The organism is Streptomyces sp. NPDC032721 (assembly GCF_055579625.1).
The window spans coordinates 20,410-78,080 of sequence record NZ_JBVIMX010000023.1 but is presented as its reverse complement, the minus strand read 5'-3'; the positions used below and the strand labels follow the sequence as shown (position 1 = coordinate 78,080).

The 57,671-nt window shown below is 71.2% G+C and carries 49 protein-coding genes and 2 pseudogenes (1 of these 51 running past the window's edge); 16 read left to right on the top strand and 35 right to left on the bottom strand.

Going from position 1 to position 57,671, the window contains the following annotated elements:
- The 8 genes from ACZ5PB_RS36055 to ACZ5PB_RS36020 form a co-directional block, all read right to left on the bottom strand.
- Positions 1-171, bottom strand: the start of a protein-coding gene (locus ACZ5PB_RS36055; protein WP_468697157.1) for an ABC transporter permease. 822 nt of this gene lie to the left of the window's left edge; only the first 171 of its 993 coding nucleotides appear in the window; it begins with the start codon at positions 169-171; the stop codon falls past the left edge of the window.
- Between the two features lie 46 nt (positions 172-217).
- Positions 218-1,990: an ABC transporter substrate-binding protein gene (locus ACZ5PB_RS36050; protein ID WP_468697156.1), complete on the bottom strand. Its 1,773-nt coding sequence runs from the start codon at positions 1,988-1,990 to the stop codon at positions 218-220.
- Positions 1,991-2,038: 48 nt separating this feature from the next.
- Entirely contained in the window at positions 2,039-2,995 is a 957-nt protein-coding gene (locus ACZ5PB_RS36045; protein ID WP_468697154.1) for an ABC transporter permease, read from the bottom strand.
- 419 nt (positions 2,996-3,414) lie between these two features.
- Positions 3,415-4,503 carry a S1 family peptidase gene (locus ACZ5PB_RS36040; RefSeq protein WP_468697152.1) on the bottom strand — a complete coding sequence of 363 codons (1,089 nt, stop codon included), beginning with the start codon at positions 4,501-4,503 and terminating at the stop codon, positions 3,415-3,417.
- A 234-nt stretch (positions 4,504-4,737) separates the two neighbouring features.
- Positions 4,738-5,685 (bottom strand): slipin family protein, encoded by a 948-nt coding sequence (locus ACZ5PB_RS36035; protein WP_468697239.1) that lies wholly within the window; start codon positions 5,683-5,685, stop codon positions 4,738-4,740.
- 176 nt (positions 5,686-5,861) lie between these two features.
- Entirely contained in the window at positions 5,862-6,773 is a 912-nt protein-coding gene (locus ACZ5PB_RS36030) for a S1 family peptidase (RefSeq protein WP_468697150.1), read from the bottom strand.
- 262 nt (positions 6,774-7,035) lie between these two features.
- Positions 7,036-7,845, bottom strand: coding sequence for a DUF1684 domain-containing protein (locus ACZ5PB_RS36025; RefSeq protein ID WP_468697149.1), 810 nt, complete (start codon positions 7,843-7,845; stop codon positions 7,036-7,038).
- A 55-nt stretch (positions 7,846-7,900) separates the two neighbouring features.
- The gene (locus ACZ5PB_RS36020; protein WP_468697147.1) at positions 7,901-9,208 is read right to left on the bottom strand and encodes a DUF5685 family protein; all 1,308 of its coding nucleotides are present in this window, start codon (positions 9,206-9,208) and stop codon (positions 7,901-7,903) included.
- Positions 9,209-9,498: 290 nt separating this feature from the next.
- Here ACZ5PB_RS36020 and ACZ5PB_RS36015 point away from each other — a divergent pair, with 290 nt between their 5' ends.
- Positions 9,499-9,939 carry a cell division protein SepF gene (locus ACZ5PB_RS36015; protein ID WP_468697144.1) on the top strand — a complete coding sequence of 147 codons (441 nt, stop codon included), beginning with the start codon at positions 9,499-9,501 and terminating at the stop codon, positions 9,937-9,939.
- Positions 9,940-9,994: 55 nt separating this feature from the next.
- On the opposite strand, the gene ACZ5PB_RS36010 is transcribed toward ACZ5PB_RS36015, so the two are convergent.
- Complete coding sequence (locus ACZ5PB_RS36010; protein ID WP_468697143.1) at positions 9,995-11,188, bottom strand: acyl-CoA dehydrogenase family protein; 1,194 nt, start codon at positions 11,186-11,188, stop codon at positions 9,995-9,997.
- Between the two features lie 106 nt (positions 11,189-11,294).
- Entirely contained in the window at positions 11,295-13,010 is a 1,716-nt protein-coding gene (locus tag ACZ5PB_RS36005; RefSeq protein WP_468697142.1) for an MFS transporter, read from the bottom strand.
- Positions 13,011-13,521: 511 nt separating this feature from the next.
- On the opposite strand from ACZ5PB_RS36005, the gene ACZ5PB_RS36000 reads away from it, so the two are divergent.
- Entirely contained in the window at positions 13,522-14,568 is a 1,047-nt protein-coding gene (locus ACZ5PB_RS36000; protein WP_468697140.1) for a phosphatase PAP2 family protein, read from the top strand.
- Positions 14,569-14,702: 134 nt separating this feature from the next.
- Here ACZ5PB_RS36000 and ACZ5PB_RS35995 read toward each other — a convergent pair whose 3' ends face one another.
- Positions 14,703-14,918: an I78 family peptidase inhibitor gene (locus tag ACZ5PB_RS35995; RefSeq protein WP_468697138.1), complete on the bottom strand. Its 216-nt coding sequence runs from the start codon at positions 14,916-14,918 to the stop codon at positions 14,703-14,705.
- Between the two features lie 386 nt (positions 14,919-15,304).
- Here ACZ5PB_RS35995 and ctaD point away from each other — a divergent pair.
- Positions 15,305-16,879: pseudogene (gene ctaD / locus ACZ5PB_RS35990) on the top strand (aa3-type cytochrome oxidase subunit I); the annotation flags it as partial.
- A 1-nt stretch (position 16,880) separates the two neighbouring features.
- Here ctaD and ACZ5PB_RS35985 read toward each other — a convergent pair.
- The 5 genes from ACZ5PB_RS35985 to ACZ5PB_RS35965 form a co-directional block, all read right to left on the bottom strand.
- Positions 16,881-17,939, bottom strand: a complete 1,059-nt coding sequence (locus ACZ5PB_RS35985; protein WP_468697136.1) for a helix-turn-helix transcriptional regulator — start codon at positions 17,937-17,939, stop codon at positions 16,881-16,883.
- A 60-nt stretch (positions 17,940-17,999) separates the two neighbouring features.
- On the bottom strand, positions 18,000-18,845 hold the full coding sequence (locus tag ACZ5PB_RS35980) for a transferase (protein WP_468697134.1): 846 nt from the start codon (positions 18,843-18,845) through the stop codon (positions 18,000-18,002).
- The gene (locus ACZ5PB_RS35975; protein WP_468697132.1) at positions 18,842-20,128 is read right to left on the bottom strand and encodes a glycosyltransferase family 4 protein; all 1,287 of its coding nucleotides are present in this window, start codon (positions 20,126-20,128) and stop codon (positions 18,842-18,844) included. The genes ACZ5PB_RS35980 and ACZ5PB_RS35975 overlap by 4 nt, the downstream gene beginning before the upstream one ends.
- Before the next feature lie 131 nt (positions 20,129-20,259).
- Positions 20,260-21,657, bottom strand: coding sequence for an ABC transporter substrate-binding protein (locus tag ACZ5PB_RS35970; protein WP_468697131.1), 1,398 nt, complete (start codon positions 21,655-21,657; stop codon positions 20,260-20,262).
- Entirely contained in the window at positions 21,635-22,243 is a 609-nt protein-coding gene (locus ACZ5PB_RS35965; RefSeq protein WP_468697130.1) for an MTB12 C-terminal domain-containing protein, read from the bottom strand. The genes ACZ5PB_RS35970 and ACZ5PB_RS35965 overlap by 23 nt, the downstream gene beginning before the upstream one ends.
- A gap of 81 nt (positions 22,244-22,324) precedes the next feature.
- On the opposite strand from ACZ5PB_RS35965, the gene ACZ5PB_RS35960 reads away from it, so the two are divergent.
- The 3 genes from ACZ5PB_RS35960 to ACZ5PB_RS35950 are packed head-to-tail and all read left to right on the top strand — an operon-like array spanning position 22,325 to position 26,230.
- A complete protein-coding gene (locus ACZ5PB_RS35960) occupies positions 22,325-22,732 on the top strand; it encodes a hypothetical protein (protein ID WP_468697128.1) in 408 nt (135 codons plus the stop codon).
- Positions 22,733-22,736: 4 nt separating this feature from the next.
- Positions 22,737-25,448: an ABC transporter permease subunit gene (locus ACZ5PB_RS35955; RefSeq protein WP_468697127.1), complete on the top strand. Its 2,712-nt coding sequence runs from the start codon at positions 22,737-22,739 to the stop codon at positions 25,446-25,448.
- Positions 25,445-26,230: an ATP-binding cassette domain-containing protein gene (locus tag ACZ5PB_RS35950; protein ID WP_468697126.1), complete on the top strand. Its 786-nt coding sequence runs from the start codon at positions 25,445-25,447 to the stop codon at positions 26,228-26,230. Before ACZ5PB_RS35955 ends, ACZ5PB_RS35950 begins: the two co-directional genes overlap by 4 nt.
- Positions 26,231-26,414: 184 nt before the next feature.
- Here ACZ5PB_RS35950 and ACZ5PB_RS35945 read toward each other — a convergent pair.
- Together ACZ5PB_RS35945 and ACZ5PB_RS35940 are read right to left on the bottom strand one after the other, a co-directional pair.
- Positions 26,415-26,678 (bottom strand): annotated as a pseudogene (locus tag ACZ5PB_RS35945) (transglycosylase family protein); the annotation flags it as partial.
- Positions 26,679-26,946: 268 nt separating this feature from the next.
- The gene (locus ACZ5PB_RS35940) at positions 26,947-27,603 is read right to left on the bottom strand and encodes a LysM peptidoglycan-binding domain-containing protein (protein ID WP_468697124.1); all 657 of its coding nucleotides are present in this window, start codon (positions 27,601-27,603) and stop codon (positions 26,947-26,949) included.
- A gap of 506 nt (positions 27,604-28,109) precedes the next feature.
- On the opposite strand from ACZ5PB_RS35940, the gene ACZ5PB_RS35935 reads away from it, so the two are divergent.
- Together ACZ5PB_RS35935 and ACZ5PB_RS35930 are read left to right on the top strand one after the other, a co-directional pair.
- Entirely contained in the window at positions 28,110-28,895 is a 786-nt protein-coding gene (locus ACZ5PB_RS35935) for a hypothetical protein (protein WP_468697122.1), read from the top strand.
- Positions 28,896-29,026: 131 nt separating this feature from the next.
- Positions 29,027-29,341: a hypothetical protein gene (locus ACZ5PB_RS35930; protein WP_468697120.1), complete on the top strand. Its 315-nt coding sequence runs from the start codon at positions 29,027-29,029 to the stop codon at positions 29,339-29,341.
- Positions 29,342-29,384: 43 nt separating this feature from the next.
- On the opposite strand, the gene der is transcribed toward ACZ5PB_RS35930, so the two are convergent.
- From der to ACZ5PB_RS35905, 5 genes are all read right to left on the bottom strand, one after another.
- Positions 29,385-30,875: a ribosome biogenesis GTPase Der gene (gene der, locus ACZ5PB_RS35925; protein WP_468697119.1), complete on the bottom strand. Its 1,491-nt coding sequence runs from the start codon at positions 30,873-30,875 to the stop codon at positions 29,385-29,387.
- Positions 30,876-30,958: 83 nt separating this feature from the next.
- Positions 30,959-31,621 carry a lysophospholipid acyltransferase family protein gene (locus ACZ5PB_RS35920; protein WP_468697117.1) on the bottom strand — a complete coding sequence of 221 codons (663 nt, stop codon included), beginning with the start codon at positions 31,619-31,621 and terminating at the stop codon, positions 30,959-30,961.
- On the bottom strand, positions 31,618-32,325 hold the full coding sequence (gene cmk, locus ACZ5PB_RS35915; RefSeq protein WP_468697115.1) for a (d)CMP kinase: 708 nt from the start codon (positions 32,323-32,325) through the stop codon (positions 31,618-31,620). The genes ACZ5PB_RS35920 and cmk overlap by 4 nt, the downstream gene beginning before the upstream one ends.
- A 191-nt stretch (positions 32,326-32,516) precedes the next feature.
- Entirely contained in the window at positions 32,517-33,602 is a 1,086-nt protein-coding gene (locus tag ACZ5PB_RS35910) for a prephenate dehydrogenase (protein WP_468697113.1), read from the bottom strand.
- 192 nt (positions 33,603-33,794) lie between these two features.
- The gene (locus ACZ5PB_RS35905) at positions 33,795-34,256 is read right to left on the bottom strand and encodes a YidB family protein (RefSeq protein WP_468697112.1); all 462 of its coding nucleotides are present in this window, start codon (positions 34,254-34,256) and stop codon (positions 33,795-33,797) included.
- 229 nt (positions 34,257-34,485) lie between these two features.
- Between ACZ5PB_RS35905 and ACZ5PB_RS35900 the strand changes: the two genes are divergently transcribed.
- The 7 genes from ACZ5PB_RS35900 (at position 34,486) to ACZ5PB_RS35870 (ending at position 40,539) form a co-directional block, all read left to right on the top strand.
- Positions 34,486-35,199 carry a hypothetical protein gene (locus ACZ5PB_RS35900; RefSeq protein ID WP_468697110.1) on the top strand — a complete coding sequence of 238 codons (714 nt, stop codon included), beginning with the start codon at positions 34,486-34,488 and terminating at the stop codon, positions 35,197-35,199.
- A gap of 79 nt (positions 35,200-35,278) precedes the next feature.
- Entirely contained in the window at positions 35,279-35,890 is a 612-nt protein-coding gene (locus ACZ5PB_RS35895; protein ID WP_468697109.1) for a DUF6529 family protein, read from the top strand.
- A 75-nt stretch (positions 35,891-35,965) separates the two neighbouring features.
- The gene (locus ACZ5PB_RS35890) at positions 35,966-36,424 is read left to right on the top strand and encodes a Rieske (2Fe-2S) protein (RefSeq protein WP_468697107.1); all 459 of its coding nucleotides are present in this window, start codon (positions 35,966-35,968) and stop codon (positions 36,422-36,424) included.
- Between the two features lie 17 nt (positions 36,425-36,441).
- A complete protein-coding gene (locus ACZ5PB_RS35885) occupies positions 36,442-37,185 on the top strand; it encodes a nucleotidyltransferase domain-containing protein (protein ID WP_468697106.1) in 744 nt (247 codons plus the stop codon).
- A 27-nt stretch (positions 37,186-37,212) separates the two neighbouring features.
- Positions 37,213-37,671 carry a hypothetical protein gene (locus ACZ5PB_RS35880; protein ID WP_468697104.1) on the top strand — a complete coding sequence of 153 codons (459 nt, stop codon included), beginning with the start codon at positions 37,213-37,215 and terminating at the stop codon, positions 37,669-37,671.
- 12 nt (positions 37,672-37,683) lie between these two features.
- A complete protein-coding gene (locus tag ACZ5PB_RS35875; RefSeq protein ID WP_468697102.1) occupies positions 37,684-39,867 on the top strand; it encodes a hypothetical protein in 2,184 nt (727 codons plus the stop codon).
- A gap of 429 nt (positions 39,868-40,296) precedes the next feature.
- Positions 40,297-40,539: a hypothetical protein gene (locus tag ACZ5PB_RS35870; protein WP_468697101.1), complete on the top strand. Its 243-nt coding sequence runs from the start codon at positions 40,297-40,299 to the stop codon at positions 40,537-40,539.
- A gap of 5 nt (positions 40,540-40,544) precedes the next feature.
- Here ACZ5PB_RS35870 and ACZ5PB_RS35865 read toward each other — a convergent pair whose 3' ends face one another.
- From ACZ5PB_RS35865 to ACZ5PB_RS35815, 11 genes are all read right to left on the bottom strand, one after another.
- Positions 40,545-41,561 carry an ADP-ribosylglycohydrolase family protein gene (locus ACZ5PB_RS35865; protein ID WP_468697099.1) on the bottom strand — a complete coding sequence of 339 codons (1,017 nt, stop codon included), beginning with the start codon at positions 41,559-41,561 and terminating at the stop codon, positions 40,545-40,547.
- The gene (locus ACZ5PB_RS35860) at positions 41,558-42,337 is read right to left on the bottom strand and encodes an NUDIX hydrolase (RefSeq protein WP_468697097.1); all 780 of its coding nucleotides are present in this window, start codon (positions 42,335-42,337) and stop codon (positions 41,558-41,560) included. The genes ACZ5PB_RS35865 and ACZ5PB_RS35860 overlap by 4 nt, the downstream gene beginning before the upstream one ends.
- Before the next feature lie 146 nt (positions 42,338-42,483).
- A complete protein-coding gene (locus ACZ5PB_RS35855; RefSeq protein ID WP_468697095.1) occupies positions 42,484-43,818 on the bottom strand; it encodes a pseudouridine synthase in 1,335 nt (444 codons plus the stop codon).
- Entirely contained in the window at positions 43,818-44,444 is a 627-nt protein-coding gene (gene scpB, locus ACZ5PB_RS35850; protein WP_468697094.1) for an SMC-Scp complex subunit ScpB, read from the bottom strand. The genes ACZ5PB_RS35855 and scpB overlap by 1 nt, the downstream gene beginning before the upstream one ends.
- Positions 44,441-45,451, bottom strand: a complete 1,011-nt coding sequence (locus tag ACZ5PB_RS35845) for a segregation and condensation protein A (protein WP_468697092.1) — start codon at positions 45,449-45,451, stop codon at positions 44,441-44,443. The genes scpB and ACZ5PB_RS35845 overlap by 4 nt, the downstream gene beginning before the upstream one ends.
- Positions 45,452-45,520: 69 nt before the next feature.
- Complete coding sequence (locus tag ACZ5PB_RS35840; RefSeq protein WP_468697090.1) at positions 45,521-46,129, bottom strand: hypothetical protein; 609 nt, start codon at positions 46,127-46,129, stop codon at positions 45,521-45,523.
- Positions 46,114-47,277, bottom strand: a complete 1,164-nt coding sequence (locus tag ACZ5PB_RS35835) for a ParA family protein (protein WP_468697088.1) — start codon at positions 47,275-47,277, stop codon at positions 46,114-46,116. The genes ACZ5PB_RS35840 and ACZ5PB_RS35835 overlap by 16 nt, the downstream gene beginning before the upstream one ends.
- Before the next feature lie 340 nt (positions 47,278-47,617).
- On the bottom strand, positions 47,618-48,733 hold the full coding sequence (gene ald, locus ACZ5PB_RS35830; protein WP_468697238.1) for an alanine dehydrogenase: 1,116 nt from the start codon (positions 48,731-48,733) through the stop codon (positions 47,618-47,620).
- 153 nt (positions 48,734-48,886) lie between these two features.
- Entirely contained in the window at positions 48,887-50,941 is a 2,055-nt protein-coding gene (locus ACZ5PB_RS35825; RefSeq protein WP_468697086.1) for a tetratricopeptide repeat protein, read from the bottom strand.
- A gap of 184 nt (positions 50,942-51,125) precedes the next feature.
- Positions 51,126-51,746, bottom strand: coding sequence for an NUDIX domain-containing protein (locus ACZ5PB_RS35820; RefSeq protein ID WP_468697237.1), 621 nt, complete (start codon positions 51,744-51,746; stop codon positions 51,126-51,128).
- 97 nt (positions 51,747-51,843) lie between these two features.
- A complete protein-coding gene (locus ACZ5PB_RS35815) occupies positions 51,844-53,511 on the bottom strand; it encodes a CTP synthase (protein ID WP_468697085.1) in 1,668 nt (555 codons plus the stop codon).
- 527 nt (positions 53,512-54,038) lie between these two features.
- Here ACZ5PB_RS35815 and ACZ5PB_RS35810 point away from each other — a divergent pair.
- Positions 54,039-55,841 carry a glycoside hydrolase family 15 protein gene (locus tag ACZ5PB_RS35810; RefSeq protein ID WP_468697084.1) on the top strand — a complete coding sequence of 601 codons (1,803 nt, stop codon included), beginning with the start codon at positions 54,039-54,041 and terminating at the stop codon, positions 55,839-55,841.
- Positions 55,842-55,884: 43 nt separating this feature from the next.
- Here ACZ5PB_RS35810 and ACZ5PB_RS35805 read toward each other — a convergent pair whose 3' ends face one another.
- Positions 55,885-57,537, bottom strand: a complete 1,653-nt coding sequence (locus tag ACZ5PB_RS35805; protein ID WP_468697083.1) for a flavin monoamine oxidase family protein — start codon at positions 57,535-57,537, stop codon at positions 55,885-55,887.
- Positions 57,538-57,671 lie beyond the last annotated feature (134 nt).

The following is a 57,671-nucleotide window of genomic DNA, read 5'->3' as shown; positions in this document are numbered from 1 at the left end:
GAGGCCCATCGAGATGCGGAGTTCGGCGACCTGGGCGCTGTCGCACTGCGGACCGCAGGCGGTGAGGGCGGGGTCGGAGGGGGCTGCGTGGAAGAGCCCGAAGGTGACGGCGGTGATCACGAGGAGCACCGCCGCCGCCTGGAGGGCACGCCGCAGGACGTAGCCGGTCATGGAGTCGTCTCTCCGGAGAGCTCGCGGATCACTTCTTCGGGGCAGTTCACTTCTTCAGGAACAGCCAGGCCGGGGAGACCGTGCCGTAGATGGGGTGGATGGCCGCGCCGCCGACGTCCTTGCCGTGCACCTGGGTGGTGGCGGAGTTGAGGAAGGGGACGACCGGGACGTCCTTCATGACCGTCTTCTCCAGGGCGACGAGCGCCTTGGTCTTCTCCTCGATGCCGGGGAGGGTGCGCACCCGGTCGATCTCCTTGTCGACTTCCGGGTTCTGGTAGCGGAGGGAGTTCTCCAGGGCGTCGAGCTTCCCGTGGTAGCTCTCGGGGAGGAGCGTGGAGAGGGTCGGCCAGTTCACGGACGTCGTCTGGAGCCACAGGTCGTACGGGGCCGGTCCGCGGAAGACCTGGTCGGTGAAGGCGGCGTCGCTCATCGGCTTGGTGACCAGCGTGATCCCGGCCTTGCCGAACGCCTCGACGAGCACCTGGGCGACGCGGTCACCCACCGGGCTCGTCTCGTAGGCGTACGTCAGCGTGGTGACCTTCGTCTTCGCCTTGGCGAGGTGCTCCTTGGCCTTGGCGATGTCGCCCTGCGGCGCGACCGGGTAGTGGTCGTACGTCTCCCAGCCCGCGACGGCGGGCGAGGAGAGGGTGGTGGCGATCTCGCCGAGCCGGGGGCCGCCCATCACCTGGCGGGCCTGTTCGCGGGGGAAGAGGTAGTGGATGGCCTTGCGGACCTCGGGGTCGGTGACCCGGCTGTTCTTGATGGCCAGCGACGCGGTGTAGGCGCCCCGGCGGCCCTCGACCAGGAGTTCCTTCTTCTTCGGGTCGCGGTCGATGGCGCTGAAGAGCTCGGGGGCGGTGCCGTCGCGGTCGGTGGAGGCGGTGCGTGCGCCGTCGCCGTTGCCGGAGAGGATCTCCTGGCCGGAGTTGACGGCCTTCTTGCCGAAGCCGAACTCGTAGCCGTCGACGTACTGGTGGCGGATCGGGTCGGTCTCCGGCTTCCAGTGCGGGTTGCGCTCCAGGGTCAGCGACTGGTTCTTCTTGTGTTCGGTGATCTTGTACGGGCCCGAGGCGAAGGGCTTGATGTCGTAGCCGGACCCGGTGTCCTTGTCGGGGCGGACCGGCGAGGACGAGGACTGGGTGGCCATGAAGGACACGTCGGCCTGTGGCTGCGGGAAGCGGAAGACGATCGTCTTGTCGTCCGGGGTCTCGATGGCCTTGAGGTCGCCGTCCTTGGGGCCGCCGTAGACCTTGCGGGCCTCGGTGAGGTTGGTGGTGCCGGTGAGCCAGGTGGGCCAGTAGGAGGGGCCCGCCTCGAAGCCGGGGGCGAAGGTGCGCTGGATGCCGTACTTCACGTGCTTCGAGGTGATCGGCTGCCCGTCCTCCCAGGCCACGCCGTCCTTCAGGGTGAAGGTCCAGGTCTTCCCGCCGTCGGAGGACTTCCCGAGGTCGGTGGCGAGGTCGCCGACCAGCTTGGGCTTGCCGTCGACCACCTGGTACTGGGTGAGCTGACGGCCCCAAAGGAGCGAGGTGTTGTACGTCTCGCCGCTGTAGATCTTCTGCGGGTCGAGGTGCGCGTAGTCGTTGACGTTGAGGACCTTGAGGGTGCCGCCCTTGCGGGCGCCTGGGACCTCGGGGGCGGGGCCCGCGCTCTCCTTCGCCGTACCGATGATGGCGGCGAGCTTGGACTCCTTCTTCGCGGCGCCGTCGCTCTTCGCCTGCTGACCGGCGCCCGCTCCGGCCGAGCAGGAGCAGAGCAGCAGGGCGGCGACGGTGGCGGCGACCGGGACGGCTGCGGTGCGGACGCTGATTCTGGGCATGACGAACTCCGGTACTGGACAAGGGGGTTGAACTTCGGAAGGAGGGGGTCAGCGGGCGGTGCGCGGGTCGAGTGCGTCCCGTACCGCGTCGCCGAAGAGGTTGAAGGCGAGGACGAACACGAGGATCGCCACGCCGGGGAAGACCATGTAGGTCGGGTCGTCGTAGAAGACCTCGGCGCCGCGCGAGATCATCCGGCCCCAGTCGGGGACGGGTTCGCTGATGCCGACGCCGAGGAAGGACAGGGCGGCTTCGGCGGTGACGACGGCGGGCAGGGCGAGGCTGACGTGCACCAGGACGGGGGCCCAGACGTTGGGCAGCAGCTCGCGGAGGACGAGGTGCCGACGGCTGACGCCCAGCGCCCGGGCCGCCTCGACGAACTCCCGCTCGCGCAGCGACTTCACGGTCGTACGGAGCACGAGGGCGAGCGGCACCCACCCGAACGCGGCGAACACCAGGATGAGCACCGTGAACTGCATCCACACGGGCTCGTTCTCGCCGGGGTCCACGAACCGGGTCTGGATCACCGGGCCGAGAGCCAGCAGCAGGAGCAGCGTCGGAAAGGCGAGGAGTACGTCGCACAGGAAGGTGAAGGCGCGGTCGGCGAGCCCGCCGAGGTAGCCGACGGTCACACCGAGGACGATGCCGAGTACGGCGATGACAAGGGTGGAGGCCCCCGCGACGAGGAGCGACGTGCGCATCCCGTACAGGAGTTGGGCGAGCACGTCCCGCCCGAGCCCCGGTTCGAGACCGAACCAGAACTCCCCGGAGATGCCCCCGTTGGGCAGCATCGGCAGGCCCTCGGCGCTGAGCAGACCGGGAGTGTTCTGGCCGTAGTGCTCGGTGGGGTTCTTGCCGTACCAGGCGGTGAGGAGCGGCGCGAAGACGGCGAGCAGCACACACGCGCCGACCACACCGAGGGCGACCATGCCGGTGCGGTCGCGCCGGAAGGCACGAACGGCGGTGGCGAGCGGGCCACGGGGCGGTGGCGTGCGTGCTTCGGGCATGGGTGCCGTACTCCTGAAGTGCGGTGAAGGGCCCGCGGGTCGGGGTCTCCGTCGCGGGTCGGCAGCCATCACAACAAGCGGATTCCCGCCCGGCAAATCGGAAATGGGCGAGGTGCGCGGATTGCGAAGGGAGTGTTGCGGGGGTGCTTCACCGGGCCACGGCCCCGCAATCTTCCTGACACCCTTTACGACACAAACACGGGCAACACCCCCTGCGAGACGGCAGGTCCCGCGAAACGGTGAGACCTCCACCACAAACCCAGCACCAATCAAGCCCCTCCGGCGATTGAGGAGCGGGGGTCCGGGGGCAGCGCCCCCGGCAGTAACCCCAGCCACCCACCCACCCACCCGCCCGCACAGCACTGAGCCCCGGCCCACCACTCGGTGGACCGGGGCTCATCGCTCAGCCGAGCGAAGGATCAGCCGATCTCCGTACCCGTAGCGGCCAGAGCGGCCGGCACCGGCTGGAAGAAGGTCTCCCCGCCCGAGGAGCAGTCCCCACTCCCGCCCGACGTCAGCCCCAACGCGGTGTCGCCCGCGAAGAGCGCGCCGCCGCTGTCGCCGGGCTCGGCGCAGACCGTGGTCTGGATGAGCCCGTTGACGACCTGGCCGTTGCCGTAGTTCACGGTGGCGTCGAGGCCGGTGACCTCACCGTCGTGGAGCTGGGTGGTGGAGCCGCTGCGCTGCACCTTCTGGCCGACGGTCGCCTCGCCCGCCTTGGTGATGGCCTGGGTGCTGCCGTTGTAGAGGTTCACCTCGCTGGGGTGCGGGGTGTCGCCCGAGTACTTCACCAGGCCGTAGTCGCTGCCCGGGAACTTGGAGTCGACGGTGGTGCCGATCTCCGAGCCGCCCTGCTTGTCGGACCAGCTCTTGATGTCCGCGGTGCAGTGGCCGGCCGTCAGGAAGTGCGGCTCGCCGCCCTTGGTGACGTTGAAGCCCAGCGAGCAGCGGGCGCTCGCGCCGTAGATGGCGTCACCGCCCGCGACGAGGGGCTTGAACTCCCCCTTCGACTGCTTGAGCTGGGCCTTGCCGCCCAGCGCATTGACCGTCTGGGTGAGCTTGGCGAGGGCCGCGCCCTTGACCGTGCGGTCGGCCGTCACGACGATCTTGTTGCTGACCGGGTCGGTCGCCCAGGAGGTGCCCGGGATGGAGGCCTTGCCCTTGAGCGTGGCGCGGGCGGACTTCAGCTCGGCCAGGGTGTGCTGGACGATTCTGGCCTGGCCGCCGGCCGCGCGGACGGTCTCGGCCGCCGCCTCGTCGGTGACGTTGACGACGAGGGACTTCGCCTTCGCGTCGAAGTACGAACCGGCCGCGTCGGCGCCGAGCTGCTTGGCCAGGGACGAGGCGAGCTGAGTGGCACCCGTCGCGGACAGCGTCTTCAGGGCGGGCGCGGGGTCGCCGCCTTCGCTGGCGTTAGCGGTCTGGAAGGTGATGCCCGTGGCGACCAGAGCGACGACTGCGGCTCCGGCTGCGGCCGCGCGGCGCTTGGGTATGCGGCGGTGCTTCACAAGTGACCTCCTGTGGGGGGTCCGGGCCCGGAAATGTGGGGGTGGGCCCGGGTGAGGCCCCACTATTCCCAGCCCAAGCAGGAGCACACAAGGTCGACTTCAGGACGCGCACACGACAACTACCGCACGCCCTCTTTCCCTTGACATGCCCACTTCGCCCCCACGTGATTGCACGAGCGAACACCCAAGGCGACAATCCCCCACCCCAAAGTAAGGTCTACGCCTGTCCGATACTCACCCTCCGCCCCCCTGCGGACGCGCTGCCGCCGCCTCCGTCGGCCCGGTCCGCTCCGGCAGGCCGGCGGTCGCCGCCTCGGCCGCTGCCGCCGGCGGCACCTCCTCCGGCGACGTCTCCGTGCCCGCCCCGGCCGCCCCCGCCGGAGCCGTCTGAGCCACCGGAGCCGCCTGAGCCACCGGGGTTGCCGGAGCAGCCCTCTCCAGGAACCTCAACAGCTCCACCGGGAACGGCAGCACCAGCGTCGAGTTCTTCTCCGCCGCCACCGCCACCACCGTCTGCAGCAGCCTCAGCTGGAGCGCCGCGGGCTGCTCCGACATCACTTCCGCCGCCTCGGCCAGCTTCTTGGACGCCTGGAGCTCCGCGTCCGCGTTGATGATCCGGGCCCGCCGCTCCCGGTCGGCCTCCGCCTGGCGGGCCATCGAGCGCTTCATCGTCTCGGGCAGGGAGACGTCCTTGATCTCGACCCGGTCGATCTGCACGCCCCACCCGACCGCCGGGCTGTCGATCATCAGCTCCAGCCCCTGGTTGAGCTGTTCGCGGTTGGACAGCAGGTCGTCGAGGTTGCTCTTGCCGATGATCGAGCGCAGCGACGTCTGTGCCATCTGCGAGACCGCGAACCGGTAGTCCTCCACCCGGACCAGGGCCTCCGCCGCGTCCACGACCTTGAAGTAGATGACGGCGTCGACCCGTACGGTCACGTTGTCCCGGGTGATCCCGTCCTGCGCCGGCACGGGCAGCGTCACGATCTGCATGTTCACCTTGGCGAGCCGGTCCACGAGCGGCAGCACCATCGTGAACCCCGGCCCCCGCACCGAGTCCCTGAGCCTTCCGAGCCGGAACACCACCCCCCGCTCGTACTGCTTGACCACCCTGGCCGCCGCCATCACGTACACGACGCCGGCACCGGCAACCGCCGCGCCCGCAGCCAACAACTCCTCGACCATCACGGCCCCCTGGAGTCCCAGAACTCCCACTACCTCCGGACATGTCCCAAGAAGAAGGTAACCCCGCGGGGTGACGGTCAACAGGCCCCCGTCCGGAGGAGTCCGGAAGGGGGCCTGCCCGCTGCTGGCCGCAGTGCTGGGGGCCGGGCACGTACCCGGCCCGGGAACGGACCGGATCAGTAGATGCTGACCCCGTACGCGCTCAACGCCTCGGTGACGGGCTGGAAGAAGGTCGTTCCGCCGGTCCGGCAGTTGCCGCTGCCGCCCGAGGTGAGACCGATGGCGCGGCTGCCGGAGTACAGCGGGCCGCCGCTGTCACCGGGCTCGGCGCACACATTGGTGCGGATCATGCCGTAGACGATGTCGCCGTTGCCGTAGTTGACGGTGGCGTTCAGGCCGTTGACGGTGCCGCTGTGGGTGCCGGTCGTGGAGCCGCGCCGGGTGACGCTCATCCCGACGGTGGCGTTGGCGGCGCTGGTGATGTCGACGCTGCCGACGGTGCCCGGGTGGGCGATCGAGGTGTTGTCGTAGCGCAGGATGCCGTAGTCGTTGACCGGGAAGCTGGACCCGGTGGTGGGGCCGATCCGCGTCGTACGGGCGGAGTTGGTGAACCAGGCAGGGTTGCCGTCGGTGCAGTGTCCGGCGGTCAGCGCGTAGTACGTGGTGCCCTTGCGGACGTTGAAGCCGAGCGAGCAGCGCCAGCTGGGCGCGTAGATGGCGTCGCCGCCCGACAGAAGCTTGGAGAACTTGCCCGGGGTGCGCTCGACGCGCAGCCCGCGCGCCTGGTCGCCCGCCGCTGCCTTGATCCGCGCGATCTCGGCGCCGGAGACGGTGCTGTCAGCGGTGACGACGAGGGTCGAGGTGGCCTGGTCGACGTGCCAGGCGGTGCCCGCCACGTCCGCGCCGAGGACGGCGGCCTGGGCGGAGGCGAGCTGGCTGGCGCTCAACGCGGAGACGGTGGCGGCCGGTTGGGCCTGGGCGTTCGGTACGGCGAGAGCGGCGGTGGCGGCGAGTCCTGCCGCCACGGCCAAAAATCGGACACGTCTCGCCGTGCCGCTGCGGGGTGTGGTGGTGCGCTCGTTCCTCACTTGTCGTTCCTCCCGAGGGGAATCGGGGGCCCGGTGCGGAAATCAGGTCGGTCCCGGGGCCCGTGAGGCGCAGTCGGGTACGTACGGGCTGCCGCACGGTGTCGTCGGCCGCTCGCTGTGCTCCTGACAAGCGCTGTCTCGGGAGTATTCGGCGCGCCCAGGGCCCGCGCAAGGGCGCGTTTCAGCCTTGCGCGGGCGTACGGGAGCCCGGGGGTGCGGGCGGACGGGTGCGCGCATCCCGCCCGCAGCCCCCCCGGCCCGGCTACTTCTCCCGCTTGTTGAGCTCGCCCGCCGGGACCGCGAACGGCAGCGTGTTGCCGGGCGGCGGGAAGGGGCAGATGAAGTGGTCGGCGAAGGCGCACGGCGGCAGCAGCGCCCGGTTGAAGTCCACGCTCACCCTGCCGTCGGCGTCCGGTGCGGCGGGCCGCAGGAAGCGGAACCGGTAGCTCGTCTTCCCGCTGTCCGCGTCGGCGAAGACCGCCCACAGCGAACCGTCGTCCTCGACCGCGACGTGCAGCGAGTGCTCGGCGCCGTCGTGCGCGAAGACGACCGAACCGGCGAGACCGAGGCCGCGCGAGCGCCCGTCGGCGTTCTCGACCTGGATCGTCCGGCTCTCCCCGTACGGTACGAACCGGCCGGGCAGCACCCAGGCCGGGTCGTACGCGTTCGCCTCGATGCCGGCGAAGGCGCGCCGCGCCGGGGACTGCGGGTCGAAGTCGCGCACCGCCCACTGGCCCTCGCGGCTGAGCAGCACGAGCCGCCGCTCCCCCGCCGCGACCCGCGAGCCGGGGATCGGCCCCCGGTCGGCGCCGAGCCGCACCTCACCGGTGAACGGCTGCCCGTCGACGCTGATCCCGTCCGCCTCGGCGGCGGTCAGCACCACCTCGGCGCCGTCCTCCCGCCAGGTCCCCGGCACAACCTCGACGCGGCCTTCGGGGTGGTCGGCGAGCCAGTGGGTGCCGGAGAGGGAGAGCGGTCCGTACGGCGAGGACACCGTCTCCACGCGGCGGGCGTGCCACCGCTCCCAGTCGCCGCGCGGGTCAGTGCCACTGCTGTTGCTGCTGCTGGTCATGCGCCCCAGCCTTCCACACGGCCCCGGCAATCGGCCGAAACCGCCGGGCCCGGACTCAGCAGCTGCAGTCGCAGCACCCGCAGTCGCCGTTGCCGCAGTCGCACTTGTCGCAGCAGCCCTTGCGCTTCTTCCTCGACCAGGCGCCCTCGTACTCGCTCGCACAGCACACCTTGCAGGTGCAGCAGAGCCCGACCGCCACCGCGCACCCGGCCCAGAAGCCGCGCGGCTCCTTCTTCCCCGGCGGCGTCGGCTGCCCGCCCAGGAACCCGCCGCCACCGCCGCCACCCTGGCCGCCGCCACCGCCGCCTCCGCCGTACCCGCCGCCGCCCGGCGGCACGCCCTGTCCCGAACCGCCGCTGTACGGGTTGCCCGAACCGCCACCGCCGTACGGGTTGTGGGAAATGTAGGGCCCGCCCTGCCCCGGGTGGCCGGGCTGCTGCCCGCCCCCGGCCGGCGGCGGCGTCCCGTAGGAGGCCTGCACCCCGCCCTCGTGGTGGTGCCCGCAGCCGGTCGTGCCGAACACCCGGTTCACCGACTCCCGCAGCTCGTGCGCGAGCAGTACGTGCACCAACTTGTCGTCCACGAACTGTGCGTCCCGCAGTGCCAGGCGCACGCCGTGCACCGCGTCGTCGCACAGCCTGCGCGCCTCGGTGAGGGAGGTGCCGGTGGCGGTCAGCGGGTTCCAGGCGCCTGACGCGTCGTCAGCCGCCTGGTCCTCGACGGCGTCCAGCAGGTGCGCGAGGCGCCCGAAGAGCCTGCCCGCCTCGGCGAGCGGGGCCGCGTTGCCGGGCCTGCCCGCGAGTACGGCGGTGTGCGCGAAGGCGGCGGAGGTGGCGGTCTCGGTGGGTTCGGTCACGAAGAGCACCGGGGTGCCGATGCCCGCGAGGGCCTCGATGCCGCCCTGCCGGTCGACGGCGTCCACCAGTACCGAGGTGTCGAAGCCGAGCGAGGCACCGGTGCTGGCGCCGGCCCTGTCCCAGCTCCTGGCGATCCTGCGGGCGGCCAGGGCGACCGGGCGGCGGGCCAACAGCCCGTCCCGGTCGGCCACGTGGTCCCGTACCTTCGCCGAGGCCAGCACCAGCGAGACCGCGGCGGCGAGCCTGGCACCCTCGCCCTGTGCGACGGGCGCGGTACGCATCGCCCGCAGCGGACAGGGCCCCGCCGTGCGCCGCCAGTCCGTGGAGCGCTCGGACTGAGCCTCCGTCAGAACCGAGGCGATCAGGCCGTCGTAGTTGGTGACGATGCGTGAGAACTGGCCGTGGTCCTTGCGAAGTGCCAGGCACAGTCCGCAGAGATGGGCCATCCACTCCGTTTTGAGGCCCTCTCCCAGCCGGTGCGAGCAGGGTCTGACGATGCCGAACAATTGAGCCCCCCGTACTGCGATGCCTCGCTCACTGAACAGTCCGTCAGGCATCGTACAGACGGCGTATGTTCACCCGTCCGTCCCCCCGCTCACCCATCTGGCCCGTTGGTGCGATTTACACTCGCCCGGCGGCCTCCGCAACGAGAGAACCCGGGGAAATCGCCACAACTTCTGCACCAGTACCGTCACGAAACCCCTGCGCGCCGACTATCCACTTGGCGCGCAATCCGCATGATGGACGACCATAGGGGGAGCGGAACACAAGCAGACCGCGGTGAAAGGAGGCGTTCATGGGATCGGTGCGCAAGGCGAGTGCCTGGCTCGGACTCGTCGAGGACAACGACGACGACCGCTACTACGACGACGAGTACGCCGAGGGGAACAACGAGACACCCGAGCCCTGGGTCACGGACCCCCGGGTCCGTGTCGTCTCCGAGAAGGCCGAGGACACGGGCCGCCGCATCGCGACCGTCACCCCGGACGGCTTCCGCGACGCACGCGGCATCGGCGAGCTGTTCCGGGACGGTGTCCCGGTGATCGTGAACCTGACGGCCATGGAGCCCGGGGACGCCAAGCGCGTCGTCGACTTCGCGGCCGGCCTGACCTTCGGCCTGCGCGGCTCCATCGAGCGCGTGGCCACCCGGGTCTTCCTGCTGACCCCCGCCGACACGAGCATCGTGAACGGCGAGGCCGCCGGCCGTCAGACCGGCGGCTTCTTCAACCAGAGCTGAGCAGGGCGCTCACCGGCCCCCGGGCCGGGCCACTCGTCGCAGGACGGGAGGGGTTCTACCGGAACGCGTCGAGTCCGGTGAGCGCCTTGCCCAGCACCAGCTGGTGCATTTCCACGGTGCCCTCGTAGGTGAGCACCGACTCCAGATTGGTGGCGTGCCGCATCACGGGGTACTCCAGCGAGATGCCGTTGGCGCCGAGGATCGTCCGGCTGGTGCGGCAGATCTCGATCGCCTCGCGGACGTTGTTGAGCTTGCCGAAGCTGACCTGCTCGGGGCGCAGCTTCCCGGCGTCCATGCGCAGTCCGAGGTGGTGGGCGAGCAGGATGCCCTTGTGGAGTTCGACGGCCATGTCGGCCAGCTTGGCCTGGGTGAGCTGGAAGCCGCCGATGGGCTTCCCGAACTGTTCGCGCGTCTTCGCGTAGTCGACCGCCGCCTCGAAGCTGGCGCGCGCCGCTCCCATGGAGCCCCAGACGATCCCGTACCGCGCGTGGCTCAGGCAGCTCAGCGGCCCCTTCAGTCCCACCACGTCCGGGAGTACGGCGTCGGCGGGCAGCCGCACCTCGTCCATGACCAGTTCGCTGGTGACCGAGGCGCGCAGCGACCACTTGTGGTGGATCTCCGGGGCGGAGAACCCGGGGGCGTCGGTGGGGACGACGAAGCCCCGGATGCCCTCGTCGGTCTGGGCCCAGACGACGGCGACCCCGGCGACCGAGCCGTTGGTGATCCACATCTTGCGGCCGGTGAGCACCCAGTCGGTGCCGTCCTTCTTGGCGTGCGTACGCATTCCGGCCGGGTCCGAGCCGTGGTCGGGCTCGGTGAGGCCGAAGCAGCCGATGATCTCGCCCGCGGCCATGCCCGGCAGCCAGCGCTGCTTCTGCTCCTCGGAGCCGAAGCGGTGGATCGCGTACATGGCGAGCGAGCCCTGTACGGAGACCAGGGAGCGGATGCCGGAGTCGGCGGCCTCCAGCTCCAGGCAGGCCAGGCCGTACTGGACGGCGGTGGCGCCCGCGCAGCCGTAGCCGGTCAGGGACATGCCGAGCGCGCCGATGGAGCCGAGTTCGCGGGCCAGTTCGCGGATGCCGGGCAGTTCGCCGCGCTCGTACCAGTCGGCGATGTGCGGCAGGACGCGGTCGGCGGCCCAGTCGCGGACGGTGTCGCGGATCGCGAGGTCCTCGGGGCCGAGCAGGTCGTCGATACCGAGCGGGTCGGCGGGGTCGAACGGCGGTAGCTTCGCGGGACGTGCGGACATGCGGGCCCTCCGGCGGCTCTCGGAATGACGGCTCGGGATGTGGTGCTCCGCCTTAACTAGCAGTGGTAGTTAAGGCTCCCGGCCGACGTTACGGGCCGCCGACCCGTCAGTCCAGGCCCGCCGTCGCCTCGGCGGGCTCGCGCCGCGCGGGCGGGAGCTTGCCGAGGTCCGCCTTCTTCCCGGCGTCGTCCCCGTCCTTCTTCACGTCGTCGCCGTCCTGCTTCACGTCGCCGTCGTCGCCGCCGTCCGCGTCCCCCGCCGCCACCGGGTCCATGCTCTTCGGCAGCCTGAGCGCGGCGACGGCGCCGATCAGCAGCAGTCCGGCACTGGTCAGCAGTGTCACGTGCAATCCGTGCACGAAGGCGACGCGGGCGGCCGAGCGCAGGGCCGCGCCCGCCGCTCCGCCGAGCTCCTTGGCGACCTCGTAGGCCTCGCCGAGCGAGTTGGCGGCCTCGGCGCTGTGCTTCTTGGCGACGCCCTCGATGTTCTTCAGACCGGGGCCGTACGCGGCGTTCATCACGCTGCCGAGCAGCGCGATGCCCATGCCCGCGCCGAGCTGGTACGCGGTCTCGCCGATCGCCGCCGCGCCGCCGGCCGCGTCCGCCGGGGCCTCGCTGAGCATCGACTCGTAACTGCCGAAGAGGGTGGCCTGGAGGCCGAAGCCGAGCAGGACGAAGCCGAAGGCGAGCAGCCCGGGGTTGTCCTCCTGGCCCATCATCGTCAGCAGCGTGACGGAGGCCGCGGTCAGCGTGAAGCCGAAGGCGACCATGGCGCGCGGGCCGACCCGTTGCAGCACGTACGAACCGAGCGCGCCCGCCACCATCGCGGCGAAGGTCAGCGGCAGCAGCCGCATGCCGGTTTCCAGCGGGCTGAGGTCGAGCACCAGCTGGAGGTACTGCACCGCGATCAGCTCTAGGCCGACCAGCGCGAGCATGCCCAGCACGATGCAGCCCACCGAAGTGGTGAAGGCGACCCGGGAGAACAGCTTCATGTCGATCAGCGGATGCTCCCTGCGCCGCTGTCTGCGCACGAAGAACACCAGCAGGACCGCGCCCGCCAGCAGCGGCCCCAGCGTGAGGGCGGAGAGGGTGGGGTCGCCGCTGCCCGCGCGCTTGACCCCGTACACGACGCCCAGGACACCGGCGGAGGCCATCAGCGCGCCGACGACGTCCCACGGGCCCTGGCCGTTGCCGCGCGATTCGGGCAGCAGCAGACGGCCGAGCGGGAGGATCACGATCATCAGCGGGATGTTGATCAGGAAGACCGAGCCCCACCAGTAGTGCTCGACCAGGAAGCCGCCGACCACGGGCCCGGCGGCGGCGCCGATGCCGGTGACCGCCGACCAGATGCCGATCGCCATCGAGCGCTCGCGCCGGTCGGGGAAGACCGCACGGAGGATCGAGAGCGTCGCGGGCATGATCATCGCGCCGCCGATGCCGAGCAGGGCGCGGGCGGCGATCAGGAGCTGCGGGGTGTCGGCGAGCGCGGCCATCGCGGAGGCGATGCCGAACAGCGCGTAACCGAGCAGCAGGATCCGGCGGCGGCCGACCCGGTCACCGAGCGTGCCGAAGAGGATCAGCAGCGACGCACAGATGAGGGGGTACGAGTCGACGATCCAGAGCAGCTCCACGGAGCCGGGACGCAGGTCCTCGGTGACCGAGGGCACCGCGATGTGCAGGATCGTCGAGTCGAGGGCGACCAGGGTGAGGCTGGCGCAGAGCAGCGCCAGGACGACCCATCGGTTCGCTCCGCGACCCGACAGGAGCCGTCGCCAAGGACCTCCCGCAGTCGACTCAGTGCCGGCCGTGGCTGTCCCTGCCATGTACGTAACCTCCCAGTGAAACGCTCGCGCTCGGCAGGCCCTCGGACACGTACGCGTTTGATACGTCCTGGTGGGCCCGGCATCGACGGGCGAGTGAGCCGTCAGCGTACGCGAGTTCACCCCCGGGGTGCGTGGCCCATCTCTCACCGATTACCCCGTGCCGGTGTGGCGTGCACCACGCTTCACCACGCTCGGCGTGGCGTGCGCGGTTCCACCGCGGTTCCACGGGGTGACCGGCCGGTCACCGGGGGCGGCCGGACGGGGCGGGCGGGCCGGTCGCCGCGGGCAGGTTGCGGAGAGAACAATTCCGCCCTTCGACCCGGTCAATGAAATGCGGCGGGAATCAAGATGAGTTGCGGGCGTTGATCGCATTGAATAGGGCACCGGGTCCCCGGCATTTCCCAAACAGCCGGGAATAAACAGCGTGATGAGACACACTCCACATCACATGGTCATCACAAAGAGCCGGGACCGGTCGGGCCCGTCACTCACTCGCGGTAATGTCGATTGGGTGCGTATCGACCAACTCTTTGCCCGGCTGGACCGGGAACCGGAGCCGCCGAAGATAGAGATCCCCGGCATGAGCTGGACCCGCAAGGCTCTCTTCGGCTCGACGATGGCGTTCTACATCGCCATCGTCTGGGCCGTGCTGGTCTCGTCCTGGCTCGTCCTGCTCGACTGGAAGGTGATGCTCTTCCGGCCGTACGAGCAGTGGCCGGAGCTGCATGCCTTCCTCGACTACTTCGTGGTCCTCGGGCAGCGCGGTCCGACGGCGGTGATGGTCGCCGCCTGGCTGGGCTGGCGCTCCTGGCGGCAGCACACGCTGCGCCCGCTGCTCGCCCTGGCCGCCGCCCTGCTGCTGCTGAACGTGACGGTGGGCGCGGTGAAGATCGGCCTCGGCCGTCTCGGCCCGCACTACGCGACGCAGATAGGGTCCGCCGAGCTGTACGCGGGCGGCGATATATTCCCTTCAGGACACACCGCCAATGCCGTCGTGACCTGGGGAATCCTCGCCTATCTGGCGACCACGCCGAGGGCCAGACGCTGGCTTTCGGTGCTCTCCGCGGTCGTCGCTCTCGGTGTCGGCGCCACCACGGTCTACCTGGGTACGCACTGGCTGAGCGACGTACTGCTCGGCTGGGCCGCCGGTCTGCTGATCCTGCTGGCCCTGCCCTGGTTCGAGCCGTTGATCGCCCGTGCGGAGGCCTTCGTCTTCGCGGTGCGCGAGCGCTGGCGTGCCCGCGGGGCGTACGTTCCGGTCGCGCGCGGCGCCTCCAAGGCCGGCGTTCCGGCAGGTGCGAAGACGGTCATTCCCTCGATACGGGCCGGCGTGGCGGAGCCCGCGGGCGCTCGCGAGACGGTGGGCGCGGGCAGCGGCGGACGCTATGCGAGCAGCCGTTCCGGCGCACATCAGACGGCGTCCCTGCAGACTCAGTCGCAGGTCCAGACCCGTCCGCACCCGGTGCGCTCGGAGCGCGCCCCGGTCACTCCCGCGGGCAGCAGGCGGCCGCCCCAGACACGCGGCGGCGGCGCACACGCCCCGCAGGCGGCGCGCTGACCCCAGCCCCGTACCCCGCACCACATCCGATACGCACGACGAGGGCCCCGGACCGCTGTGAGCGGTGCGGGGCCCTCGTCATGGGCGGGTTGCCCTCGTCGTGGGCGGGTTTGCCGTCGTCGTGGGCGGGCCGGTCAGCCGACCCAGCAGCGGGTCACGATGTCGTCCTTGACCTCGAAGTTGAGCCGTCCCTGGAGGAATTCCATGGTGATGACGGTGCCCGGCGCCAGGGCCCTGACGGTGCGCCAGCCGCGTGCGGAGGCGGTCCGTTCGGCCTCGGCCGAGGCCAGGCCGACATAGCTGTCGGGGTTGTCGTCGGGCTGGACGGGGGGTGTGGGTAGAGGTGCCATGGGAGCCACCGTAGACGCCAGATACCTTCCCGGTCACGCTTGTGTCACAAGATCACGACAAGAGTTTGCGGATGCCCCTTTCACCCGATGGGGCAGTTCCTTTGCTCGCAAAGACCGTTTCCCGTACGGCATTTATCAAAATTCCCGGGCGACTCGAATTCATTTCGACTTTTCCGCACAGGCTTCGCACACTTGCCTCGCCGCAACGCGGAATCCACCTCGCCCACCGCATCCGGAATTCTTGATTCCACCCCAACTCGGCACACTCGGCGCGTGTGTAGCACATCTCGCACGCGCATCCGGTTCCGTACGCCCCCTGTCGGATCCGGGCGACTCGCGCGCATCATGTGTCAGTTGGCCCGGGGCGCGTACAGCGAGGGGGCACGATGGGCACGGAGACCGTCGAGACGGCTGCCGCGGAACCCGCGCGGGTGCAGCGGCCCGGCCGGGTGGTGGTGGACTGGCTGACCACCACGGACCACAAGAAGATCGGGCACCTCTACCTGATCACGTCGTTCGGGTTCTTCCTGATCGCCGGACTGATGGCACTGATGATGCGGGCCGAGCTGGCCAGGCCGGGTCTGCAGCTGATGACCAACAACGAGTTCAACCAGGCGTTCACGATGCACGGCACGATCATGCTGCTGCTGTTCGCGACGCCGACCTTCGCCGGGTTCGCCAACGAGATCATGCCGTTGCAGATCGGTTCGCCCGACGTGGCGTTCCCCCGGCTGAACATGCTCTCGTACTGGCTGTTCCTCTTCGGCGGGCTGATCGTGCTCGGCTCGCTGATCGTGCCGGGCGGCCCTGCCGGCTTCGGCTGGTTCGCGTACGCGCCGCTGAACAGCATGGTCCGCTCCCCCGGCATCGGCGCCGACCTCTGGATCATGGGGCTCGCGCTGTCCGGCTTCGGCACGATCCTCGGTGCGGTGAACTTCCTGACGACCATCATCGGGATGCGCGCACCCGGTATGACCATGTTCCGGATGCCCATCTTCACCTGGAACGTGCTGTTCACGTCGATCCTGGTGCTGGTCGCGTTCCCGGTGCTGGCGGCGGCGCTGCTGGTCCTGGAGGCGGACCGGCGGTTCGGGTCGATGGTGTTCGAGGCGCAGTGGGGAGGCGCGCTGCTGTGGCAGCACCTCTTCTGGTTCTTCGGGCATCCGGAGGTCTACATCATCGCGTTGCCGTTCTTCGGCATCGTCACCGAGATCATCCCGGTCTTCTCGCGGAAGCCGATCTTCGGTTACGTGATGCTGATCGGCGCCACCATGGCCATCACGGGTCTGTCGCTGGTGGTGTGGGCGCACCACATGTTCGTGACGGGGGCGGTGCTGCTGCCGTTCTTCTCGTTCATGTCGTTCCTGATCGCGGTGCCGACCGGGGTGAAGTTCTTCAACTGGACGGGCACGATGCTCAAGGGCTCACTGTCCTTCGAGACGCCGATGCTGTGGTCGGTGGGGTTCCTGGTGAGCTTCCTGTTCGGCGGGCTCACCGGGGTGATCCTGGCGTCGCCGCCGATGGACTTCCACGTCTCCGACTCGTACTTCGTGGTGGCGCACTTCCACTACGTGGTGTTCGGGACGGTGGTGTTCGCGACGTTCGCGGGGTTCTTCTACTGGTGGCCGAAGTTCACCGGCAAGATGCTCGACGAGCGGCTGGGGAAGATCCAGTTCTGGACGCTCTTCGTGGGCTTCCACTGCACGTTCCTGGTGCAGCACTGGCTGGGCGTGGAGGGGATGCCGCGCCGGGTCGCCGACTATCTGGCCGCCGACGGCTTCACCGTACTGAACATGATCTCGTCGGCCGGGGCGTTCCTGCTCGGTCTCTCCACGCTGCCGTTCTTCTACAACGTCTGGAAGACCGCGAAGTACGGCAGGAAGGTCGACATGGACGACCCCTGGGGGTACGGGCGTTCGCTGGAGTGGGCGACGTCCTGTCCGCCGCCCCGGCACAACTTCGTCACTCTGCCGAAGATCCGCTCGGAGTCCCCGGCGTTCGATCTGCACCATCCGGAGATCGCGGAGCTCCAGCGGTTGACGCAGGTCGATCCTGCTCCGCTCGATCCAGAGCGCGCCCGAGGAGATCACGGGCCGACCGGATCCGTCGATTGAGCTCCGGCGGCTGAACCACCTCGAACTCCAGGCCCAGCAGCAGGACGTGGATGACCATCACGTCCAGGCTGGCCGCCCCGGTGCGCAGCAGACAGCTGTGCGCGCTCTCGGCCTCAAGGACGCCGTCGCTGGGGCCTACCGCCTCCTGGGCCACCTCCAGCGGAACGAGCAGGCGCAGCACGGCGGTTGACTGGTAGGCGGCCGTGGAGACCCCCTTGGCGACATACGCGGCGAGGTCCTCGGCGGGCGCCTCGCGGGGTGCGAAGCGCGGGCCGTGCGGCGGCTTCGGGGTGATCCGGTCGGCCCGGAACGTACGCCAGTCGGCGCGGTCGGTGTCCCAGCCGACCAGGTACCAGCGGCGTTCGGTGCAGACCAGCCGGTGCGGTTCGACGGTGCGCCGGGTGGTGTTGCCCGCGTGGTCGCTGTACTCGAAGCGCAGCCGCTCGGAGTCCCGGCAGGCGGCGGCGAGTTCGGTCAGGACGCCCGGGTCGACGGTGCCGGAGCGCCGGCCCCTGAGCATGGGGACGGTGTACGCGTTGAGGGCGCCGACCCGGCGGCGCAGCCGGTCGGGCAGCACCTGTTCCAGCTTGGTGAGGGCGCGCACCGAGGTCTCGCCGATGTCGTCGATGCCCTGTCCGGCCGCGGTGCGCAGCCCGACCACGACGGCCACCGCCTCGTCGTCGTCGAGCAGCAGCGGCGGCAGCTGGGCGCCCACGCCCAGCTGGTAGCCGCCGCCGGTGCCGGGGCTGGCGTGCACCGGGTAGCCCAGGTCCCGGAGCCGGTCGACGTCGCGCCGCACGGTGCGCGGGGTGACGCCGAGGCGGTCCGCCAGATCGGGGCCCGTCCATTCGCGGTGTGCCTGGAGCAGCGAGAGCAGACGCAGCAGCCGGGCCGAGGTCTCCAACATGCCGCCGAGTCTGCCAGGGCTTGCGGACAGCTGCGGTCCGCAAGCCCTGGGCGGGTGGGGTCAGGGGGTGCTGACCTGCACCGTGAGGTCGTTGTCGAGGGTGTAGTACGGGAAGGCGACGGTCTTGCCGTCGTCGCCGACCGGCAGCACCGGGTACTTGAAGACGGACTGCTTCTCCGCGACGTCGTCCAGCAGCCTGGCCACCCGTATCGCGGGCACGTCGGCGGCGGCCGTCAGCCACAGGTCCCAGACCTGGTTGGCACCGTCACGGCCCTGGGCGAGCGGGGCGTAGGGCAGCGTGAAGGCGAAGGAGTGCCCGTCGCCGGTGGCGGGCTCGCGGTGGATCCGCCCCCGGTCGCCGCGCAGCCGGGCCTCGACGGCCGCGTCGGGCCCGAGCTCGATCCCGTAGAGCCGCCCCTCGACGGTCATGGCAGCGTTGTCGGCGGCGAAGGTGAGGTCGCCCGCCTCGGCGTGCGGGGCGCGCCGCCAACTGCGGACGGCGAGGCTGCCGTCACCGGTGGCGTACGGGATGCGGACGGCGACGGCCTCGTGGTGCGGGTCGGGCGTGCGGTCCAGGAGGGCGCGCAGGTCGCTGATGCCGGGCCGGACGGTGAGGTCCGTGCCCCCGGCGCCGTACACGTGCGCCTCCCAGCGGCCCTCGGGGAGGTCGACGGTGCTGGGCAGCACGGCGCGCAGCCGGCCCTGCGAGACGGGCGTGAGCGGCAGCCGTACGTCGTCGCCCCGCGCTCCGCCCCGGCGGCGCAGCACCAGCGCCGCGTCGGGCGCCGCCGCCACCGCCACGTCGAAGGTGATCCCGCCCGCGGAGTCCGCGGTGCAGTCGGCGCGCGGCGCCGCCGGGGCGCCGTCCTCGGCCGTGGAGGGCTGGGAGGAGGAAGAGGTGGTCATGCGGTACGCCCTTTCCGGAGCGTGGATTTCCGGAGCGTGGAGAGGACCTTGCGGCGCAGGGTGAACGCTTCGTCGATGAGCATCCCCGGCACCTGGTGCAGAGTGTCCCGAAGGGGGCTGTGGGAACGGCTGTTGGTGCCCCGCTCGACGAGCTCCGTGTACAGCGCGGCGTGCCGGGCGGCGATCGCCCCGGGGTCGAAGCGCGCGGAGTTCTCCAGTGCCGCCCGGCCCATCCGCTTGCGCAGGTCGTCGTCGTTGATGAGGTCCAGGAGCGCGCGGGCGACGGAGTCCGCGTCGCCCGGGGGGACGAGGCGGCCGTCGACGCCATCGCGGATGATCTCGCGGGGGCCGTGCGGGCAGTCGGTGGAGACGACGGGCAGCCCGCAGCGCATGGCCTCGACGATGGTCATGCCGAAGGACTCCAGGTCGGAGGTGACGGCCGCGACGGAGCCCTTGGGCCACTCGGCTTCGAGGGGGTTGGCGATGCCCATCAGGTACACGTGGTTGTGCAGCCGCAGTTCGTTGATCTGCGCGCGCAGCGCGGGGGCGCTCACCCCGGCGCCGTAGATCCGCAGCCGCCAGTCGGGGCGTGCGGCGACGACCTGGGCGAAGGCGCTGATCAGCAGGTCGTAGCGCTTGCCCGGGGTGAGCCTGCCCGCGGCGATCACCCATTTGCTCTCGCCGTCGGCGGGCGGCAGTGAGGCGGCCGGGATGCTGTTGGCCATGGCCTCGATGCGGACGCCGGGCAGCTTGAGGGTCTCGCGGTAGCTGCGTGCGTCGGCCTCGGTGACGGTGGTGACCGCGTCCAGCAGGGCGTACCGGTAGCTCAGCTCGCGGCGGAGCCGGAAGCGGTGCCCGTCCAGGGTGAGGTGCTCCTGGCCGATCCGTACGGTGTCGTGCCTGGCCTGCCGGGAGAGGTGCACGTTGAGGCCGGGCCGGGTGCCCACGACCACATCGGCCTTGAGCTCCCGCAGGTGGGCGCCGATCCGCCGGTCGGTGAGGCGGCTGTACTGGTAGTGCCTGCTGTCCCCGGCGGGGAAGACCCTGGCGGGGCGGGCGTGGTCGGGGTGGTCGCCGTCGTAGGCGGGGCTCTCCTTGCGCAGGTCCACGAGGTGGCTGATGCGTACGCCGACGGGCGGGCTCATCGAGGGCTCGTCGCGGTGCCGGAAGACGGAGACGATCTCCACGTCGTGTTTCTCGGCCAGGACCTGGGCGAGGTTGAACGTGGTGCGGATCGTGCCCCCGACTGCGTAGGCGTTGTGGAGCAGGAAAGAGATGTGCATACGCCGACGGGTCCCCCTGGTCTTCGGCGGCCCGGCCCTGGTGCCGGCCGCCTTCACTTGGTCCAAGGACTCTACTTGGCCGCCCGGAAACGTGGGCGGGGTGGAGCTCTTTGCCCGCTGTTCCCACGGGGTCACGGCCGGTAGGGCAGCTGGGGGACGGTGAAGCAGGTGCGGTCCATCTCACCCTGGGAGACCCAGCCCGTGCCGTCCTTCCAGCGGGCCACGGACAGACAGGTGCGCCGCTCCCGGGGCGGGTCGTCGGTCGGGGCGTACCGGACGGGGAGCAGCAGTCCGCGCGCGCCGTACGGCTCCTCGCGGCCGAGGAAGCGCTCCACGCACGCGCGCGTGACGGCTTCGCCGGCCCGGGTGCAGGACAGGGCCGCGTCGGTGAACCACATGGCCGCGGCCCATCCCTCCAGCTGCCACTGCGACAGGGCGTTCTCGTCGCGGCCGGCCCGCCGCAGGCTGTTCTTCAGGGCGGTGCGGAACTCGCGGACCTGCGGGTCGTCCCTGTCGTCGTAGTTGCGGCTGCCGCCGGTCACCCACAGGGCGTTGCGGCAGCGCGGTGCGTCCTTGTAGTCCTCGGCGACCCCCGACGACCAGTTCTGTACGTTGGTGACCTTGGCGGTGACCTCGGCGCCGACGGCGTCCATGGCCTTGCAGAGCTGGGCGTTGCCGTGGCTGTCGAGGGCATCGAAGACCAGGTCGGCGCCCTGTTCCTTGAGGTCGGCCGCGACCGCGCGGAAGTTGGGCAGCGCGAAGTCGATCTGTTCCTCGACGACCCGGTAGCCCTCGGCGCGCAGGCCCTGGACGGTGATGCGGGCGTAGGCGGCGGAGGAGGACTGGTTGTACGAGACGACGGCGGCGGTGCGGGCGCCGTGGGTGTTCCTGAAGTAGCGGTAGACCTCGGTGCCGCCGTAGAGGGTGCCGTTCCAGCCGGGTCTGCCGCCCTTGCGGGGGGCGAGGCTGCCGTAGATGCCGTAGAGGTGCGGGTAGGTGTCGTACGCCGTGCCGATGGGCTGGCCGCCGATGTCGGGGACGCCCGCCCCGGAGACCAGGGGGGCACCGGCGTAGTCGAGGGCGGTGGTGGCGACCAGGGCGAACACCTTCCGCTCGTCGATCAGCTTGTGCACGCACTCGTTGTTGCCGATGCCGCTGCCTCCGTCGTCGCAGGTCTCCACCTCGACGCGGCGCCCGGCGAGACCGCCGCGGCCGTTGAGCGCCTCGAAGTAGGCGACGGCGCCCTCGCCGGGTCCGGTGAAGGCGTCACCGCCGATGGGGCTGGTGGCGCTGGTGATGATGCCGATGCGCAGGGGCGGGGCGGGGGCGGCGGAGGCGGTGGACGGCGGCTGCTCGAAGTCGCTCTCGGGCAGCCGGCTGCCGCAGGCGGTGGCGGTGGCGAGCAGGGCCAGGACGCAGAGCAGGGACGCGTACGCCGACGGGATCCCGCGGCCGGGTGGGATCCGACGGTGCGGTGGGATCCGTCGGTGCGGTGGGATCCGTCGGTCAGCAGCCGGGGGCAGCCGCATTGCCGCTCAGCTTGACCAGGGCGCACAGGGACTTCACGGAGACCTTCCAGACCTCGTCCTGGAGTACAGCGGTGCCCTTGGAGTTGGGCAGCACGGGGACGCCGTTGAGCAGCAGGTCGTACGTCACGGTCGCCTGGGTGGCCGAGTTGAACCGCACGTCCTTGACCTTCGCGGAGCTCTGGGCGCCGCGCTTGTCGCCGCTGAACGCGGTCAGCAGGGGCTTGAGCAGGGTGCCGTTCTCCAGCACCTTCGCCTTCTCGTCGAACGGGGTGGCGGGGGCGAAGAAGGCCGTCCAGTTCTTCGCCACCTCGCGCTTCGCGGCCGTGGTGTCCGCGGGGCCGCTGGCGGACGCGGAGTCGGAGGGCTGCGGGTCGATGCCACCGGTGCCGGCGCTGCCGGTCGGGGCGGGGGTCGCGCTCGCCGACGGCTGTCGCTGCGGCGGTGGATCGTCCGTGCTCCCGGCACACGAGGTGAGACCGGGCGCCACCACGAGCACGGCCGCCGCCGTCCATGCCGCGGTCCTCGCACCGGTCCGGGGATACCTGCCGACGAGCATTCTGCCCACCACCTTCAGGGTCGGTCCCACACAGGGCATAGTGCAAGGAATCGTCCGTGTTGGACAGGGGTCGGACGAGAGGGGTCGGACGGCTGTCGGGCTGGGGGCGCGATGCGCAGGGCACCGTACGTGTGGATCGCACTGGCCGCCGTCGGGTGCGGGGTGGTGCTGTGTGTACTGGGCTGGTACGGGGTGTCGGGCGAGCGGTTCACCGCCCGGCAGGTCCCCTACCTGGCGTCCTGCACACTGCCGGGCGCGGCGCTGATCGTGGCGGGCGCGGTCCTGTTCGCGGGGCGTGAACCGGGCTTCCTGCCGCCGAACCCGCTCCAGCCCGCCCCCGACGCCCCCGACGCGGAGGGTCACCCGCTCCCCTCCTCGGAAGGCCCGTTGCTGCACCTCCCGGGCGGCACCCTGGCGCACCGGCCGGACTGCCCGTTGGTACTGGGCAAGCCGGAGGCCGAACCGGCGGCGGAGGTACGGGACCTGGCGCCGTGCCCGGTGTGCGAGCCCGGGGACTGACCCCGTGTCCTCGCTCACCTACGACCTCACCCTGGCCGGTCTGGCGATCGGCAGCGCGGCGGCCCTGTCCGGCATCGGCCTGATCGTCACCCACCGGGCGACGGGTGTGCTGAACCTCGGGCACGGTGCGGTGGCGATGGTCTGCGCCTATGTGATGCGGCAGCTGGCGGTCGACTGGCACTGGCCGGTGCCGCTGGCCGCCCTCACCACCCTCTTCCTGGTGGCCCCCGCGCTGGGGCTGCTCCTGGACCGCGCGGTCTTCCGCCCGCTCTCGCTGCTCGGCGCGGACCCGGCGCGCACGCTGGTGGCCTCGATCGGTGTGTTCGTCCTGCTGGTGGGCGGCGCGGCGATGCTGTGGGGCGAGGGGGCCAGGGCGGACGCCCCGGAACTCTTCGGCGACTCCCCCTGGCCGCCGCTGGCCGCCGTACTGCTCCTGGCCGTGCTGGTGGGAGTGGTGACCCGCCGCACCCGGCTGGGCCGCGAGCTGCGCGCGGTGGTCGACAACCGGCCGCTCGCGGTCCTGGGCGGCATCGACGCGGACCGGGTGGCGGCGGTGGGCTGGGCGTTCGGCGCCTTCACGGCGGGGCTGACCGGGGTGCTGCTCGCCTCCTCTGTGCGACTGGACCCCTATGGTCTGCCGCTGCTGGTGGTGGAGGTGATCGCGGTGGCGGCGCTGGCGAGGATGCGGAGCCTCCCGGTCGCCATCGGCGCGGCACTCCTGCTGGGCATCGCCCAGTCCCAGCTGACCCGCCTGCACCCCCCTGGCTGGCAGGGCCCCCTCCTCCAATCCCTCACCACCAACCTCTTCGCCCTAGCCCTACTCACCACCGCCCTCCTCGTCCCCACCCCTACACCGTCCACCCCCTCGGGCGGCGGGGCTGCCCACCGAGCCCCCTCGGGCGGCGGCCCCCGCCGAGCCCCCTTGGGCGGCGGCCCCCGCCGAGCCCCCTTGGGCGGCGGGGCCGCCCCCCGGGGGCGGAACGGGCGGGCAAGGGGGCGGCCCCCGACGGAGTCGCACCCTCCGCCCCGCCCCACCTACGCCATGGCCCCAGCCCCCCACCACCGCCCGCTCCCCCGCGCCCCCCTCCTCCTCACCCTCACCCTCACCCTCCCCCTAGCCCTCACCGGCCCCCACCTCCACACCGCCCTCCAAGCCCCCGCCCTGGCCGTCATCCTGCTGTCCCTGGTAGTGGTCAGCGGCCGCAGCGGCCAAATCTCCCTCGGCCAGGCCGCCTATGCAGGCCTCGGCGCCCTCTTCACCGCCCTCCTGGCGAACGGCCGCCTCCCCGGACTGCCCCCCATCCCCGAACTCCCCGCCCTGGCCCTGGCAGTGGCACTCACCGCCCCCCTGGGACTCCTCACAGGATGGCCCGCGATCCGCCGCCGCGGCCTGGCCCTCGCCCTGACCACACTCGCCTTCGGAGTGGCAGTGAGCCGCTTCGTGCTCGACCAGCCGTACGCGACGTCCGGACTCACCGTGTCCCGCCCCTCCGGCTTCACCTCCGACCGGGCGTACTACGTACTGGAGTTGACCCTCCTCCTGATCTGCCTCCTCCTGGTCGCCCAACTCCGCAGAGGCCGCTCCGGACGAGCACTGGCCGCCCTGCGCGACCACGAGGAAGGAGCCTCGGCCGCCGGCGTACGGGTGCCCGCGCTCAAGGTGATGACCTTCGTCGCGGGCGCGGCTCTGGCCGCCCTCGGCGGTGGCCTGCTGTCGATGTCCGTCCAGGCCTTCGACCCCACCGCGTACGACCCGGTGCGCGGCCTGCTCTGGTTCGCGGCGGTCCTGGTGCTCGGCGCCGACAGCCTGCTGACGGCCTGCGTCGCGGCAATCCTGCTGGTGGCCCTAGACGCGGGTACGACGACGGGCCGGGCAGCGGTCCTGATCGGCGCACTGGCCCTGCTCAGGCCCCTGGCAGGACGACTGCCACTCCACCAGCTCCGCCGCACCCCGCAGGCACCACCTCGACCCCCGCCCCCCAAAGCGACCCACCCCTCCGCCCCAAGAACCCCCACCCCCGCCAAACCCATCCCCACCAAACCCACCCCCGCCAAACCCCTCCGCGCCCAAGGAATCCGCCTCTCCTACGGCGACTTCACCGCCCTGGACGGAGTCGACCTCACCATCCCCTTCGGCCGCGTCACCGCACTCGTAGGAGCCAACGGAGCCGGAAAGAGCACCCTGTTCCACTGCCTCTGCGGCACCCTGCGCCCCACCTCGGGCCACATCGAGCTCGACGGCAGAGACGTCACCCGCCGCTCCGCCCACGCGCGCACCCGCCTCGGTGTCGCCAGGACCTTCCAGCAACTCGCCGTCTTCCCCTCCCTCACCGTCGAGGAGAACGTCCTCCTGGGCGCCGAACAGGGCCACCGGCGACCGCACGGCCGGGCCGGCATCGAACCCGTACTGCGGCTGCTCGCGCTCGACGGCCCGGTGCGCCACCTCCCGGCGGCCGGTCTGCCCACCGGCACCCTGCGCAGGGTGGAGCTGGCCCGTGCCCTCGCTGGCGGGCCGCACACCCTCCTCCTGGACGAGCCCGCGGCCGGTCTGGACTCCGCCGAGACCGAGGCCCTCGCGCGCGTGCTCGGGGCGCTGGCCGCCGACGGCACCGCGATCCTGGTGGTCGAGCACGACCTGGACCTCGTCGCGGGCATCGCCGACACGGTGCACACCATGACGGCCGGAAGAATCGATTCCGGGGAGCCCGTCCGATGACCGTCGAGATCGAGCTCCGCGCCGCCCGCGTCCGTTACGGCCCCCTGGAGGCCCTGCACGGCATCGACCTCGCCGTCCCGGCCGCCGCCCTGACCGTCCTCCTGGGCCGCAACGGTTCCGGCCGTACGACCGCGCTGCGCGCCCTGGCGGGCACCGTCCCGTTGCACGACGGGTGCGTACGGTGGCGTGGCACCGACATCACCCGGCTGCCCGCCCACGTCCGGGCCCGCCGAGGCCTGTGCTTCGTACCGGACCAGCAGGCGGTGTACGCGGGTCTCACGGTCGCCGAGAACCTGTCCCTGAACTCCCCGCCCGGCGGCGGCACTTCGCCCGCCCTGGACGCGTACCCGGCGCTGCGCCCCCTGCTGGCCCGGCGCGCGGGCACCCTCTCCGGCGGCGAGCAGCGCATGCTCGCGGTGTCCCGCGCCCTGCTCGCCGCCGGAGCGGGCGGCCACGCGCGCGTGGTGCTGGTCGACGAGCCCACCCTGGGCATGTCCCCCGCCGTCGCGGCCCGTACGTACGCCGTGCTGGCCGAGCTCAGCACGACGGCAGCCGTCGTCCTCGCGGAACAACGGCTGCCGGGGCTGCTGTCCCCGGGCCCGGTGTTCGTGACCGAACTGAGCCGGGGGACGGTCGTGTTCAGAGGAGAAGCGTCGGAACGGAGACGTACTCCGCAGGCACCCGAGGAACAACCGGCGCAACCGGCGCAACCGGCGCAACCGGCGCAACGAACGCACCAGGCGTCTCACCGGCCCGCCCCGAGCCGGACCCCGCCGGAATGACCAGCCAGGTACCGGCGTTGAGCCCGTCAGGACGAGGGCCGACCATGTCCTTGTTGGCCTTGTAGAGGGCTTTCCAGCCGCCCTTGACCTTGTACTTGGCGGCGATCGAGGACAGCGTCTCGCCGGACTTCACGATGTGGATGCGGCGGTCGGCGAGCCGGTACTTCTTGGAGCAGTCCGGCCAGGCGCCGAACCCCTGGGTGCTCAGCACCTCCTTGGCGACGGCGATCTGCTGGCTGCGGCTCGCCAGGTCGGCCCGGGGCGCGTACGCGAGGCCGCCGTGCTCCTCCCAGGTCCGCTGCTCGAACTGGAGCCCGCCGTAGTAGTCGTTGCCGGTGTTGGTCGCCCAGTTGCCGTCGCTCTCGCACTCGGCGAGGCAACTCCACGGCCACTGGCTCGCGGCACACCCATAGGGCCCGAACCCCCGCGCGGTGGACGTCGGTTCCACGGAAACGGTCGGAACGGAATCGGCCGGAACGGAATCGGCCGGGCAGGACGGGGCGGCGGACGCGCCCGACAGCGGGGAGAGGGCCAGCAGCGCACCGAGGACGGCACAGGACAGGGAGCGGAATCGAGGCTTCAGCACCTGGCCACCCCACCACCGCAGCCACGCGCGCGTGCGCCTGCCGCGCGGAACACCGTCGGGCCCCACCCGGTCGGGGGACCGGGCGGAGCCCTTCTGCCGGGGTTCGGCGGAGCACGGGCGGTTCAGCGGATCACAGGTTCAGCCGCAGCCCCGGCACGATGAGGTTCGGATCGCCGCCGACTACGGCCCGGTTGGCCGCGTACAGCTTCTGCCAGCTGGTGCGGTGCGCCTGTGCGATACCGCCCAGGGTGTCGCCGCCGCGCACCACGTAGCTGCCGGCCGAGGGGGCCCGGCTCGCGCCCCGTTCGGCCCGTGCGGCGCTCCGGTCCTTCTCCACCGCCTTGAGAGCCGGTTTGGAGGCCTTGCTGACGGCGGCTGCCGCCGGAGCTCCGGCGGACACGGCGGGTGCGCTCCCCGCCGCACCCGCACGGCGCGAACAGCTGGGCCAGGCGCCCCATCCCTGGGCGCGCTGGACCTTGGTGGCGACGGCTATCTGCTGGTCCTTGCTCGCCCGGTCGGCGGTGCGGGCGTACTTCCCGCCGCCGTACGCGCGCCAGGTCCCGGCGGAGAACTGGAGCCCTCCGTAGTAGCCGTTGCCGGTGTTGATGTGCCAGTTGCCACCGCTCTCGCAACGCGCGATGCGGTCCCACACTCCACGGTCCGCCGCTTCGGCCGGCCGGCCGGTGGCGGCGATCAGGGCAAGCGGGGCCACCAGGGCGGCCCCCACGAGCGCCGCGGTCTCACGACGGAGACCGCCGCGGCGTATCGCACTGGAACATGCGGACATGGATTCCCTCTCGCAGGACCCGGACTCCCCCTGGGCGGTACGGCCGTGAACGCGTCCGGCGTTCCCTGCCGTGCCGTCCCGCCCCGCCGGGGGTGGAGATGTCGGTGCGTGGTGCGGTCCGGCGGGGCGTGTCCGGGCGGTGCTCGATGCACACGGCGGTGGAATCTATGGACCCGTGCGCCCCGTAATCAACCAGGTCCTTATCATTCCAGGCCAGTTGCCCGCTACCGCAGGTAACAACCAATTTCGGACACCCACTTGATTCCCTCATATCATGATTTGTCGACTACCCCTCCCACCGCTCTGTGACTCAGCTCACCGCCTCAACTTCCGTGCAGCAAACAGGAGTTGACGTGGAGTGAGGGATTCCGGGCGCTGTTTCACCGTGTGCGTCGGATGAGTCGATTCCGTTCCCCGCCGCGCGTGACCCCTGCCACAGATCACCCGTTGTCTTCTTGAAGCTCCGGGAACCACCCGGTGCCCGCATCCAGTTCGAGGAGCCACCCGTGTCGCGCATGCTCGACGTCAGCGACGACGTCCGCGCCGAGATCGGCGACGTAGAAGCCGACCGGCTGCTCGCCGGCGAGAACGCCCCCGGCAGTTACGACTGCACCTCCTGCCGTACGCCCGGCGACTCGGGGCAGGAGGCCACCAGCACCGTCCTGTTCGTCGGCGAGGAGACGGCGGTGCTCGCCTTCGCGCACGCCACCTGCATCCCCTCCCAGGTCGTCCCGGTCTCCGAGGAGCAGCTGCAGGGCGCGGTCGCCTCCATCACCGCGAGCCAGCACGGCCCCGGCGGGGGCGGCGCCGACGGGGCTCCCGAGCAGGCCGTGCTCGGGGTGACCAGCGGTCTCGTCCTCATCGAGGGCGAGCTGCGGCCCGCACTCGTGGTGGAGCCGATGGCCGCCATCGCCCGTCCCGGCGAGGACAACGGCGACGAGTTCCTGTCCCTCCTGGTCGAGCAGGGCTTCCAGCCGGTCGCCGATCTGAAGTCGGTGCCCGCCGTACTGCCCGGCTGGTCCGTGCTGCTCGCGATGGGCCAGCTGCACGCCGTGCTCCAGCCCGGCACGGCGGGCGCGGGCCCGGTCGCCTGGTGGCAGGCGCACCGCCCGCTCCAGGTCACCGACGGCTGGCGGACCGCCGCCAACAAGCTGCAGAAGATCCTGGTGCTGGCCGCCCCGGTCGGCTCCATCGGCCAGCAGCCGCGCGAGGACCTGCTGCGCAGCGCCCTCGACAAGGCCGCCGCGAACGGCCTGCTGGTGGCCGCGACGATGCCGCTCGCCGGTACCTGACGGCCCGGGTGAAAGACCCGGATGCGGCGGGTCCGTACGCCCGGTACCCGCATCCGACGGGCAGTGGGGTCGTTGGCACAGACGTGCACTCATACGACCCCACTCGCCCGTACCAGAGCCAGATCCCCGCCATGCGGCCGTCCCAGGAGGCCCCGCCGCACTCCTCGTTCACACCGATCTACGACGCCCTCTACTCCGAGTACCGCAAGTCGTTCCGCGCCCTGCCGGGCGACCGGACCGGCGAGGAGGACCTCGGCTTCACGGGCTTCGGTACGACGGGCGGCACGCACCACCCGCACGGTCACGGCGGCCACCACGGGCACCCGCACACGGCTCCGTACAGCAGTCCCTGGCAGAACCTGCACACCCAGCACGGCCAAGGGCGGCAGCACAGCGGGAACCACCTTCCCGCCGCACTGCCGCCCGGCCCCCGCAGGGGCTACTGACGGAGCAGGACCTGCTGTCCTGCCCGTCGCCTACTTGTTGCGGCTACTTGTTGCGGCCGCGCTTCTCGCGCACCCGCACCGAGATGTGGATCGGCGTTCCCTCGAAGCCGAACTCCTCGCGCAGCCGGCGCTCGACGAAGCGCCGGTAGCCGGCCTCCAGGAAGCCCGAGGCGAACAGCACGAACCGCGGCGGCTTGGCACCGGCCTGCGTCCCGAACAGGATGCGGGGCTGCTTGCCGCCGCGGACCGGGTGCGGGTGGGCGGCGACGAGCTCACCGAGGAAGGCGTTGAGGCGGCCGGTGGGGACCCGGGTCTCCCAGCCCTCGATCGCCGTCTCGATCGCCGGTACCAGCTTCTCCATGTGGCGGCCGGTGAGGGCGGAGACGTTGACGCGCGGGGCCCAGGCGACCTGGGCCAGCTCGGTCTCGATCTCGCGCTCCAGGTAGTAGCGGCGCTCCTCGTCGAGGGTGTCCCACTTGTTGAAGGCGAGCACCACGGCACGGCCGGCCTCGACGGCCATGGTGACGATGCGCTGGTCCTGCACCGAGATGGACTCGCTGGAGTCGATCAGGATGACCGCGACCTCGGCCTTCTCCAGGGCGGCGGCGGTACGCAGCGAGGCGTAGTAGTCCGCGCCCTCCTGGAGGTGCACCCGGCGGCGGATGCCGGCCGTGTCGATGAACTTCCAGGTGACGCCGCCGAGGCTGATCAGCTCGTCGACCGGGTCGCGGGTGGTGCCGGCCAGCTCGTTGACGACGACCCGGTCCTCCTTGGCGACCTTGTTGAGCAGCGAGGACTTGCCGACGTTCGGACGGCCGATGAGGGCGATCCGGCGGGGGCCGCCCAGCGGGGTGCCGTTGGCGAAGGTCTGCGCGGGGGCCTCGGGCAGTGCCTCCAGGACGGCGTCGAGCATGTCGCCGGTGCCGCGGCCGTGCAGCGAGGAGACCGGGTGCGGCTCGCCGAGACCGAGCGACCACAGGGAGGCGGCGTCGGCCTCGCCGGACAGGCCGTCGACCTTGTTGGCGCACAGCACGACCGGCTTCTTGGCCTTGCGGAGCAGCCTGACGACGGCCTCGTCGGTGTCGGTGGCGCCGACGGTGGAGTCCACCACGAAGACGACCGCGTCGGCGGTCTCGATGGCGTACTCGGCCTGGGCGGCGACCGAGGCGTCGAGCCCCAGCACGTCCTGCTCCCAGCCGCCGGTGTCCATGACCTTGAAGCGGCGGCCCGCCCACTCGGCCTCGTAGGAGACGCGGTCGCGGGTGACGCCCGGCTTGTCCTGCACGACGGCCTCACGGCGGCCGATGATGCGGTTCACCAGGGTCGACTTGCCGACATTGGGGCGGCCGACGACGGCGAGCACGGGAAGGGGTCCGGCGTTCGCCTCGTCGAGGGCGCCCGCGATCTCCGCTGCGTCGAAGCCCTCCTGCGCGGCGAGCTCCATGAACTCCGCGTACTCGGCGTCACCGAGCGCACCGTGCGAGGCGCCCTGCTCGGGTCCGTGCTCGTCGCCGGAGTGGATCTGGTCGTTCATGAAGTCCGTTCCTCATTCATCATCGATGAGCCGCGTTTCGCCGCGGCCCACTACTCAAGTCTCGCCCACCCGCAGGCGGGGCGCTAACGCCCGGTGAGCCGCCTGGCTCCGGCCAGGTGTGCGGCCAGCCGCTCCTGGATGCGTACGGTGGCCTCGTCCAGCGCCTTCCTGGTGCGCCTGCCGCTGCCGTCACCGGCCTCGAAGGCGTCGCCGAAGACGACGTCGACCCGACTGCGCAGCGGGGGCACCCCCGGTATCAGCCGGCTCTTGCGCTCCGTACTGCCCAGGACGGCGACGGGGACGATGGGCGCCCCCGACCGTACGGCGAAGTACGCGAGTCCGGCGCGCAGCGAGGCGAAGTCGCCCTCGCCGCGCGAGCCCTCGGGGAAGATCCCCAGCACGCCGCCGTCGCTCAGTACCCCCAGCGCGTCGGTGATCGCGCGCCGGTCGGTGCTCGCGCGGTCCACCTTCAGCTGTCCGATGCCCCGCAGGAACGGGTCGAGGGGGCCCACGAAGGCCTCCTTCTTGATCAGGAAGTGCACCGGCCTCGGTGCGGTCCCCATCAGCATCGGGCCGTCGATGTTGTGCGCGTGGTTCACGGCGAGGATGACCGGCCCGGAGGCCGGCACCCGCCAGGAACCCAGCACCCGGGGCTTCCACAGCCCGTACATCAGCCCGATGCCGATGCCCCGCCCGACGGCTGCGCCACGTCCCGTGGCGACGCCGGCCGTGTCCTTCTCGGTCACTTCCCGGCCCGCTTCCCCTCGACCAGGGTCACGACGCACTCGATGACCTGGTCGAGGGTCAGTTCGGTGGTGTCCACCTCGACCGCGTCGTCGGCCTTGGCCAGCGGGGAGGTCTTCCGGCCGGAGTCGGCCGCGTCCCGCTTGATCAGGGCTTCCTTGGTGGCGGCGACGTCGGCGCCCTTGGTCTCGCCGCTGCGGCGGGCCGCGCGGGCCTCGGCGGAAGCGGTGAGGAAGATCTTCAGGTCGGCGTCCGGCAGCACGGTGGTGCCGATGTCCCGGCCCTCGACGACGATGCCGCCGGCGGCGGCCCGGGCGATCTCGCGCTGGAGCTCGGTGATCAGGGTGCGCACCTCGGGAACGGCGCTGACCGCGCTGACCCTGGAGGTGACCTCGGGCGTACGGATCGGACCGGACGCGTCCACTCCGTCGACGGTGATGGTCGGCGCGGAGGGGTTCGTACCGGAGACGATCACGGGCTTGGAGGAGGCGTTGGCCACCGCGGCCGCGTCCGTCACGTCGACCCCGTTGGTCAGCATCCACCAGGTGATCGCCCGGTACTGGGCGCCGGTGTCCAGGTAGCTGAGGCCCAGCTTGGCCGCGACGGCCTTGGACGTGCTGGACTTGCCCGTGCCGGAGGGGCCGTCGATGGCGACAATCACTGCTGCCGGGGCGGTCCGGGCGGCGTTTTCCACGGTGTCGGACACCTTCCTGATTTCACGGGCGAAGAGCGACAGGCTGCATCACTGCCAACCATCTACGGTACCGCCTCAATCCCGGCCCCCTTACGCCCCGCCCCTCGGTCCGCTTGCGGCCCCGCCGCCCGGTCCGCCGGCGGCCCCGCCCCCGGTCAGCCGCCCGGCCTCCGGCGCGAGCCGGGCGGTCCCGCCCGGAGGCGCTACTTCCGCAGCCCCCAGCCCCGCTCGACCAGGGTCCGCGACAGCACCTCCACCGCGCCCGGGTCCACCATCAGCTGCACGTGGCCCGCCTGCTGTCCGGTCGCGTGCTCGATCCGCACGTCCTCGACGTTGACCCCCGCCTGGCCCGCGTCGGCGAAGATCCGTGCCAGCTGGCCCGGCTGGTCGCTGATGAGCACCGTGACCACCTCGTACGCCGCCGGCGCCGACCCGTGCTTGCCCGGGACGCGCACCCGGCCCGCGTTGCCCCGGCGCAGTACGTCCTCGATGCCGTCCGCCCCGCCGCGCCGCTTCACCTCGTCGCCGGACTCCAGCGCCCGCAGCGACTCCACCGTCTCCGCCAGGTCGTCGGCCACCCCGGCCAGCACGTCAGCCACCGGTCCCGGGTTCGCCGAGAGGATCTCCACCCACATCCGGGGGTCCGACGCCGCGATCCGCGTCACGTCCCTGATCCCCTGGCCGCACAGCCGTACCGCCGTCTCGTCGGCGTCCTCCAGCCGTGCCGCCACCATCGACGACACCAGCTGCGGCGTGTGCGAGACGAGCGCGACCGCCCGGTCGTGGGCGTCCGCGTCCATCACCACCGGCACCGCCCGGCACAGCGCCACCAGCTCCAGCGCCAGGTTGAACACCTCGGTGTCGCTGTCCCTGGTCGGCGTCAGCACCCACGGGCGCCCCTCGAAGAGGTCGGCCGAGGCCGCCAGCGGCCCGGACTTCTCCTTGCCCGCCATCGGGTGCGTCCCGATGTACGGGGTGAGGTCGCAGCCCATCTCCAGCAGCTCGCGGCGCGGCCCGCCCTTCACGCTGGCCACGTCGATGTACCCGCGTGCCGCCCCGCGCCGCATCGCGTCCGCCAGCGTCGCGGCGACATGGGTGGGCGGGACGGCGACGATCGCCAGGTCGACGGGGCCCTCGGGCGCCGCGTCGGTCCCGGCGCCGAGGGCCGCCGCGGTGCTCGCACGGCCCGGGTCGTGGTCGGCCAGGTGGACGGTGATGCCCCTGGACGCGAGGGCGAGGGCGGCGGACGTACCGATCAGTCCGGTGCCGATGACGAGTGCGGTTCTCACGGGGCGTGTCCTTGCGCAGGGCGGCGAAAGTCGCCGGAGCGGAACAGGGTGGCGGAGATCCGTTCAGCCTAATGGGCGCACCGACCGCGGCCCCGGCCGCCCGCACCCGCGTATCGACAACGGTGTGCGGACGACCGGGGCCGTCGGACGCGGCTGCGCCGCTGCCCGGAGCGGCGGCTCGGCGCTTGCCGTTCAGAGCTGCTGCTGCTTGATCAGCTCCTCCAGCGAGGCCGCCTGCGGGAGCTCGCCCTGCGGAGTCAATTTGTCGACCGCCTGCGGCAGCGTCTGCGCGAGGCTGTCGGCCGCCTCCTGCTGAGAGACTCCGGCCTGTTCGGCGGCCTGCGCGAGGGCGGCGTCCGGCAGGGCCTGGGCGACCTGCTCGCCGCTGACCGGCTTGTTGTCGCCGGTGCCGATCCAGGACTCGGCCTGCTCGCCGAGGCCGGACTTCTTGAGCATCTCCATCAGGCCGTCCAGCGGATTGCCGCTGCCCGCACCGGCCGCCCCGTTGGTCCCACCGGCCGCACCGCCCGCACCGCCGCCCCCGGTGAGCGCCCCGATGAGGGAGCCGAGGATGTTGCCGGCACCGCCACCGGAACCTGAGCTTCCGCCGCCCAGAAGGCCGCCGAGGAGACTGCCGAGATCGTTGCCCGCCATGGTCCTGCCTTTCGAGATACTTCGAGAAGGTCGAGTCCGGTCGCAGACTCATCAGACTCGTTCAATCTCGCCCAGATGGCGTCATGCTGCCACTCGACCGGATCTGTCCCACCTTCCTCGCACTCCTGGCACTCCCGTCCGGTCTGTCCTGACTATGGACGGCGGGGGCCGGGGTCCGCTTGCATGGTGGGTCCGGCACCGCCTACCCGGTGTCGGCGGGGAGGCCCCAGTGAAGCGTTCCGGTCCCCTTTACACACTGCTCGCCGGGCTGCTCCTGGCCGCCTTCATGCTGTCGCTCAACGCGACGACGGGCACGAAGAGTTCGGGTTACGGGGGCGGCGGCGCGGCATCGCCCCCACCGACACCGACACCCCCAGCGGCCTCGGCCGCGCCGACGGACCCGGGGAACCCACCGCCCGCCTCCACCCCGTCACCCGTGCCCGCACCCTCCACCGAGCCCCCGCCGCCCTCCGCCCCCGCGTCCGAGCGCGTCTACGCGGGCCGCACCACCGACGACACCGCCGCCGTCTCCATCTCCGTACGCGACGGAAAGGCGGTGGCGTACTACTGCGACGGCCGCACCCGCGAGTCCTGGCTGAAGGGCGACGTCAAGGACGACGGCAGCATGCATCTGACCGGCAAGAACGGCGCCGAACTGGAAGCCACCACCCGCGCGGGCAAGGTCCGGGGCGAAGTGGAGATCGCCGACCGCAAGCAGGACTTCACCGCGGCGAGCGCCGACAAACCCTCCGGTCTCTACCGTGCCACCAACGAGGTGCGCGGCGCCCGGGTCGACGGCGGCTGGATCGTCCTCCAGGACGGCCGGCAGGTCGGCCTCATCACCCGTGACGGCAAACCCTCCCCCGCTCCCGAGCTCGACCCGGCCACCGGCGCCGTGATCATCGACAACCAACGCCTGATCGCCCGCCCGGTCGCCCCCTAGCGCCACGGCTCCGCGACTCCACGGCCCCCGCCCCCCTGCAACCCCGCGCCCCGAGCACCGCCCAGGGAGTGACCCCGAGATGAGCAACGTCGACCCCAATGCCCGGACCGCCTCGTTCCCCGCCCCCGACAGCCACGGCCACGGTCACGGCCACGGCCGCCCCGGCCCGGCCCGCTGGCTCGTCCCGGTGCTGGTCGCCGCCGCGGTCGCGGTCGCCCTCGGGGCGTACGGCAAGATCCACGACCCGGCCGGGACCGCGTTCAACCTGGCCGGGTTCAGCAGCACGGGCGCGGTGAAGTCCTGGCTCTCGACGGCCGCGTTCCTCTTCGCGCTCGTCCAGATCGCCTCCGCACTCGCCATGTACGGGAAACTGCCGGGCGTCCGCAGCGCCCCCTGGATGTCGGTCACCCACCGCTGGTCGGGCCGGATCGCCTTCCTCTTGGCGGTGCCGGTGGCCGTGCACTGCCTCTACGGCCTCGGGTTCCAGACCTTCGGCTCGCGTGTGATGTGGCACTCTCTGGCGGGCTGCTTCTTCTTCGGCGCGTTCAGCGCCAAGATGCTGCTGCTGCGCGCGGAACGGCTGCCGGGCTGGCTGCTGCCGGTGGTGGGCGGTCTGGTCTTCACCGTGCTCACGGTGATCTGGCTGACGTCCGCGCTGTGGTTCTTCCGCACCTTCGGCCTCTCCACCTAGCAGAGCGCACTCCGTCCGTCTCACCTTCTTCCTCGACCTCGTCCTCGACCTCGTCCTCGTAAGGGAGCCCCACCCATGCGCGAACCCACCACCCGCAGGACGGTCCTCGCCGCGGCGGCCGGAACGGCAGCCGTCCTGGCCACCGGCTGCTCCAACTACGGCGACGAGGGCGGAGACGGGGGCGACGGCGACAAGCCCCCGGCCCCCACCGCACCCGCTCCCACCGGCGGCCAGCAGCCGCCCCAGCCCGCCCCGTTGGCCGCGACCTCGGACATCCCGGTGGGCGGCGGCAAGGTCTTCAAGGACGAGAAGGTGGTCGTCACCCAGCCCGAGGCGGGCAGCTTCAAGGCGTTCTCCGCGGTCTGCACGCACCAGGGCTGTACGGTCGCCGACGTGTCCGGCGGCACCATCAACTGCCCCTGCCACGGCAGCAAGTTCCGGGTCGCGGACGCCTCGGTGTCGGCGGGACCGGCCCCGCAGCCGCTGCCGCCGCGCGCGATCACGGTGGAAAGCAATTCGATCCGGCTGGCCTGAACAGCCACAATCCCCGTATGACGAGCTCCCCTCCGCAGGAACCCGACACCGCCGACGGCCACGCCCTGATCCGCGACCACACCGTCTACTCCTGCGTCATGGGCTCGCGCGCGTTCGGCCTGGCGATGGAGGAGAGCGACACGGACGTACGAGGGGTCTTCGTCGCGCCCACCCCGCTCTTCTGGCGCTTCGACAAGCCCCCGACGCATCTGGACGGCCCGGCTCCGGAACAGTTCTCCTGGGAGCTGGAACGCTTCTGCGAACTGGCCCTGCGCGCCAACCCCAACATCCTCGAAGTCCTGCACTCCCCGCTCCCCCTCCACGTGGACGAGACCGGCCGCGAACTCCTCTCGCTGCGCGACGCGTTCCTCACCCGCCAGGTCCGGGCCACCTTCGCCGGGTACGCGGAGAGCCAGCGCAAGAAGGTCGAGGCGGACGTCCGCCAGTACGGCGCCCCGCGCTGGAAGCACGCCATGCACCTGCTCAGGCTCCTGACGAGCTGCCGGGACCTTCTCCGTACGGGTGAATTGACGCTCGACGTGGGCGGGGCCCGCGAGGACCTCCTCGCCGTCAAACGCGGCGAAGTCCCCTGGCCGGAGATCGAGAAGCGCCTGAACCGCCTGCTCACGGAGGCCACCGAGGCCGAACCGAGCAGCCCGCTGCCCGCCCTCCCCGACCGCTCCCGGGTGGAAGACTTCCTGGTCCGTACGCGCCGCCGCTCGGCCCTGAAGCCGCCGGAGCCGTACGAGGAACAGCCGTGAAACGCACCTGAGGAGGGCCCGGAGCCGGTGACCTGGAACGAGTGGGAGCACCTGAAGGCCGGCAGCGACAACGGCCCCGGAAACGGCAAGGGCAAGGGCCGCCCCGACCTGGTGGCCCATCAGGACGACCTGGGCGCGGTCGGCCACGAGGCCCACGTCCTCCGCGGCGCCCTCGTCCGGCAGGCGGACATCGCGACACCCGGCGCGTGTACGACGTCCCGGGCCGCGGCAGCCCTCAAGCGTCACCACTTCGCCATGGGCCCGGCCCTGGAGACGACCGCCACCCGCTGGACCTCCCAACTGGACGCCCTCCTCCAGGCCTGCGCCCACATCTCCCACCACCTGGACCACACGAGGGCGACGCACGCCCAGGACGACGCCAAACTCAAGGCCCGAATCCGCAAGATCAACGCCACTCCCCAAACCCCACACCCACCATCCCTCCCGCCCCTCCCTGTCTCCCGCCTCTCCCAGTACTTCAAGTAGGCGGGCGTCCCGATGAGCACCCTCACGCACGCGGACGTGGCCGAGGCCGACCTCACCGCCCTCTCCCACGCGGTCGCGGACTGGAAGCGGACCGCCGCCCACCTCAAGAGGCTCGCCGCCCAGGCCCGTTCGACCCTGCTGGCCAAGTCGGAGCGCGCCCGCTGGGAGGGCGTCAACGCGACGGTCACCCGTGACTTCATCCGCAAGACGACAAAGGAATTCGCCGACGCGCACGCGGAGGCGACGAGCATCGCCGCGGTACTGACTGACGCGCACACCGAACTCACGAGAATCCAGCGAGCCGTACGCCACATCCGCGAGGTCGAAGGCCCGAAGCTGGGCCTGGCCTACCTCTCCCCCGCCGGAATGCCGGCCCCCTCCCTGGACCTGCGCACCCCCGAAGCCCAGAACCTGAACCACCGTTTGACCACCCTGGTCGCCCACGCCGCCGAGATCGACGAATCGGTGGCCCGCGCGCTGCGCAAGTCCCACGGCAACGAGCCCGCCAACTTCGGCCACCGCACCTACACCTCGCTCAACGAGGCCCAGCAGGAACGCGCACTGGAACTGGCCCGGGTCGGCACCCTCCTGAGCAACACCCAGTTCGCCGAACTCAACAACCTCCTCAAGTTCAACGCCAAGGACCCCGCCTTCTCCACGGCCTTCTACCAAGGCCTGGGCGGCCCCCGCCAAGCCCTCGACTTCTACGGCCGTATGTCCCTGGACTGCACCCTCGGCGACCAGCCGGAACGCCTCGCCCTGGCCAAGGACCTCCAACGCGCCATGGGCACGGCCCTCGCCTCCGCCACCGACCCCGACAACGCCACCCATCTCCCCACCGCCTGGTCCAAGGAGTTCCGCGAACTGGGCACCCAGCGCCTAGCCTTCGGCCACCTCCCCTCCTCCCACCCGTACGGCTACCAGGTACTGGGCGGCCTGCTCCGCTACGGCGACTACGACCCCCGCTTCCTCAACCCCCTGGCCGAGGACATCCTCAAGCTCCACAAGGCCGACCCCGAACTCTTCACCGCGACCAAACCCCGCACCATCGACGACCTCGACCTGGGCTTCAACCCCTCGGGCCACTCGGGCGCCGGCTACGACCCCCTCACCAGCACCCTGGAAGCCCTGGGCCACAGCCCCGATGCCGCAAAACAGTTCTTCGCAGGCGGCCGCCACTTGGACGACCTGACCTCCCCCGACTTCAAGTGGCCCCTGGACACCCTGGACCCCAAGGCGGAAACCCACGACGGCGGCCCGGACGCCCTGGGCCACGCCCTCGAATCCGCCACCACGGGCCACCCCTGGGACGACCCCCGCCCGGGCCTGCACCGGGACGAGCAGACGGCGGCCATCATGAAGAAAGTAATCACCCTCTACAGCCCCACCTCGGACGTCAAACCCCAGACCCCCCTCCTGGACAGCCTGGGCCGAATGGGAGCGGCGTACATCGACGATCTCAATTACTCGACGGACAATTTCGGCGGCTCGGGTGACGGAGCAGGACGCGACACCCGGTTCGCCCACAGCAGTGACGGTTCGCGCCGTACGGACTTCGGGCTGATTCAGGCGCGCAACTTCATGACGGTGGCTGCCGGGAGCGAGGAAGGGTACGCGAGCCTTTCCAGGGCCCAACAGGTGTTCACGGCAAGCGGCCTCGCCTCCTTCGGGAAGGACCACTTCAACGCCACTGAGTTCGCCCTGAACTCCGCACTGGTCCACGGGGTCCTCGACGAGGCGAGGAGCTTCCAGATCCGCAACGAGGCAAGGGAATTGGGCGAGCAGGAGAACCTGGAAATGGAGAAGTCCGCCGCCTGGAAACAGCTCGGCGTCGACACCGTCGTCGAGGTGGTCGTCGGAGCCGGCACAGCCGTAGTCGCAGGACCGGCCGCAGGCGTGGCCGCGGCCGAGGTCGTACCGGTGATCCTCGAAGTCGGCGGCGAGGCCGCGAACACCGCGTACGGGAACAAGCTCCTCGAGTACCTCAAGGAGAATGAGGCCGACCACGGAGCAGAGGCCCTGGAAGGAACCCAGCGGACCGAGGACTTGAGCACCCGCGCGTTGTGGAAGCCCGTGGACCACTACACCCGGTCGATTGGCATGCCGCCCGAGCAAGTAGCAGAACTGCGGCGACAGATCCGCAACGAATACGAACTCGGCACTTCCGCCGTGGAACCAGCAGAGAAAGTGGCCTGACAAGTGACCTTGTCCGTACGGCGCAGGGCCTGCCTTGCAGCCGTGTTCGCGCTGGCGATTTCCCTTTCCGCCGCCTGTACCCAAAACTCGCCCGCACGTCTGGGACCATCGTCGGCCTGGAATTCCTGCACCGGCCTCATCCCCGAGCAGAGCGTGCGAACCCTGCACGAACGCATGCCGGAAGGCCCGTTGCGTGTCACCCAAAAACCCGCTTCGCTCGCGGACTTGCGCACAGCGATGAGCTCCTACGCCCGCGCGTGGAGGCCCGGCACTTCCCCTGGCAGCATTCCGGAGAATTACGTTCCGTGCCGGTTCGAAGTCCCGGAAGGACACCGCCGGCTCACCGTCGAGGTGGGTTGGTCCTACTTCCCGCTGTCCAGCATCTCATCGCGCCCGAACAAGCATGGCTGGCAGCCCTCAGGAGGCGACGTGTACTCGTCGCGAACCGTCGGCAGTTCCGCGTACGCCTTCGCCTGCCGAATTCCCGGCGCTCCGGTGGAGCAGGAGTCAGGACTCCCCGTCTGGGTATGGCTCGCCCCTCACCGCGTCCCCCACTTCGACGACAACCTCCGCGCCACCCTCGCCTCCGCCATCGCCCAACACACCAGCACCCTCCTCCGCTGCGCCAACCACCCCCGCATCCCCGACCGACTACCCGCCCCCCTCCGCTAAACCACTCAGCCGTCCCACACCTCCCCCAACCCCACCAACTCCCCCCGATACTCAATCCGCCCCACCCACTCCTCCGGCCAGGCCCCCGCCCCCAGATAGGCCCCCGCGAACGCCCCCGCCAAGCAGGCGATCGAGTCCGAGTCGCCCTTCGTGCAGGCGGCACGCCTCAGTGCCGTCACCGGTTCCTCCGGGAACATCAGGAAGCACATCAGCGCCGCCGCCAACGCCTCCTCCGCGATCCACCCCTCCCCCATCACCAGACACGGATCCGTCTCCACCGACCGCCCCGGATCCCGCAGCGCCACCGCCAGCCGCTCCAGGACGGCCAGGCACTCGTCCCACCCCCGCGCGATGAACTCCCCCGGCGTCGCGTCGTCCGCGTACGTCCACAGTTCGCCCAGCCACCGCTCGTGGTACCGCGTCCTGTTCTCCAGCGCGTACGACCTCAACTGCCCCACCAGACCCGCCGGTTCCGCCCCCTGCGCCAGCAGGTACACCGCCCGCGCGGTCAGGTCGCTCGCCGCGAGCCCGGTCGGATGCCCGTGGGTCAGGGCCGCCTGGAACTGCGCGATCCCGGCCCGCTCCACCTCCCCCAGCCCCGGCACCAGCCCCACCGGCGCCACCCGCATGTTCGCCCCGCACCCCTTCGACTCGATCTGCGAGGCCTTCTGCCAGGGCAGTTCGCTGTCGAGGAGGCGGCAGGCGATCAGGCAGGTCCGGCCCGGCGCCCGGTTGTTCTCCGGCGAGTGGTACCAGTCCACGAACTCCTCGCGCACCTTCCGCTCCAGCCTCCGGGGCCCCAACGGCCCCCGCAGCATCGCGGCCCGTATCCCCCGCCCCAGCGCGAGCGTCATCTGTGTGTCGTCGGAGACGAACGCCTTCTGCGGCAGCTCCATCTCCCGCCAGGGCCCGCACTTGGCCAGGATCGACGGCACGTCGTTGAACTCCGTCGGAAACCCGAGCGCATCCCCGAGGGCGAGCCCCACGAGGGATCCGGTGGCTGCCTGCTTCGTACGCCTCATACGGAAGGCCCTTTCGCTGACTTGATCGACTTTTCGACAAATTGCTCGACCGGCCTCAGTAACGGCGGATGCAACACAGCCCCCACCCGGTAAGCGCTCCCCGCCCGATAGAGGGCCGCCGGCTTCCCCCGCCCCCCGGTCCGCCGCAACGCCCCGCCCACCGGCTCGACGAACCCCTCCGCCGCCAGCACCTTCCGCCGGAAGTTGGGCCGGTCCAGGCCCACGCCCCACACCGTCTCGTACACCTGCTGAAGCTCGCCGAGCGTGAACTCCGGCGGGCAGAAGGCCGTCGCGAGCGCCGTGTACTCCAACTTGTCGCCGATCCGCCGCCGCGCGTCCGCGAGGATCCGCCCGTGGTCGAAGGCGAGCCCCGGCTCCCGTTCCACCGGCACCCATTGGGCCTCCGCCGCGTCCCCGCCCCCGCGCGGCTCCGGCAGATCCGGTACGAGCGCGGCGAACGCCACCGACACCACCCGCATCCTCGGGTCCCGGTCCGGATCGCTGTAGGTCCGCAACTGCTCCAGGTGCAGCCCCGCGACCCCCGCCGGGGAAAGCCCGGTCTCCTCGGCGAGCTCGCGGAGCGCGGCCTGCTCCGCCGACTCCCTCGGCAGTACGAAGCCGCCGGGCAGCGCCCACTCCCCCGCGTAGGGCTCCTGCCCGCGCCGCACCAGCAGCACGTGCAGCCGCGCCTGGCGCACCGTGAAGACCGCGAGGTCGACCGTGACCGCGAACGGCTCGAACGCCCTCGGGTCGTAGTCCTGCGGTACGCCGCCCACACCCTCACCCCTTAAATAGTCAACCTGACTATAAAGGCTCACTCCGTGCCCCCACAAGGGCAGTAAAAAACCCGCGGCCGGTCCCTGCGCGAGCAGGAACCGGCCGCGGGCGACGAAAACCCGTGAAACCTATCGCCCGGTCAGCCCTAGAGGCCGACCTCCTTCATCAGCATGCCGACCTCGGTGTTGGTCAGACGGCGCAGCCAGCCGGACTTCTGGTCGCCCAGCGCGATCGGCCCGAAGGACGTGCGGACCAGGCGCTCGACCGGGAAGCCGGCCTCGGCCAGCATCCGGCGGACGATGTGCTTGCGGCCCTCGTGGAGGGTCACCTCGACCAGGTAGTTCTTGCCGGTGTTCTCGACGACGCGGAAGTGGTCGGCGCGGGCGTACCCGTCCTCCAGCTCGATGCCGTCCTTGAGGCGCTTGCCCAGGTCGCGCGGGAGCGGGCCCTGGATGGCGGCGAGGTACTGCTTCTTCACGCCGTACTTGGGGTGGGTGAGACGGTGGGCCAGCTCGCCGTGGTTGGTGAGCAGGATGATGCCCTCGGTCTCGGTGTCGAGACGGCCGACGTGGAACAGCCGCGTCTCGCGGTTGTTCACGTAGTCGTTGAGGTTCTGGCGGCCGTCCGGGTCACCCATGGTGGCGACGACACCGGCCGGCTTGTTCAGCGCGAAGAACAGGTGGGACTGGGCGGCGACGGTCAGACCGTCGACCTTGATCTCGTCCTTGTGCGGGTCGACCCGCATGCCCTGCTCGACCACGATCTGGCCGTTGACCTCGACGCGCGACTGCTCGATGAGCTCCTCGCACGCGCGGCGCGAACCCATGCCGGCCCGGGCGAGGATCTTCTGCAGGCGCTCGCCCTCCTGCTCGGCGCCCGGGAAGGTCTTCTCGATCTTGATGTCGGGCTTGCCCGCGTAGCGGTCCCGGTTGCGCTGCTCGATCTTGGCGTCGAGCTCGCGCGGGCGGGAGGCACCGGCGTTGTAGTTGCCGCGACGGCCCGGCTTCTGCGGGGTCTTCGGGGACTTCGGGCCGCCCTTGGCGCCGCCGCGCGCGGAGTCGCCACGGCCGCTGCGGGGGCCCTCGTGGGTGGCGGAGGGGCCTACGTCGTAACGCCGCTCCTCGGGACGGGGCCGCTTCGGGCGCTGGTCGCGCTCGTCGTCGCGGGAATCACGTCCGCCGTTGTAGCCGCCCTCGCGCCCGCCGCCGGACGTACCGCGCCCGCCGCCGAAGCCCTGACCGCCACCGGACGTGCCACGGCCACCGCCGAAGCCCTCGCGCCCGCCGCCGGAGCCACCACGGCCGCCGGATCCGCCTCGCCCGCCACCGGCCGAGCCCGAACCGGAGCCCGCACCACGTCCGCCGCCGGAGCCGCCCGCGCCGCCTCGCCCGCCGCCCGCCGGGCCGCGTCCGTTGCCCGCGCCACCCCGCTGGTTCCGGTCGTTGCCGCTGCTGCCGCTGTTCCTGCCGTTGCTTCGCATCAAAAATCCGTCTTGTCGTCGTCTGCGTCGGTGTCCGGGGCGTCCGGATCGAACGACGGCACACCCTCTTGCGTCTCGGACTCGATCGCGTCCGCCTCTGGGAGGAAGGGAGCGAGCTCCGGGAGCTCGTCCAGGCCTCGCAGGCCCATCCGCTCCAGAAAGTAGTTCGTCGTCCTGTACAGGATCGCACCTGTTTCGGGTTCCGTGCCCGCCTCCTCCACCAGACCCCGCTGGAGGAGGGTCCGCATGACCCCGTCGCAGTTCACTCCGCGTACGGCCGAAACCCTCGACCGGGACACCGGCTGGCGGTACGCGACGACCGCCAGGGTCTCCAGGGCCGCCTGGGTGAGCCTCGACTGCTGGCCGTCCAGTACGAAGGCCTCGACCGCCTCCGCGTACCGGGCGCGCGAGTAGAACCGCCAGCCGCCCGCCACCAGACGCAGCTCGAAGCCGCGCCCCTGGACGGTGTACTCGTCGGCCAGCTCCCGCAGCGCGTCCGTCACGTCCCGCTCGGAACGGTCCAGGACCTTCCCGAGGTGCGCGGCGCTCGCGGGCTCGTCCACGACCATCAGAACGGCCTCCAGCGCCCCTCTGAGGTCCTGCTCAAGGGCCTGCCCCTCACTCACTCCTGCTCCTCCACCACGAGATCGAATTCCCCGGTCACGACGGGAACGCCGTCCTCCCCGCCCGTCCAGGTCACCCTCAGCTCCCCCAGCGCGTCCTCCTGGTCGAGCGCGACGGCCTTCTCCCGGTACAGCTCCAGCAGCGCCAGGAAACGCGCCACCACCGTCAGGGTGTCCGGTGCGTCCCCCACCAGCTCCTGGAAACTGGCCGCCCCACGCTCCCGCAGCAGCCCGGCCACCACCGCCGCCTGCTCCTGCACGGACACCAGTGGCGCGTGAATGTGGTCGACGTACACCTCGGGCTTCGCCTTCGGCTGCATCGCCTTCACGGCCAGCTTCGCGAACCCCTCGGCACCGATGCTGATGACCACTTCCGGCAGCAGCTCCGCGAGCCGCTCCTCCAGCCCCACGGTCCTGGGGTAGCGCCGCCCCTCCGCGTCCCACCGCTCCTCGAAGATCGCCGCGATCCTCTTGTACGCCCGGTACTGCAGCAGCCGCGCGAACAGCAGGTCGCGCGCCTCCAGCAGCGCCAGGTCGGCCTCGTCCTCGACCTCGGCGGCGGGCAGCAGCCGGGCCGCCTTCAGATCGAGCAGGGTGGCGGCCACCACCAGGAACTCCGTCGTCTGGTCCAGGTCCCAGTCGGCCCCCATGGCGCGGATGTGCCCCATGAACTCGTCGGTGACCTTCGACAGCGACACCTCGGTGACGTCCAGCTTGTGCTTGGAGATCAACTGCAGCAGCAGATCGAAGGGCCCCTCGAAATTCACCAGCCGCACGGTGAACCGCCCGTCCCCGGCCTCGGACGGCGCCGGTTCAGGCACCGGTTCAGGCACCGGTTCAGGCGGGAGATCAGGCGCGACACCCGTCGGGACGTCCGGCACGAGATCCGGCGGAAGGTCCGCCACATCCGGCAGGAGAAACGCCTCCGCCCCCGGCCCGCGCCCCAGCGGGCGGCGGTGCGAGGGGCGGCGGCCGAACGATTCGTCGGCGGGCGGTTCGGGCGGCGGCATCAAGAAACGTCCTGGGTACGGGCGGCGAACCACGGTGGAGGGCCAGCCGCGAGGCTACCCCCGCACCGCTCAGCGCCCGCGCAGGCGCCGTACCAGAATGCTCGCGTCGCCCCGCGACTCCAGATCGGCGAGTACGACGGCGACCGCCTCGCGGACGATCCGCCCCCGGTCCACGGCGAGACCGTGCTCGCCGCGCAGCACCAGCCGGGCGTGCTCCAGGTCCATGAGCTCCTCGGCGGAGACATAGACGGTGATCTTCTCGTCGTGCCGCTCGCGGCCGCTGGGCCGCCTGTTGGCACCCCGGCCGCCCCTGCGTCGCGGCTGGGCCCCGGAGGTGCTCTGCGCGGCCCCACGGGCCGTTCCTGGGGCCTCCTGGGCCCGGTTGGCGGCGGCCTTGGCGGCGGCGGTCGCGGAACCGGCCTGCGCCGGAGCCGGAACGGCCCCTTCCGCACCCCGGGTCCGCTGCTGCCCGGCGGCATCGGCGGCGGCCCCGTGTTCGGCGCCCTCACCGTCCCCGTCGGCACCCGGTCCGGCGTCCGGAGCGGGTTCCCCCGCGGGGGCCGGTACCCGGGCGGCCTCGCCGTTGGCGCCGGACCTCCGGGCGGAGGACTGCAGGCCCATCCCCCCGGTCGTACGGAACAGCTCGTCGGCCCCCGGCAGACTCACTCGGCGTGACACCGGGCGAGCACCTCCCTGGCGAGCTGACGGTAGGCGGCGGCGCCGACGGAGTTCGAGGCGTACGTCGTGATGGGCTCACCGGCGACCGTGGTCTCCGGGAAGCGCACCGTACGGCCGATGACCGTGTGGTAGACGTGGTCGTCGAACGCCTCGACCACGCGCGCGAGGACCTCGCGGCTGTGCACCGTGCGCGAGTCGTACATCGTGGCGAGGATGCCGTCGAGCTCCAGGTCGGGGTTGAGCCGCTCCTGGACCTTCTCGATCGTCTCGGTCAGCAGCGCCACTCCGCGCAGTGCGAAGAACTCGCACTCCAGCGGCACGATCACCTTGTGAGCGGCCGTCAGGGCGTTGACCGTGAGCAGACCGAGCGAGGGCTGACAGTCGATCACGATGTAGTCGTAGTCGTTCATCAGCGGCTTGAGCGCCCGCTGAAGGGTCGACTCGCGCGCGACCTCACTGACCAGCTGCACTTCGGCGGCGGACAGGTCGATGTTGCTGGGCAGCAGGTCCATGTTCGGGACCGCCGTCTTCAGCAGCACCTCGTCGGCCGACATGCCCCGCTCCATGAGCAGGTTGTAGACCGTGAGGTCGAGCTCCATCGGGTTCACCCCGAGGCCGACCGACAGGGCACCCTGCGGGTCGAAGTCGACGAGCAGGACACGGCGTCCGTACTCGGCGAGTGCGGCGCCCAGGTTGATGGTCGAGGTCGTCTTGCCGACCCCGCCCTTCTGGTTGCACATCGCGATGATCTTGGCCGGGCCGTGATCGGTCAGCGGTCCGGGGATCGGGAAGTACGGCAGCGGCCGTCCGGTCGGGCCGATCCGCTCGCGGCGCTGGCGGGCAGCGTCGGGAGCGAGCGTGGCCGCGTACTCGGGGTCGGGCTCGTACTCGGCGTCGGGATCGTAGAAGTGCCCCTGGGGCACTTCGTCGAAGTCGGCGAAGCCGGTGGTGGACTTATCGCCACTCTGGTCGCCGGCCATGGCGTTCACGTGTAGGCCGTCCATGCTCTGGTGGGATGTCGTCATGTGCTGATGGGTGGCGAAGGTGCGGACCGCTACCGAGCCGACAGCTTCGAGCCCTGTAGGGCTCTGGCCCTGCGCAGGCGTTCCCGGTTGACCACCCCCGGGAGTAAATGTCGACTCATTCACAAGTCGTCTTACCTCCTTGGGACGTGACCAGGAAACATATCGATAGGTCAGCGTGGCACCATGCCGACGGTGGCCGACTCTATGGCGTGTCACCACTCCGCAGCAACACAATCCACCGGACCCGGGTCGATGTGTCGGCAACGGAACACCCCTCTGTCAAGGGTGCGCGGGGGTGCACGCGAAGCACGCGAGCCGGATTTCGCAGGTGCACGAAACGCCTAAAGCGTTACGTTCACGACGAGTTGAGCGAGTGCCGCAAAGCACCCGGATGCACGTCCGGCCGGACCTCGCTGGGCAAGGTCCGGCCGGGCGCGTGATGTTGACGACGTCGGTTGACGCGTCAGCCGAGCAGGGTGCTCAGCTCAAGGTGCGGCAGGCCGTGCGCCTCCGCCACCTCACGGTAAACAACCTGGCCGTCATGGGTGTTGAGGCCCTTGGCGAGCGCCGGGTCACGGCGCAGCGCCTCGACCCAGCCGCGGTTCGCGAGCTCGACGATGTACGGCAGCGTCGCGTTGGTCAGCGCGTAGGTCGAGGTGTTCGGGACGGCGCCCGGCATGTTGGCGACGCAGTAGAAGACCGAGTCGTGGACGTTGAACGTCGGCTCGGCGTGCGTCGTCGGGTGCGAGTCCTCGAAGCAGCCACCCTGATCAATTGCAATGTCGACAAGTACACTTCCGGGCTTCATCTTGGCGACGAGCTCGTTGGTGACCAGCTTCGGGGCCTTGGCGCCCGGGATCAGGACGGCACCGATGACGAGGTCGGCCTCGACGACGGCCTTCTCCAGCTCGAAGGCGTTGGAGACGATCGTCTGCACCTTGGTGCCGAAGACCTTGTCCGCCTCGCGGAGCTTGTTGATGTCACGGTCGAGCAGGGTCACGTGGAAGCCCATGCCCACCGCGATCTGGGTGGCGTTCCAGCCGGAGACGCCGCCGCCGATGACGACGGCCTTGCCGGCCGCCGTGCCGGGCACGCCGCCGGGCAGCACGCCGCGGCCGCCGACCTGGCGCATCAGGTGGTACGCGCCGACCTGCGGGGCGATGCGGCCAGCGACCTCGGACATCGGGGCCAGCAGCGGGAGCGCGCGATTGGCGGTCTCGACCGTCTCGTACGCGATGGCCGTGGTGCCGGACTCGATCAGCGCGTCCGTGCACTCGCGGGAGGCCGCGAGGTGCAGGTAGGTGAAGAGGGTCTGGTCCTTGCGGAGGCGGTGGTACTCCTCGGCGATCGGCTCCTTGACCTTCAGCAGCAGGTCGGCGGTGGCCCAGACCTCATCGGCGGTGTCGAGGATGCGCGCACCGGCCGAGACGTACTCGGTGTCCGTGATCGAGGAGCCGAGACCGGCGCCCTTCTCGATGACGACCTGGTGGCCGTGGCGCACGAGCTCGTGCACGCCGGCCGGGGTGATGGCCACACGGAACTCGTTGTTCTTGACCTCGCGGGGGATGCCGACCTTCACGTCGATCACGGTCCTTGAATTCAGGGGGATGGAACGGGGCAATGCCATACAAACCCGGGCATGGATGGCACGCCTGGGGAACACCGCAGCGTTACGCGGCAGAGCCAGTCTAATGAAGGATTTCCAGCTGTCTAGCCTTACAAAGCATCTACTTCACGCAGATGTGCTGCGGATTTCGTAGGCTGGAACCTCTTCTTCCATTAGTCTCTCCGCCGCGCCCCGGTGCAGCCGGGCAGCCGTGGGGTCACCCAGCCGGTCGAGGGTGTCGGCGAGCCGCAGCCTGAGCGCGGCCTGGAGACGAACCTCACCCGCCTGCCGGGCCCACTCGATCGCCTCCTGGCAGGTCCGCAGCGAGTCCTCGGGGTGTCCCGCGTACTCCTGGACCCGGGCCATTTCGCTCAACGCCCTTGCGTGGCCCGGGAGATCGCCGAGCCTGCGCAGTCCGGCGGCGGCGGCCCGCCAGTCGCGCAGCGCCTCCCCGTAACGGCCCGCGTACGTGTGCACCGCACCGAGCCGTCCGTACAGCCGGGCCCCGTCCTCGTCCTCACCACGCGCGAGCCGCTGCGCCAGGGCCCGCCCGTACCAGTCGGAGGCCCGCGGGTAGTCCCCCATCTCCTGGTACGTCCCGCCTACGGATTCCATCGCGCGGGCCGTCGCGTAGGGGTCCTGCGCCGTCCGACCGGCGTCCAGGGCGGCCCGGTAGCGGGTCAGCGCGTCCTGGGTGCGCCCGGTGCCCGCGTCCAGATCCGCCAGGTTCAGCAGGGCGGCGGCCTTCTCCCGGTGCAGGTCCCGCCGCTCCGCGACGTCGAGCACCAGCCGGTGCAGCCCGTACAGCTCGGGCGCGGCCCGCTCGGTGCCCCGGTGCGCGACCAGCGCCCGCACCAGGGCGGCCACCAGCCGCCGCGCCAGGGTGTCCAGCTCCCCGTCGCCGACCGCGGTACGGGCCGCCGCCAGCAGCGCCGGCTGCCTGACCCGCAGCCATTCGGCGGCGGCCGGGGCGTTCGCGAAACGCAGGGCGCGCGGCAGTCCGGCCAGTTTCCGGCGGGCCGGGGAGCCGTCCGGTTCGGTCACCGCCCAGCACGACTGGAGCTGGCGTACGGTCCGCTCCAGCATCCTGGCCCGGGCCAACTGCCGTTCGGCGGGCCGGTCCTGGGCCTCCGTCAGTGCGCGCAGCAAAGGCGCCAGGCACCCGGGCACCTGGTACTGGTCCCCGGCCGGATGCAGCAGTCCCTGCACCGCGAAGTCGTCCAGCGTGGTCTGCGCCGCCGAGACCGAGCAGCCGGCCAGCGCGGAGGCGGTGTGCGCGTCGGCGAGGCCCGCGGGGGCCAGTGACAGGAGTCGCAGTATCCGCGCGGCGGGCTGCGGCAGCGATCCGTGGACCAGTCGCAGCGCCCGGGCGAGCGGGCCCGCGCCCTGCGGCCGGCCGGGGTCCTCGGGCAGGTCGTGCAGGTGCTTGGTGACATCCGCCACGGAGGACTTCGGCCGGGCCGCGAGCCAGCCGCCGACCAGCACGAGCGCGGCGGGCTGGCCGCCGCACTCCTCGGCGAGCGCGTCGGCCGCCGTCGGGTCGACGGTGATCCGGACCTTCCCGGTCAGGTGCGCGAGGAGGGCCACCGCCGACGCGGTGTCCAGGCCGCCGAGCGTGCACGGCCGTACGTCGACGATGCCGGTGAGCGGCCCCTGGGAGGTCGCCACGACCAGGCAGTCCGGATTGTCGGGCAGCAGCGGGTCGACCTGTTCGGCGTCGGCCGCGTCGTCGAGCACCAGCAGCACCCGGCGCACCGCGAGGGCCTCGCGGACCATCTCGGAGAGGGTGTCCGCGTCGGCGCCCGGCGGGCCCGTGATCCCCAGCTCGCCGAGCAGGTCGCGGGCGGTCTCCTCGGTGGGGACGCGCTCGCCGCCGGGCGCCGTCAGCCGTGCCCGCAGCGCGCCGTCCGGGTAGTCGGCGGCGACGGAGCGTGCCAGCTCCTCGGCGAGTGCGGTACGTCCGGAGCCGGGCCGCCCCGCGATCAGCAGCACTCTGGCCCGGGGCACCTTGCGGCCGGTGAGGGTGTCGAGTCCGGTGCGCGCGATGTCGGCACGCAGCTCCTTCAACTCCCGTTGCCTGCCGAAGAATTCACCGGCCGGCCAGTCCTGTGCCGAGCCCGCCGCGAGGGCGGTCGCAGTGACCGCCGCCGCGCCGCTGATGTCCACCGCCTGATCCGTCACGGGCCACGCTCCCGTCCGCCTGCGCACCGGTCCCCGGCGCGATTGCGGTCGGGGATCCGAGCCTAGTTCACGCTCTGCGACCAAATCGGGGGAGCGCGGCGGACACGTCCCCCGATCGGATCAGCATCTTTTACTACCGGCGACCTCGGGGCGGGTCCCCGAGGCGGGACCGGGCGGGGTGCGGTCAGAACGGACGCGCGGGCCACGGCGCCTCGGCCGGGCGCAGCGCGTCGAGCCCGTCGCCCGCCAGCGCCGCGCCGAGCGCGAGCACCCCGGTCACCAGACAGTTGTTGTGCAGCTCCCCGGCGAGCACCCCGCGCACCAGCTCCGCCAGCGGTACGCGCGCGTGCTCCATGTCGGCCTCCTCGTCGGACACCTCGAAGCGCTCGCCCGCCGCTTCCGAGAGGTCCCGCGCGAGGAAGATCCGTACCGCTTCGTCGGAACCGCCGGGCGAGGTGTAGACGTCGGTGAGCACCCGCCAGTCCCCCGCCTTGATGTGCGCCTCCTCGTACAGCTCGCGCTGGGCGGCGTGCAGCGGGTTCTCGCCGGGGACGTCCAGCAGCCCGGCCGGGATCTCCCAGAGCTTGTGGCGGACCGGGTGGCGGTACTGGCTGAGGACGGCGACGCGGCCCTCCTCGTCGAGCGCGAGGACGGCCACCGAGCCGGGGTGCACCTGGTAGTCGCGGCCCACGACGGAGCCGTCCGGCATGACCACGCGGTCGCTGCGGACGCTGGTCTTCGCCCCCTCGAACGGGGTCACCGACTCGGTGACCTGCCACTCCTGGGGAGTGTCCTTGATCGCCACGTACGCCTCCATGCAACGAGAAAACCGGGGCAAGAGCCTGGAAGAGGCTCTTACCCCGGCAACCGTAATACCTGGGGCGCGACCGCCCCGCAGGTGACTACTTGCCCTGCTGGCGCTCCACCGCCGCCTTCACCAGGCCCGCGAAGAGCGGGTGCGGGCGGGTCGGGCGCGAGCGCAGCTCCGGGTGCGCCTGGGTGGCGACCAGGTAGGGGTGGACCTCGCGCGGGTACTCGACGTACTCGACGAGCTTGTTGTCCGGGGAGGTGCCGGAGAAGACCAGGCCGGCCTTCTGCTCCAGCTCGCTGCGGTAGGCGTTGTTGACCTCGTAGCGGTGGCGGTGGCGCTCGTCGACGTACTGCTCGTCGCCGTAGACCTCGCGCACGATGGAGCCCTCGGCCAGCTTCGCCGGGTAGAGGCCCAGGCGCATGGTGCCGCCCAGGTCGCCCGCGCCCTCGACGTATGCCAGCTGCTCCTCCATGGTGGAGATCACCGGGTGGGCGGTGGCGGGGTCGAACTCGGTGGAGTTGGCGTCCTCGATGCCGGCCAGGTTGCGGGCCGCCTCGACGACGATGCACTGCAGGCCCAGGCACAGGCCCAGCAGCGGCACCTTGTTCTCGCGGGCGTACTGGATGGCGCCGACCTTGCCGGTGACGCCGCGCTCGCCGAAGCCGCCGGGGATGCAGATCGCGTCGACGTCGCCGAGCTGCTTCTGGGCGCCGGCCGGGGTCTTGCAGTCGTCCGAGGTGACCCACTTGACCTTGACGCGGGCCTTGTTGGCGAAGCCGCCGGCCCGGATGGCCTCGGTGACCGAGAGGTACGCGTCGGGCAGGTCGATGTACTTGCCGACGAGCGCGACCGTGACCTCGTGGTTCGGGTTGTGGACGCGGTCCAGGAGGTCCTCCCAGACGGTCCAGTCCACGTCGCGGAACGGCAGGTCCAGCTTGCGGACGACGTAGGCGTCCAGGCCCTCGGTGTGCAGCACCTTGGGGATGTCGTAGATCGACTTGGCGTCGATGGCGGCGACCACCGCGTCCTCGTCGACGTCGCACATCAGCGAGATCTTGCGCTTGATGGCGTCCGGGACCTCGCGGTCGGCGCGCAGCACGATCGCGTCCGGCTGGATGCCGATGTTGCGCAGGGCGGCGACCGAGTGCTGGGTCGGCTTGGTCTTCAACTCGCCCGAGGGGCCGATGTACGGGAGCAGCGAGATGTGCACGACGAAGACGTTGTCGCGGCCGACCTCGTGGCGGACCTGGCGGACGGTCTCCAGGAAGGGCAGCGACTCGATGTCGCCGACGGTGCCGCCGACCTCGGTGATGACGACGTCGACGTCGTCGGTGGCCATGCGGCGGATGCGGTGCTTGATCTCGTTGGTGATGTGCGGGATGACCTGCACGGTGTCACCGAGGTACTCGCCGCGGCGCTCCTTGGCGATGACGGTGTTGTAGACCTGGCCGGTGGTGACGTTGGCCGAGCCGTCGAGGTCGACGTCGAGGAAGCGCTCGTAGTGGCCGATGTCCAGGTCGGTCTCGGCGCCGTCGTTGGTGACGAACACCTCGCCGTGCTGGAAGGGGTTCATCGTGCCGGGGTCGACGTTGAGGTACGGGTCGAGCTTCTGCATGGTGACGCGCAGGCCGCGGGCCTTCAGGAGCGCACCGAGGCTGGAGGCAGTCAGGCCCTTGCCGAGGGAGGAGGCGACACCCCCGGTGACGAAGATGTGCTTGGTCGTCGTGGCTGCTTTGTTCTTGAAAGCAGCGGGCTGCATAGCCAAAGCGGGGCTCCCGTGGTCGCGAAGTGAGGATGCGTTCCGGCGTCCCTCGGGGGCTGATTTCCGGGGGTGCCGTCGCTGCGGTTCGGGGGGATTTGCGCCACCCGGCCACGGGCTACCAGGGTAACAGTGACTGCGGGAGGCTGCTTCCGGCGTCCATCGACCCACGGCTTTCGGACACTCTCCGCGACACCTTCGGGCCACCCCGGGTCCACCTTCACACACGCCCCGGAACCGTCCGGGGCCACGGCGCGGCGGAAGTACGGCAGCCTGTTCGGTCGCCTTCACCGCACCCACACCCGGGCGTCACCTGCACCTCACCCGTTCGGCTCACCTGCGTTGCGATGAGCTCACACAGATCGGCGGTCACCGTCGTATCCTTCACGGACACATCGCTGCGAGCCGGCCGGCGACGGCATCATCCCGCCCGCTCCCGGCCCCTGAAGCTCGCCGTCGAAGATCCCCTGACCGCAGAAGTCCCCTGTCACAGGGGGCGGATGTGGCCGTTCGACTGGAGATTGCACGTGGCCGGGCGCATCGAGGACTACGCACTCATCGGAGACATGCAGACAGCGGCGCTGGTCTGCCGGGACGGCTCAGTCGACTGGCTGTGCCTGCCCCGCTTCGACTCCCATGCCGTGTTCGCCGGACTTCTCGGTACCGAGGAGCACGGCTTCTGGCGGATCGGACCCTCCTTTCCGGACGGTGAGGAGGCCCCCGCGGCCACCCGCCGCCGGTACCGGGGGGACTCCCTCGTCCTGGAACAGGAGTGGGACACCCCGCGCGGCACGGTCCGGGTGACGGACTTCATGCCACCGCGCGACGGTGCGCCGCAGCTGACCAGAATCGTGGAGGGCGTCAGCGGCCGGGTGCCGATGCACTCGGCACTGCGGATGCGCTTCAGTTACGGCCGGGTGGTGCCCTGGGTGCACCGCGTCGACAACCGTACGGTCGCCGTCGCGGGCCCCGACTCGGTGTGGCTGGACACGGACGTGGAGACCCACGGCCAGGACCTCACCACCCACTCCGACTTCACGGTCTCCCCCGGTGAGCGCCTGTCGTTCACCATCCAGTGGCAGCCCTCGCACAGGGAGCCGCCGCCGCTGCCGGACGCGGAGGGCGCGCTGGAGCTCACCACCGAGTTCTGGCGGGAGTGGGTCGAGCACTGCACGTACCACGGCCCCTACCGGGAGGCGGTGGTCCGCTCGCTGATCACGCTCAAGGCGCTGACGTACGCCCCCACCGGCGGCATCGTCGCCGCGCCGACCACCTCCCTGCCGGAGGACATCGGCGGCTCCCGCAACTGGGACTACCGCTACACCTGGCTGCGCGACGCCGCCATCACCCTGTCCTCGCTGCTGCGCACCGGCTACCGCGAGGAGGCGCGTGCCTGGCGCGAGTGGCTGCTGCGGGCGGTCGCCGGTGACCCCGAGAACCTCCAGATCATGTACGGGATCGCCGGCGAGCGGGAGCTCGGCGAGGCGGAGCTCGACTGGCTGCCGGGGTACGAGAGCTCCGGCCCGGTCCGCGTCGGCAACGGCGCCGCCCACCAGCTCCAGCTGGACGTCTACGGCGAGGTCACCGAGGCCCTGCACCTCGCCCACATGACCGGCCTGGCCCGCAACGACTACGCCTCCCTCCTCCAGCTCAAGCTGATCCGCTACCTGGAGGGCGCCTGGAACCAGCCCGACGAGGGCATCTGGGAGGTGCGAGGACCGCGCCGCCACTTCGTCCACTCCAAGGTGATGACCTGGGTGGCCGTCGACCGCACGATCAAGCTGATCGAGTCGGGCGACGCGGACGGCCCGCTGGACCGCTGGCGCGATCTGCGCGACGAGATCCACCGCGACGTCTGCGAGAAGGGCTACGACCCGGAGCGCAACACCTTCACGCAGTCCTACGGGTCCAAGGAGCTCGACGCCTCCCTCCTCCTCATCCCGCAGATGGGCTTCCTGCCGCCGGACGACAAGCGCGTCATCGGCACCATCGAGGCGATCCAGCGCGAACTGTCCACCCCGGACGGTTTCGTGCTGCGCTACCCGACGGCCGGCGACGACGCCGGGGTGGACGGGCTGGAGGGCGACGAGGGCGCATTCCTGGCCTGCTCGTTCTGGCTGGCGGACGACCTGGCGATGATCGGCAGGGTCGACGAGGCGCGCAAGCTGTTCGAGAAGCTCCTTGCACTCCGCAACGACCTGGGGCTGCTCGCCGAGGAGTGGGACTCGCGGCTGCAGCGCCAGGTCGGGAACTTCCCGCAGGCCTTCAGCCACGTACCGCTGATCGACACGGCACTGCGGCTGACGGCGAGCGGGGCGTACGGGGGCTGAGCCTCAGGGCTGGGTCTCAGAGCTGAGCCCCCAGAGCTGAGCCTCAGAGCAGTTTGCCGATCACCTCCCGGGCGGCGCGGGCGCCTTCGCTCGCGCCGCCTTCCATGAAGCCCTGGAAGTCGTAGCTGGTGTGCTCGCCCGCGAGGTGGATGTTGCCCTGCGGCGTGCCCTCGTAGCCCGCGTAGCGGTGCAGATAGCCGACGGGCCAGTAGGAGTAGGCGCCGAGGCTGTACGGGTTGCGGTGCCAGGCGGAGAGCTGGGCCTTGCCGGTCCAGCTCTTCGACGTGCCGGGGAAGAAGGCGTCGATCTCGCGGGTGCGGCGGGCCGCCAGTTCCCGTACGTAGGGATCCGACTCGGTGGCGAACGGGGTCGCCGGGGTCAGCGCCTTCGCCAGGCGGCCGCTGCCGAACTGGATGAGGATGCCGCCGCTGCCCGGCTGGATCTTGGTGGTGTCCCAGGTCTGCTGTACGTCGCTGTCGGTGAAGCAGTCGCCCGCCGACACCCCGGGCCAGGCGCCGGTGCCGCGCCAGGGGCGGGCGGAGAACTGCATGTTGAGCTTGGTGCAGGTGCCCATGCGGGCGTCCCTGAGGAGGTTCTTCATCAGGGGGTCGAAGCCCGCCTGCGAGAGGTCCAGGCGCTGGAGGACGGGCAGCGGGACGCACAGGAGGGTGTGGTCGGCGGTGACGGTGGTGACGGTGCCCGCGTCGGCGAAGGTGAGGGTCTGGGTGCCGTCGGAGTTCGCGCGTACGGCGGTGAGTTCCTTGCCGTGCTGAATCGTGTCACGGGGCAGACTCGCGGCGATGGCGCGCGGGAGCAGGTCGTTGCCGCCGGTGATGTGGAAGCGCTCGTTCGACAGGCCCCAGATGTTGAAGCGGCCCGGATTGGTCTGGTAGCCCATGAGCAGGACGAGGGCGAGGGCGGACTGCTCGCTCGTGTCGGCGCCGTACTCGACGTTGTAGGCGACGTCGAAGAAGCGGCCGAGCGGGGAGGTGTGACCGCCGGGGACGCGTGACTCGATCCACTCGTACAGGGACATGTTGTCGAGGGCCGTGCCGGTCGGAGTGGTCAGGTTCCACTTGACCTCGCCGGACTCCTGGAGGTCCCGGTGGAGTGCCTGGTACACGGCCTTGAAGTCCTCGTCGGCGTGGGCGCGCGGGTAGTACGCACCGTTGAACCAGAGCACCTCCTCTGCGCCGTTCGGGCCACCGCCGAGGAAGTCCTCGGTCCGGAGGCCGAAGCGGCGGCACAGTTCCAGGATCTTCTTGTGACTGGTGTCGATCAGCTCGCCGCCGATCTCCGAGATCTGCCCGGTGCCCCAGTGGGTGCGCTGGGTCCACATGCGGCCGCCGACCCGCTCCCGCTCGGCCTCGTAGAGGGTGCAGGGCAGACCCGCGTCCTGGAGGGTGAGGGCCGCGGTCAGTCCGGCGATGCCCGCCCCCACGACCGCGACCCTGGGCGCGGCTGCGGGCCGTACGGGCCTGTCGACGGCGGTACGGGGGGCTGCCGCGGCCGGAACCGCCCGCCCGGCCAGGGCGGCGCCCAGACCCAGCGCACCGGCGCGGGCGAGGAGTTGGCGGCGGGTGGCACCGCGGACCTCGGCGACGGGCATGCCGAGACGGCGGGCGGCGGAGTGCTCTGCGGCGAGCTGCCGCAGGGCGCGCATGGCGGGCGTGCGGGAAGCGGACGTACCGGACATGGGGATTCCTCCGTAGGACGGGGATGCACGGAACGGCACCGGGGGGGGGGAGGGGGGGGGGGGGGGGGGGGGGGGGGGGGGGGGGGGGGGGGGGCGGGGGGGGGGGGGGGGGGTTGGGGTTTTTCTTGGTCTGT

Bases quoted from the DNA above. Each gene is read 5' to 3' on its own strand.
- ACZ5PB_RS35875 (WP_468697102.1), top strand. From the start codon at position 37,684: ATGAGCACCCTCACGCACGCGGACGTGGCCGAGGCCGACCTCACCGCC.
- ACZ5PB_RS36025 (WP_468697149.1), bottom strand. From the start codon at position 7,845: ATGACCAGCAGCAGCAACAGCAGTGGCACTGACCCGCGCGGCGACTGG.
- ACZ5PB_RS35845 (WP_468697092.1), bottom strand. From the start codon at position 45,451: ATGCCGCCGCCCGAACCGCCCGCCGACGAATCGTTCGGCCGCCGCCCC.
- ACZ5PB_RS35970 (WP_468697131.1), bottom strand. From the start codon at position 21,657: ATGCGGCTGCCCCCGGCTGCTGACCGACGGATCCCACCGCACCGACGG.
- ACZ5PB_RS35960 (WP_468697128.1), top strand. From the start codon at position 22,325: ATGCGCAGGGCACCGTACGTGTGGATCGCACTGGCCGCCGTCGGGTGC.
- ACZ5PB_RS35980 (WP_468697134.1), bottom strand. From the start codon at position 18,845: ATGACCACCTCTTCCTCCTCCCAGCCCTCCACGGCCGAGGACGGCGCC.
- ACZ5PB_RS35815 (WP_468697085.1), bottom strand. From the start codon at position 53,511: ATGCAGCCCGCTGCTTTCAAGAACAAAGCAGCCACGACGACCAAGCAC.
- ACZ5PB_RS35890 (WP_468697107.1), top strand. From the start codon at position 35,966: ATGCGCGAACCCACCACCCGCAGGACGGTCCTCGCCGCGGCGGCCGGA.
- ACZ5PB_RS35950 (WP_468697126.1), top strand. From the start codon at position 25,445: ATGACCGTCGAGATCGAGCTCCGCGCCGCCCGCGTCCGTTACGGCCCC.
- ACZ5PB_RS35985 (WP_468697136.1), bottom strand. From the start codon at position 17,939: ATGTTGGAGACCTCGGCCCGGCTGCTGCGTCTGCTCTCGCTGCTCCAG.
- ACZ5PB_RS36010 (WP_468697143.1), bottom strand. From the start codon at position 11,188: ATGTCCGCACGTCCCGCGAAGCTACCGCCGTTCGACCCCGCCGACCCG.
- ACZ5PB_RS35885 (WP_468697106.1), top strand. From the start codon at position 36,442: ATGACGAGCTCCCCTCCGCAGGAACCCGACACCGCCGACGGCCACGCC.
- ACZ5PB_RS35975 (WP_468697132.1), bottom strand. From the start codon at position 20,128: ATGCACATCTCTTTCCTGCTCCACAACGCCTACGCAGTCGGGGGCACG.
- ACZ5PB_RS36045 (WP_468697154.1), bottom strand. From the start codon at position 2,995: ATGCCCGAAGCACGCACGCCACCGCCCCGTGGCCCGCTCGCCACCGCC.
- ACZ5PB_RS35905 (WP_468697112.1), bottom strand. From the start codon at position 34,256: ATGGCGGGCAACGATCTCGGCAGTCTCCTCGGCGGCCTTCTGGGCGGC.
- ACZ5PB_RS35930 (WP_468697120.1), top strand. From the start codon at position 29,027: ATGCGGCCGTCCCAGGAGGCCCCGCCGCACTCCTCGTTCACACCGATC.
- ACZ5PB_RS35940 (WP_468697124.1), bottom strand. From the start codon at position 27,603: ATGTCCGCATGTTCCAGTGCGATACGCCGCGGCGGTCTCCGTCGTGAG.
- ACZ5PB_RS35865 (WP_468697099.1), bottom strand. From the start codon at position 41,561: ATGAGGCGTACGAAGCAGGCAGCCACCGGATCCCTCGTGGGGCTCGCC.
- ACZ5PB_RS36035 (WP_468697239.1), bottom strand. From the start codon at position 5,685: ATGGTCGAGGAGTTGTTGGCTGCGGGCGCGGCGGTTGCCGGTGCCGGC.
- ACZ5PB_RS35855 (WP_468697095.1), bottom strand. From the start codon at position 43,818: ATGCGAAGCAACGGCAGGAACAGCGGCAGCAGCGGCAACGACCGGAAC.
- ACZ5PB_RS35805 (WP_468697083.1), bottom strand. From the start codon at position 57,537: ATGTCCGGTACGTCCGCTTCCCGCACGCCCGCCATGCGCGCCCTGCGG.
- ACZ5PB_RS36050 (WP_468697156.1), bottom strand. From the start codon at position 1,990: ATGCCCAGAATCAGCGTCCGCACCGCAGCCGTCCCGGTCGCCGCCACC.
- ACZ5PB_RS36015 (WP_468697144.1), top strand. From the start codon at position 9,499: ATGGGATCGGTGCGCAAGGCGAGTGCCTGGCTCGGACTCGTCGAGGAC.
- ACZ5PB_RS35895 (WP_468697109.1), top strand. From the start codon at position 35,279: ATGAGCAACGTCGACCCCAATGCCCGGACCGCCTCGTTCCCCGCCCCC.
- ACZ5PB_RS35995 (WP_468697138.1), bottom strand. From the start codon at position 14,918: ATGGCACCTCTACCCACACCCCCCGTCCAGCCCGACGACAACCCCGAC.
- ACZ5PB_RS36005 (WP_468697142.1), bottom strand. From the start codon at position 13,010: ATGGCAGGGACAGCCACGGCCGGCACTGAGTCGACTGCGGGAGGTCCT.
- der (WP_468697119.1), bottom strand. From the start codon at position 30,875: ATGAACGACCAGATCCACTCCGGCGACGAGCACGGACCCGAGCAGGGC.